Here is a 57671-nt window from a genome sequence, read left to right on the forward strand (position 1 = left end):
CTTGACTGAGTTGTTTTTCACCCACGGGAAAGTTGAAATTGTCAATTTTTTTTATGGTCATGTGTATTGCCTTATTCCTTATGCCGAAAAGCCTTTCGAGTTAAACGATACATGTTTTTTTAATAAGGCTTCGAGCTCTTGACGATTAATATTCAGTTTTGCGGATAAATGATGACTTGCAGCCCCCATCTTCTGCATCACGTTACATTTAAGATAGATATTATCCTGTGTGCCCAGTTCGATGCCTTCACTGCTGATTTTGATATAAGAGCCACCACAAATAAGCGTGAGGTTGTCTTTGGCGGTAATGGTGACTTTACCATCGACACTATCCACTTTGATATCTTGCTTGGCGGCCATATTGAGGTTGGCATTTTGGGCTTGCACTTCAATATCACCTTGGTTGGCAAATAGTTTCATGCCTGATTTTTGGGCAAATAAGCCTATCGCCTCGCCCGCTGCAAGGGTGACGTTGTTTAAAGCGTTAATATCGGTTTGATGTTCGCTGGTTAAGGTGAGGCTGTTAGCTGTTGTCAGTTGAATATTTTCAGGGCTGGTTAGGGCTAGGCCTTCTTGCGCGTAGGCTAAAATGCCACTTTGGGTCAGCTCACTTAAGTTGGCTTTAAGTTGTTCTTGGCTGTCGGTATCGGCGCTGTGCGCTTCGGACTGGGTAGCGGCATTTTGTAGGGCTTTGGCAATGGAGAGAGCATTTTCAATTTGGGCAATCGCCGCTTGCATATCGAGCTGTTTGCCTTGCGCTTTCGGCTGGGTTTGGGTGGTTAAGTATAAGCCTCTATTAGCGGCAATCGCCCCCCATTCGTCGGTGCGCAGTTCAAAGCCTTCACCGCGTTGTCCTTTTTTATTATCGACCAAATGCCCCAAATTAAGCTGAGTTTTGCCATATTCGGTGGCCAGTTTAATATGCTCTTGCCCACGTTTATCATCCATGCGCAGTTTGTTATTAGCCGGCGTGCGAATCACATTGCGGTGTTTGTTAATGGTGGTAACAGGGTCAGGGTGGGCACTGTCATGCATCGCATGGGCGATATATGGCCTATCGGGATTACCTTGCATAAAGGCAATGGCTACTTCAGTTCCATCAATTAACGGAAAGTGAAAGCCATAGGTGTTACCCGCATAAGGTTTAGCTAAGCGTACCCATAAGCTTTCCGTGCCACTTTTCCACTCTTTCAGGTCAACATTAAATTTAACCCGATAGCGCCCTTGCGGGTCGATATAACCATAGGTGTCATGATTAGGACTGGTGACGCGGGCAGGTAAAGTGCCACTGACTTGTGGCCAGCATATGGGCGCGGGGCGATAGGGTTTTAAGGCTTGATAAGGAATGGCGGTAAAGGTGAGTTCATAGGCATCAGTGCGATTACCTTGCCCCTGTACACTTAAAATAATGATACCGTCATTGATATCGGCCAGCGGACTGCCGTTGAGGTTAATCCATTGACCGGGGGCAAGGTTGTAGTGGTTACTCTTGCCTTTGAGGATAATTTGCTGGCTAATCGCCTGTTCATGGCGAATACGGGCATACCACTGACCACTTTCAACCTGATTCTCGTCATGCCTGTTATTCTCATTAAAGTTATTGCCATTATCACGATTATCATTATCATCATCATCGTTACTATCGCCACTAGTTTGCGGGTTGTCTTGTCCGTTGCTATCTAAGCCTTTATAGTGCTCGGCATAACGGTAGTCAGTGCCATAGGTGGTGGAGTCTTTGGGTTGGGTGTTTATTTCACCCTGTAAATCGGCGAGGGCATCACGGTAGTTATAGTCTTGTACCTTGACTGAGGAGACCACCACTTCACTATGTAGGCTGATATCCCACACACTTTCAACCCCCGTATCTGCCATACCACTGGGCGGTTTATAGTCAATATCGGCCACTTGCGCATAGCCTTGCTCATAATCACTTAACACCATCACATCACAATGGTGCTCAGCATGCGTTTCAAAGCGAAACCAGATACCGACATCGGCCAATAAGCGTTGAATAAAGGCAAGGTCACTTTCTTGCCATTGGGTGATAAACTCCCGCTCAGGGTAGCTATCTTTTAACTCTAAACGGTAATCAATCCCCGTCAAACCATGACTACGCAGCACTTCTTCAACCACACTCACCACGCTTTGATTTTGAAATATGGCACTATGTTGCCCCACAGCCAGCCGTGCTAAGCACGAGGATAACACCACCTGATAATGGGCTTCATCTTTATTGACCGATAACTGACTGAACTCAGTAATCACCCCATGCAAGGTGCGTTTATTACTCAACGTGGGCAAATCACTTAATGAGCGGATAGCGGAAGTTAATGGTTTGTTGATAACAGGATTAAAGGAGAAGGTCGATTTTTGGTTAAGAAAGGCATCAGGCGATAAGGTTTTGTCAGTACTGGTAAAGGTAATCACATAACGCCAAGGCTGGTTTAACGACTCATCCCCCTCAACATGTAAAACCGACATCGCCGCGCCCAGCCCGTCAACGGTTAAGGTATAGCGATTATGACTAACGCCATCTAAGCCCGCCATTAAATCGCTAACCCCGTCACCAAGCTGACCCAAAAGACGATTAAGTTCATTTGACATGTTTTCCTCCTTATATCCATTTTATAAAAATTAATCGGTGTTATTTTTAGTTATTTTTTTATTTAACACTGATATTTTGATTATTAAGTTTAAATAACAGACAGCTGAGCTAAAAATTGTACACTGTTTTAGTGTGAAATTTAATCTTTTTTTTTAAAAATGTTAAATAAATATTGTTTAATGTTAACAATTTCAGTTAGTTAAACCAGTAACTGATAGCGGCTTAATCCCTTTATTAAACAAGCGATTTAAGCAACTTAATGACTTATCAATGAAATTGATTAAATGATTAAATTTAAAATAATTTCACGCTGAAACGGTATAGAATCCTGAATATTTTTTACAAAAATATGACCGAAAAAGTGAACAGTTGGGTAAATACCCTGCCTGTTTTAGTAGATAGCATATTATTTAATGCTTCATGAGGTCTTTCGGTGTTATCTATATGACTAAAAAAGAATATAACAAAACTTATTTAACTAAAATAAGATTAAATGGGTTATTTAATTCGATTACTATTTTGAAATTGGCACTTGATTCCACCCTAAGAAAGTGATTGGGTAATTCAATTGCATTAATGAATGGGTTTGATGTTTCGAAATAGATCACCCATTTTAAATCATTCTTAGGTGTTAAGTAAGCGATAAAACCTTCCGAGCCATAGCTTCCTTCACCTAAAAAGCATTTATTACCATTTGTTAGGGTGATTTTTTGGATGATATCTATATTAGTGATATTATCAGGATCTTTATCCAAAAAAAAAATTAAGATTGAATGATTTCCCTTTTTTAATTAATAATTGGGGATAAAACTGGGCTGAAAGGGATATTGATTCACCAGTAGAAAAGTAAATCCCGTCTTTTATAGGTAACGTTTGTTTATTCCATAACGCCAATATTTTTGTCATCTAAGCACCCTTTGATACGTTAATCCCCAAAAGCGTAGTTACTTTATTACATAATCAAATCTAGATTTGATGCAAGTATTATAAATCTCTATTAGCTAATTTATATGGAATATTCATCAAAGTAGCCTTTTGTTTTTTGTCGAACATTACTTTATATTTGCTTAATGTCGAGTGATTAACTGAACTATAATGCTCTAATTCAGTACTGAGTGTACCATCATCCTCCCAATAACATAATGGACAAACATCGTATTGTCCTTGATGAGTTAGGGTTAAATAATGGCAACAAGGGCATGCATGCAAAATATCTTCGTCCCCTATAATGGTAATAGGTTTACCATATAAACCACTAACATATTGTTTTAAATATTGATTAGAATAGCCTTTCAATTTAATATCAATAAAATAGCCTAATAAAAACGGTTGAATAGCATCATCATACATATTTGTATATGCTAAAGGTTGACCATCTTTATCAAGATAATTTGCAAAGAGAATATTCTCAATATCCTGTTTTGAAGATTGTGCAATCATTTCGATAGCTAACAGTGTTAAAGCGAGTTTTCGGCTGAGCGTCTTCATTGAGTTAAAGTGAACAATGATAAATTATCTAATTTATCAAAAATACAGTTTGATCACTACCTCACTTTTTATTTTATGCTTATGATAAATGAAAAACTGGAACAATAAAAAAGATAGAATGTGAAATATGGAAAGATTAAATATTGATATTATTGATATTATTAACAATGGCGGCTTTTTAAAGTGCCTGCCTGCTTTAGCGCAAGATGCTTTTTTTCGACATTGCCAAATAGAAACAATGAAATCAGCCATTTTGTACACGGCTAAAATCGGACTTTTTGATATAGAAATAGGTCTTGATAAAAAAGAACATAGTGGCTATGAACTCATTAATTTATCTGAAGATAACCATAAATTTAGTGGTATCACTATCCATGATACTTATGGAATAATGAAAACAAATTTTAATGCTTTATTACCAGCTAATATTATCCAACTATTGCCTGAGCATACAGTAAACCATATAGATAATATAGAACAAATTGAAATACACTTCTGTAGTGGAAGCACTATAATTTATCAGCGAGCTGACTTACCGCCTGCGGTGATATCCAATACATTAAAGGGCGTCATTTTTTGAATTGGAATAATGTGTGATTTGTTTATCGTCATCAATTAATATATGATTATTATTGATTATATAAGGAAAAATAGAGATAACATTTCAAAAAAAGATCTCAAAATTTAATCAATTAAAATTGAGTCACATGAAAAAAGAAATGTTGCCCTTGATCTGTTGCGATACCCAAAAGGTAATAAAAAATGAACTCTATCGATATTATAAAAAGCTATTTGGCAGGCACACTTTCTCCACAGGATTTTCAAAAAGAACTTTATTATAATAAGGATATTGAAGATCTTCTATCTGAAGAGCATCAAATTCCCCCCTATACCAGCAGATATAAAAACGCATTTTTATATCTTATTGAAATTAATATTTTATTGCCATCAGGTGAACTCGATAGTAAAGATTTACTTTCAAAGTTTCTCGCTAAAAGAAATATTAACTTCTCGTTAAATAATGAACATAAAAAAAAGTATGATCTATTTATGAAAATTCAGCCAAGCTGGTTAAATTTAACTGAACCATACTTTAATTTAATTATGAATAAACATCGGGATAAAGTTGGAGTTGAATTAGAAAGAGCGTTAAAATTAGAAATTAAGAAAGATTTTAAATTCTTAAAAAATAGACCTAAATGGCTTCAATCCCCAAACTGGCCAACCGTAGATAACAAACCGTTAATTTTTATAGGTCAATTAGATATAACCCAAATTAGCCATGATATATCCTATTTATATATATTTTTAGATGAAAAGAAAAATACATATATGACTTTTGAGCAATCAACATAAACAATAACTAACTGGCAACACGGCGATATGATTTAATAATAATTCTATCGGGTTGCCATATCTAGCAAAATCTCAAGCGATATATCATGAATAAATTAAAAATTAGGCAACAAAAATTTGAAGTGAAACATTACTGGTCCCCAGATATACATGATCCTTGGCGATGGAAACCAGAAGACAATGCAGTATTTTACTTATTAGAAATGAATATTGGTATTACAGGAAAGGATGAAACAGATATTTATTCAATTATTATTGCTACTCCAGAAGGGATAATGAATTTAAATAACAACAGAATACAACAACCTAAATTATATAAAATGTTGTTACTATACCAATACGATTGGAATAAGGTTAGACGCACAATAGATCAGCAGCTTGCTTTGATAAATCCCACTGATGAAATACAAGCCTTGGATAAATTAGCCAGTAGTTTTTATTGGGAATATGATGGTATGAAATAACCCTAAAAAAATATGCTAATTATGAATATGTGGTGATGAGTAATTAGCACAATTTATTAAGTGATCCTTTATAGCGGTTTGAGTAAAAATAGTTCGGTTGAGACTGAGCCTAATGGGAACGTGCAAACTAAAACCAGCATTCATGTGGATTGCAAAAGTGAAGTACATAAGTATTCCATAAAATGGGAGTTTTAATATTAATGCATATTCAAAGAAAAAAGATCTTATATGCACTTCAAAAAGCATATGGCGATTTAAGCAACCCAGATTTCCATTTCGTGATGGAATCCTACAATTCCCTAAAATATAAATGTCTACTGAATGATATCCATGCTTTATTTAAAGTAGAAGATAATACTGATTTAAACTATGACGTATGTATATCGCTAAAATTTAATTATCATAATAAATCAATGTATTTATATTTATCTTTAGTGTCGGCCTATGCTTTTTTATATTATGGAAGTAAAGTTATTGATTGTAATGATGATATTTATCAAATATTGCTTGAACTGATTGATATATTACATGATTATCATTTTGTGTTATTAAACAAAAATGAGCTTTTATATACCTTTGATATAAATTCCTCGGCTTTTGGTTTTGAGGGTAAAAAAGCATCAGTTTTAGCACTGTTGTTTTCATTCGGTTTATCGGTCAATTAAAAATAATAATTAAACTACATGACGACAGCTTGGGAATAGTCGAAATAGGAGAAAAATAAAATGCCAGAAGTAAACAATCAGGCAATTGAAACAATCTATGGAGAAATATATGGAAGAGACGCTTTAATATTAAAAGACATCATATTTGATATGTTTCCACTGGAATTAAAGGTAGTAGCTTCTTTGTGGTTACCACATTGCCAACCCAGCAGAGGATTAGAAGGCGAGGCTTTAATCTGTTTTAAATTTAAAAATATAAAAAGTTTAACTATTACGATGATTGATGAATCAAAATATCAGCTGGTAAAAAAATCTTGTTTCGATAAAGTATTTGATAAGGAACAAGATGAACATTATGTTTTAAGTACTTATGATCATATTTTTGATGTGATTGGTCAATGTGAAGTAAGCTACAAATAGTTATTAACGTTTGTAATAATTTGGAAGGAAAATTGGCTGATAATATGGTTGTACATCATAAAAACCCATTATTTCGTCAATAATAAAGATTTACACAAGTATCCTACAAGAATGAATCCCTTATTTGGTGTTAATTAAAAGAGGTCGGTATGAATTTATTCTGCGATAATTGTAATAAAGCATTTATAGCATCAGAGGAGCAAGACCGATTCATCTTAGTTTCTCGTGAAAAAAACATGAAATTCATTATGATACAGTGCCCTTATTGTTTTATGAGTTATGCTTTTAATCCAATGCAGTTAACTAACCTAGACAATAAAAAAATCCCTGTTGTTAATGGGTTAAGATGCCCTAAAGAAACATGTACGGGTATAGTATCTTATATTGAAGATATCCCTCCATTTTTTGGGTGTGGTCAATGTGGTAACGTCTGGTTAAAAAAAGAAAATTTGTATGATGATATTAAAAATATAATATCTAAGTATCCTTATAGAAAACATGCATATAATATAATAAACGGCGAATATTTACCTGTTCTAGATAAAGAAATTCCACCATGCTATGATGAGCAAGTCAATTTAGAGTGGAATGATTAAATAAATCAAAATGATGGTTGTGATGATTGCAGAAAATAGCCAGATACAATTTATTGTAAATAATAATTGGAGATTATGAATGAAAACTATAAGAGGAATTGAAAATTTATTCCGTATTTATAAAAATCTGGATGAACCATGGCGCTTTTTTGTGGAACCTGAATTTATAAATGAGATCAATTGCATTAAAAATGCCAATTATTACGTTGCAGAAACGGAAGATGAATTTGATGAAATGGATTATTCACCTGATAAATATGAAGCATGGTTAGAATATCCGACATTTCAAGCCATTATCGATAATAAACTTGAACATCATCCTAATGCTACAAAAAAAGATTTATTAGATGCTATTATTTATTACCTTGAAAATGATGATTTTTTGGATTAATCCAAAATGGGAAGGTCAAAAAAAGGGCTTTCCGTTTTTAAGCAAAAATCTGTAGTAGTAAAATTTACCGTTGTTAACCGCATTAATGCAGTCTATTTAAAACAGTTTTTATCGCTAAAGAGAAATTATGAAAAAATTTTTAGAATTACTAAATAAACAAGATATAAAGTACCTCATTGAAGACAATAAGATCACAGTTGATGGTAATTTAAATCTAAGAAATAAAGGAATTAAAGCATTACCTGAAAACTTGTTTGTTAACGGGGATTTGATTTTAACTCATACCAAAATTGAAGCACTGCCTAAAAATTTTTCTGTTAGTGGTGATTTAGATTTAACAAATACAGAAATTAAAAAATTACCTGAAAATATACTTATTGGTGGCTATTTATATTTAACAAATACGGAAATCAAAGCATTACCTAAGAATTTTTCAATTAGTGGTAGTCTAAATTTAGCAAAAACAAAAATAACAGCACTACCAGAAAACCTATCTGTCCAAGGTGATCTCAATTTAACAGTGACAAACATCAAAATGCTACCCGAAAACTTATCAGTTGGTGGGAGTTTATACTTAGGATTTACAGAAATAGAAGCATTACCAGAACACTTTTCTATTAAAGGTGACTTAGATTTGAAATTTACCAAAATGACTAGGTTACCTGAATACTTATCCGTTGATGGTCACTTAAACATTGAATCGACAGAAATTCAAGAATTACCCGAAACCTTATCTGTTGGTCGTGGCATACATTTGGATATAGATCAAATACAGAATATAGCTTATCGTAAAACTGGCGAAGATAACTCGCAAATCATTTTTGCTTGTTGGTCTAATGGCGCATTTGCAATTCAAGCAATGGACTTTTTTGGTACACTTGCAGATTTTGAAAAAATGGTTGATGAAAACTATTCTGAAGAAAATGCGATACAATACAAAAAAATGGCGAATGAATGTATTAAAGAGCTGACTACAAAGCTTAACAAACTGTCATCGATAGTAAATTAAGATAAGTTAAAAAAAACAACCCACCTTTATTAGCCCAAGAAGATCGGCAAAATGACTATAATGCCGAATACTACCAAATAATGTGAACTGTCCTCATTTTAGTGGACAGTCATTTTAAATCACTCTTTAATTTTATTTTAAAATTTAACAGGTTATAAAAAAACACGGATATCAATATACTGTATTTCAATACTCTAATTTATACAAATTTTCAACATTGACATGATAATTATTATTACCTATGCTTACCAAACGTAAGCAAAAAATACGAGGACTAATTATGAAAGTATCAGCCAAAGAAATCGAAGCTATGTCAAATAAAGGCAGCAAAGAGAGATACATTTATTCTATAAAAAGAATTGTTGATAACGAAAAAGCTTGGGTTTTGGATTATGATGGTTTTGCCTTGAGTGGCATAAATGGTGACAATAGTGAAGTTCTTATATTATGGCCAGCTCGTGAATATGCTGCAAATTGTGCTATAGATGGTTGGGAGAATTACAAACCAAAAGCATTATCTCTTGATTATATAATGGATGATTTGTTGCCTAAATTATCATCAAAAGGGACTCAAGTCGGTATTTTCTCAGTTCCAGGTCTATCTAATACCCCAGTTGTTGATGCTGAAAGTTTACTGCTTGATTTAGAACACGAATGTAGTAATTATATGTAATTTTATATTAATATCAGAATAAGAATAAAATTATAACAACCTTTATTATTTATGCGAGATATAATGGAAAAGTTTTTGGAGTTATTAAACAAAAAAGGCGTAAAATACTGTATTAACGATAATAAGATCATAGTTAATAATAATTTAAATTTAACAAAAAAAGGAATTTGTGTATTACCCGATAATTTATTGATTAACGGCGATTTGATTTTAGCTCATACAAAAATTGCAGCACTACCTAAAAATTTTTCTGTTAGTGGTGATTTAGATTTAACAGATTCAGCAATTCAATTATTACCCGACAATTTATCTGTAGGTGGTAGTTTATATTTATCGTTTACACATATCAAAGAACTGCCTAACAATCTATCTATTGGCGGTGATTTATATCTAGGAAATACAGACATTCAATCATTACCAGAAAATTTATCAATTGGTGGCGATTTAGATCTTGTCTTTTCAGAGCTCAAAGAATTACCTGATAACCTATCAGTTGGTGGTAATTTAAATCTAGAAAATACAGAAATTGAAATACTACCAAGAAATTTATCAGTTGGTGGGGATTTATATTTAATCAATAGTCAGATCAACAAATTATCTGAAAACTTATTTGTTGGTGGCGATCTTGATTTAGCCTATACAAATATCCAATCATTACCTGAAGGCTTAACAGTCGGTGGTGATTTAGATTTAAGAAATACAAACATCAAACAACTACCCGAAAAATTTTCTGTTAGTGGTTATTTAAATTTAAGAAATACAAAAATCCAAACATTACCAGAACATTTATCTGTAGGCGGGTATTTAAGTCTAGCGAATACAGAAATTCAAGCATTGCCTAAAAATTTATTTGTTGGTGAACATTTAAATATACAGTCAACCAAAATCACATCATTACCCGAAAACTTATCGGTTACTCGTGGCATATATTTAGATATAGCTCAAATACAGAATATAGCTTATCGTAAAACTGATGAAGATAAGTCGCAAACTATTTTTGCTTGTTGGGCTAATGGCGCATTTGCAATTCAAGCAACGAATTTTTTTGGTACACTTGCAGATTTTGAAAAAATGGTGGATGAAAACTATTCTGAAGAAAATGCGATACAATATAAAAAAATGGCGAATGAATGTATCAAAGAGTTAACTATAAAGCTTAATAAACCGTCACTGAGAGTAAATTAAGATAAGTTAAAAAAGCAAATCTTCTTAATTGACTCAATGCTATCGCCAGATAAAGTAATATTATACCAATCACATTCTTCTATATGATTAGGTAACAAGCGCTTTAGATATTTACGATAATATTGTTGATTTAAAGCAATCTATTGTTTAAAACAAACTAAGCTGCTAAAAAATGAATATACAACATATAGAAACAGCTGATTGCAATATCTTGGATACTAAAATATTTTCTCATAAAATTAAGATATATTTTGCATCAGTTTACCAATTAGAGACAAAACAACACATAACTAATGTTTGTTTATCGATTTTTAATTGGTCATTTTTTGAAGCAAAGGTTTTTATCGTTAATCATTTGCATAATCGCTTTGAACAGAAAACGTTATTCAAACATGAATTAGAGTTTTTTGAATATATTCAGAAAATATCGCTTGAACAGAATAATTTTATATTACAAGGATACAGTAAAAAATCTGGCAACTGGCTAGAGTATCGTTTCATAGATAGTGATTTTTGCTTGACCATGTTTTAACAAAAATATAGCTGCGCATGTAATAACTATGCAACCGTTTTTGTAGTGCTATAAGCATTGATAAAAAAATAAATTAATTGTCTGACAAAAAGCTTAAGTGATCTATGGAATATAGGCTGTCATTTCTAGTGCCATAACACGTTTATTTGGGTGTCAATGTAAAAGTACATAATCATGAAATCAAAAGATCAGCGCTTCCTATTCTTAATTGAAAATAAAACCGCCCCTTGGGGCGACTGGGGCGATATACTTTGGACAGGGTTAACACCTTGGGATGAAAATAAGCAGTCTATTGCTATCGAACGTACCGGACCTTTTACTCCAAAAGCTTATTTTTCAAGTAATAACTTTATTTTTACAAAAGAAATAAAAGAACTAATCGAAAATTCCTCATTAAAAGGCATTAAATTTTTGTATGAAATAGAAAAAAAGAAAATTATTAATCTTGATTGGACAAAATGGGATGTGAATAAAGATATAACTGATTATTTAGATGATCTATATGAACCAGTGGATTTAATTTTTGATGGCATTAATGATGTAAAATTAAATCAGGATATGCCAGATTATTACTTGTCTAGTATAGAAAGCCAAATTCATTTAAACAAAAATAAACTTATCGATATGCAAAACCCTTCGGAATATATTACTTTTGTTGGCAACGAACTTGATGATTCTGATTTTTTTATGGGAATTGAAATACTAGGCTGTTTTATTAGTGCAAGAGCCAAAAATTGGCTAGAAAAATATTGCCCTAACTGTTTTGACTACTATTTAATTAAATCTGATTAATAGTGGAAATATTCTAACTTAATTGCTTAATCTAACTAAAAGATAATCATATAATTTTTCTGCTAAAAAATTAGCATGCTCACTTTTTACGATTAAATTAAAAAAATAGTATTGGTTATACGAATCTTCAATTATAGGATCGGAAAGCATACAAAATTCGATGTAAGCTAAATATAATTTTTTTATATCATCAGAAATTTCTTCTAAAGAGATATGATAATTGCTTATATCATAAAAAATATTAGTAAATTTATGATTAATAATACTTAACTCTATAAAAGGAGTATGATTTTTCTCACAAAATGCCCAGTGCATAGATTTTGTTTTATCATCTTTATAAATAAATTTCATAATTAATCTTTTATTTTAAAATTTGTGACATGTATCATTATGTCATTTTCCCCTGTTTCACCATATAATGGATTCCAACATCATTAATTTTTGTTCTATCCTCTAAGAGCTTTGGATGTGGTTCACTGATCATATAATTCAACTTGGCTATGGCAAAACAATTTTCGGGTGTTCTATCTAAACAAGTATCATTAATCTCAATAAGATCTTCATAGTATTTGTTTGAAAATCCCAAAATGACTTCTAGCAGCAATAATTTTCCAACACAATCAATACAATAGCCAAAGGTACGTTGCGTTCTTTTGTTATAGCGTGATTAATCGACCAAAACATCCCATTTATGTCTAATCTGGTTATTATTGAATTTGTATTTTAGTTATGCTGAATCATTACCAACTGGTGAAAATAAAATATAATCAATTAACTAAAAATTCAATAGTTAATAACTTTGTGATAATTTTGTGATAAAGTTATCAAAGGATTTAGACACCAAAACTAATTCTTTTTCATCCATTAACCATATATATTTCTCCATAATTTTCATCTTTTAATGAAAGTACAAAGCAATTTCCACCTTCATCATAAGCAAAAGGAATCATATTCTTTAAATTAGGGAAACTATCCACTAAGTCAGTGTATATATTTTCTATAGTTACATCACCGTATTTTATCGAATTAAAGCCACCTAATAAAAAGAAATTATGTCTTCCATTTTCAGGTGGGTAACCGCCATTAAATTCCATATAAAAATTAGAAAACGAAAGTGGAATCTTTTTGTTAAAGTATTTGCTAAATTCGTCTAACTCATCAAAAGATAATTGTTTTTCTGATTCTTCAAGTTTTAACCCCATTTGCCATTTCCTTTTTTAGTTGCGTAAATCTGTCTAAATACAGACCTAGATATCATCTAAGATAAAATCAGTTTTATAGCTATTATTTATAAACCATATAAATCATCTTCAAACACTAATTTAGAAATAAATTCATTAAAACTATTGCATAGAAATTGTTATCTTTAAAAGTTTTTCAACCTCATTTAGGTCAGCGGTATTAATTGCTTGTTCAGAGTCATAGAATTTGTTACTTTCTCTTGGTTTAATATCTTTATATTCAATAGTTTCATCTTAGTCTTGTTCTTCATTATAGGTTAAAGTATTTAAAAAACTTTCAAACGAATCAAATATATTCATCATATTAATTCCCAAATTATATTGCACCTGTAACTATCCGCAAAATAATAGAGTAAAAAAACACAAAACTCATCTACAATATCAATAAAATAGGATGATAATTTTTAGGCAAATAGCCATGATCCAAGAAATATTAAATAATCTAAGAAATGGTCCAACTATTTTAACGTTATCTCAGATAATAGATGTAATGAAATATCTTCAAGCATTTAAAGTTGAGGAGATATTAAAAAATGATCAAGGTTTTTTGGAGGTATTAGATATATTAGTTGAATCTTATTCTGATTCAGCGATATTTGAAGTCAATAATGATAATAAATCATTTTTAGAAAATTTTAGTGATTGGTTGCTTAAATTAGGGGAAAAACACCCACTAGGTAACGATCAAGATGATTTAAGCTCTTATGCAGATATGTTTTTGAAAGAAATGTAAGATATTACTACTGAAAACAGCTAAAAGGTATGGAAAGCAAGATTCTAAATTATTATTTCAATAAATAATTTTATAGCTTTAGATAAAACGTTTTTAATGCCTATTGTAGACCATATTCAAGTTTAGATGCATGAAAGCGAATATTAAATCTCTGAATCAAGATTATAATTTAGTTGATAATGCTATATACTTTAAAACTATCAATTGAATAATGACTTTCTTTAAGAAAAGATAAGGATTCATAAAATGAAAAATAAATATCTTACTGAAATTGATGATTATTTATCTGTTCCAACAAATTTTGATTTTTTAAAGTTATTAGATACAGATCATCAATTGGATCTAAGAGATGAACATATATTTGATGATCAGTGGATGAATACCTTTAATGCATTAAAAAATAAAAGCTTTGATAATGAGGAAATCAAATTGATTAACACATTACGAGAAAAAGCATTTATGCTATCTTTAAAAGCAATTAATGATTTTGAAATATCATCCCGAATCGCTGACGATATTGAGATAATAGCCAAGAGCTTTATAGCAGGAGAATATACTAACTGGGCTATTACACACTTATGGTCTGCTTATAAGAATAAAAGATTTCCTGTATAAATTTTATAAAAAAATAGCTGTTAGATAAAATATAGTTCGGCATAGTATATATTTTATGAATAAAAATTTATTCACCATTGATGAAAAAAAATATCCTATTGCATGGAGATTTAATTCTCAAGATTGCTTGCTATCCTTTGATGAAAAAAACAGGATTGTTTTCCTTGATACCGAAGAATCGAGTCATTTTTGGGATATGACGTTGCCATTTGAACATTTAATGAACATCAAGTCATCATGTTATTCTATTCTAGAAAAAATTACTTTGGATTTTAACTTTCCTCAAGAATCTTCTTTATTTTTTAAAAATAAATTAACCAACATTTCATCGATTTTTTTCTTTTGGGAACGAAAAGCGAGTGCTATTGTACCCGTGGAGATTTTTGTTAAAGCATGGAGCGATTTTTTTTATCCTAGTGATGAATCAAGTATTCTTTTAATTACCAATAGCAATAAGATGATCTTTTCTTATGAAGAAACATTTTTTTATGCAGATATATTAGATTAATAAAGGATCAAAAGATCTGTCATCCCCCATTACCTCATTATTAAAAATAAAATGATTTTCTTTTTTATTTTTTAGCGTACAATCAAAATCATCCCCAAAAAGAGGTAACGTTATGTTATATAATAACAAATCAATGTACCACAAACATCACCGCCATGAATGTTGTCATGATAATTGTCAAAATCTGGCGCATAATCATGCAAATTTCTCTCATGTTGTAAATTGTCATCAAGAATCAACCCAGAGTTGTGGCGGTAGTACCCATAAGACTAACCCCAAAAATGAGTTTGGCGATCCCCCTGATGACCCCGACAGGCAAATCAATCAAACTAAATTAACATGGAAAATAAAAGGCATGGATTGTGCAAACTGTGCGCAACAAATTGAAAATAGCTTAAAGACATTACCCAATATTTGCCAAACCAAGATTATCTTTTCTACCGAAAAATTAGTTGTTTTTGTTCCACAAAAGAATGAAAAAACGATTAAATTGATCGAAGATAAAATCGTCGAGTTAGGCTATAAGCCTATTTTTGAATCATCCCCCGAACATTCACATCATCATGAGCATTCCCATCGTTTTGATAATAAAGCATTAATCCCTTTAGCGGTGTTAGGCGCTTTAATTGTTATGAGTTATATCCTTTTGTTATGTAATCAAACCGTTGGCGAATATGCCTTTATGGTGACGGCAGTTGTTGGTCTCATTCCTATTTTGAAAGAAGCATTGGTTTTAACGCGCAGTGGTACACCATTTGCGATAGAGTCATTAATGAGCGTGTCGGCTATTGGTGCTTTATTTATTGGCGCTGCCGAAGAAGCCACCATGGTGATATTTTTATTTATGATTGGTGAAATGTTAGAAGGTGTTGCAACAAGTAAAGCAAAAAAAGGCATTTCCTCGCTTGCTCAGCTCATGCCAGAAGAGACCGTGATAATCATTGACGGTGTACGAAAAACCGTTGCCAGTCATAGTTTAAAACCCGAGGATATTATTGAAATTTCATCTGGAGGGCGGTTGCCTGCTGATGTCATTTTAATGAGTGATCAGGCCAATATTGATGAAAGCGCATTAACTGGCGAGTCCATTCCTGTTAATTATCTTTCAGGCGACAAAATTATGGCTGGTTCGCTGGTGGTTGATAATACAATTCAACTTAAAGTGGTATCAGAAGTCGGGCAAAATGCGGTTGATCGTATTTTACAGATGATTGAAGATGCCGAAGAGCGCAAAGCGCCTATTGAACGTTTTATTGATAGATTTAGCCGTTACTATACGCCTACAATTGCTTTATTTGCACTATTGGTGATTGTTGTGCCACCTTTGTTGCTTAATGCTGATTGGTATACTTGGTTTTATCGTGGCTTGACGTTGTTATTAATTGGTTGCCCTTGTGCGCTTGTGATTTCAACCCCTGCGGTGATAACATCTGCCTTGTCGAATGCGGCAAAGCAAGGGGTGTTAATTAAAGGTGGAGCAGCATTAGAGCATATTGGTTCGGTTAAACTGGTTGCGTTTGATAAGACTGGTACCTTAACTGAAGGTAAACCACAAGTAACCGATGTGATTCCTCAAGATATTTCCAAAGAGCAATTATTAACAATGGTTGCCTCGGTTGAAAGTGGTTCGCATCATCCTATTGGTAAAGCTATTGTTGATTACGCATTACAAAATCAGTTAGTCATTAATCAGGCCGATAATCGTAAAGCAATTGCGGGAATTGGTATTCAAGGCGAGATTGATAATCAGACTTTTTATATTGTTTCTCCAAACAAAGTTGCAACTGTTTCAACACCTTTAAATGATGAACACGCTAAAATCATTGCGGAACTTGAAAGTGCAGGTAAAACCGTGGTGGTTGCGGTAACAAATCAACAACTGATGGGCATTATTGCGCTGCAAGATATGTTGCGGTCAGATGCAAAGACTACAATGAATGAACTTAATCAGCTTGGTATTAAATCTTTGATGCTAACAGGCGATAATGCGCGAGCGGCTAAAGCTATTGCCGATCAGTTAGGTATGGATTACCGCGCTGAATTGTTGCCTGCCGATAAGTTGATTGCCATTGAAAAGATCCGTAACACAACGTCAATTGCTATGGTGGGCGATGGTATTAATGATTCACCAGCCATGAAAGCCGCAACTGTGAGTATTGCCATGGGAAGTGGCACAGATGTTGCGCTAGAAGCTGCCGATGCCGCATTAACTAAAAATAGCCTACTCAGTTTACCTAAGTTAATTCGTTTAACTCGCTTTGCGAGTCGTAATATTAAACAAAATATTACCATTGCATTAGGCATTAAGCTGATCTTTTTGATTACCAGTTTGTTTGGTTTTACTGGACTGTGGCTAGCAGTGTTGGCTGATTCAGGCACGACTGCGATTGTTACCGCTAATGCCCTTCGGGTTTTGAAATTTAAAAATAAAAGTTAAGAATATGTTTACTTAATCTATTCCGCTTGTTACAAGCGGAATAGCTATTTTAAATAATTTTAAGTTTATTATTCATCACTTCTTAATGATATTTCGCCACCAATATGGGCATTAATTTGACCGTTTTGTTCTAACAATAAAGCACCTTGCTCGTTGATGCCTTTTGCAATGCCACGAATGGTATTATCACCAATTAATAGTTTTACTGGTCGATTGGCAAAGTTATCTAGTCTATTCCAATCATGAATAAATGGGGCTAAACCATGTTTTTCAAATTCGATTAATTTACTTCTTAAGACTTTGGCGACTTGAGCCACAAGTAAATTACGATCAACATTACCTAAATTAGCCCATTTTTGGTTAACTATGCTGGTATCGGGGTTTGACATGGTTAGATTGACGCCAACACCAATCACTACATGGGCACAGTCACCAGTTTTACCAGCGAGCTCAACTAAAATACCTGCTAACTTTTGGTCGTGAAGATAAAGATCATTTGGCCATTTAACTTTGATCTCTTGGCCTGATAATGTGCGCAAGGTATCGGCAAGTACTATCCCTACCACCAAACTTAACCCCATTGCCGCCGCCACGCCTTGATCTAATCGCCAATACATCGAGAAGTATAAATTGCTACCAAAAGGTGAAAACCATTTTCGCCCACGTCTTCCTCTCGCTTTTGATTGGAATTCAGCCACACAGCAATCACCTGATGTTAATTGCCCTATTCGATCTAGCAGATATTGGTTGGTTGAATCAATAATCGGTAATACTTCACACTGACTATTCGACTGGTAATACTGGTCAATTTTGGCTTTATTAAGCAAATTAAGAGGAGAAGCCAAGCAATAGCCTTTACCTTGCACTGACGTTAATGCTATCCCCCACTCACGCAGTTGTTTGATATATTTATTAATACCCGCACGTGTTATGCCGAAAATGGTTGCCAATTCTTCGCCTGAATGGAACTGTCCATCGGCCAATATTTCAATTAATTTAAGTGGATTTTTGTGGCTGCGCATCCGTTCCTCTTTTTTTAACTAATAAGATAACGAAGTATAACGAAATTATAGCAAAACTAACAAATAAATAGGTATTACTCGTTTTATCCATGATGAATGCTATCGCCGCAGGAGCAACTAAGCTACCTAAAGTGTTAGTTAATAGCATTGCTTGGTTCATAGCCACAATATTTTGCTTTTTAACACATGAGCAAGCCCAAGCCATCGATATGGGATAAATGGTGTAAATGGTTGCACCTAATAAGATAATTGCCAACACACCAAACCAATTAAATATAAGCATGATACATGCAACCAACATGAGCAGCGATTCAATTAGCAATACAACTTGCCGTCCAAATTTGTCGGCATACCAATTGGCAGGCATTTGTGCTGCTACTCCTGATAAGATAAGTAAAATCATCCAATTAGCAACTTGAGTATCGCTATAACCCAAGTGTGAATAATAAACTGGCAACAGTGAATATAACGACCCAATTAACATACCAGCAATAACGCAACCGGTTAACCCAAGCCGAGAGGGTTTATTTAATATCATTGGCATAATGTCAAAGCTGCTTTTTTTTCTTTTTGGTAATTTATAATGTGTGCGCAAAATAAATAAAATCGCAAGCCCCATTAGTAACATAATAACCAATCCAAAATACAAGACATCTTGTGGAAAATACTGTAACAATGCTTGCCCTAAAACCGTGCCTAAATAATAAGTGGTTAAATAAACTGCAAGCATTTTTCCACGTGTATGCACAGGGCCTGTGAGTAATATGCAACTTTCAATCACCACCCAAGTGACAGCGCAAGCAATGCCAATAAAAAAGCGCCACATGATCCAACTATAAAAATTCATTGAAAAACTTAAGCCAACAGTTGCAATAGCAAAAATAATGCAACTATAGGTATAAGTGTGCCGAGCATTAAATTTACTAATAAACCAATTGGCAAAAATAGTACCAATCAAGTTGCCAGTAAAATAGCTTGATCCCACAAGACCAATTTGCCCAAGCGAAAACTCATTACGCACTAGCCACAATGGTACTTGCGTATTGAGAGCTGACAACGAGATAGTCACAAAGAGTAAACTCGCTAATAAAATAGGAAATGAATACGAATGTTTCATAATGTTATCGCATATAATTTATGGGTTATAATTTGGCGTTAATTATAAATAACTGTCAGCATCAATTTCGCCCGAGTTGCCGATAAATCGGATTTCTGGCGATAAACTCACCAAGAATTTTTGTAATACACATTTTTTTATATAACGAGCTAATTCAACTACATCTTGTGCAGTTGCTTGGTTTTTGTTGACTAACACTAACGCTTGTTGTTGATGCACGGCAGCTCCGCCTATTTGATAGCCTTTTAGACCACACAGATCGATAAGCCAACCTGCGGCCAATTTTGTTTGATGATTAGCTTGTGGATATATTGGCATATTCGGATAAATTTCAAGTAGCTTATCTGCCTCAATTTTATCGACCACGGGATTTTTAAAAAAGCTCCCTCCATTGCCAAGAACTTTTGGATCGGGCAATTTACTACGGCGAATTTCGCACACTTTATCAAAGACCATTTTTGGGGTGACATTTTTTGGATCAAAGTTTCGTAATTCACCATAAGTTAGTACTGGTTGCCACTGTTTGGGTAATTTGATACCAACATTGATGACCGCATAACCTTGCAAATATGCTTTTTTAAAGATGCTTTCACGGTATCCATATTGACCATCGGTGACTGTGATGATTTTACCTGTAGCAAGCTCAAGTAGTTCTACATAATCAGCAATGTTTTGAAACTCAACACCGTAAGCACCAATGTTTTGAATGGGCGCCGAACCAACACAACCCGGAATTAATGCGAGGTTTTCAAGTCCTGATATATCTTGCGCAATAGTTGTTGATACTAAATCATGCCAAATTTCGCCAGCCCCCACTTTTAAATGCCACGCTTGTTCGGTTTCGGTTATGGTAATACCTTTTAGGCGATTAACAATAACAATACCATCAAAGTCACAGGTAAAAAGAGTATTACTGCCTTCACCAATAATTATAATAGGTAAATTTTGAGAGTTATCTTGCCAAACTCGTTGTAATTGTTCGACCGTAGTGATCGTGACAACTTTTTGTGCAAAAACAGTTAGACCAAATGTATTAGGAATTTTTTGTTTCATTGATAACTACCTTTATTTTTGTGAAAATAGATGTCCAAAAGTCAATCGATTTTATGTGTTATTTTTATAGTTTGGACTCTATTGCATTTGCTGATTATATTACCACATTGGTTAAGCTTATTTGATTAATTATTTAATCGCGAATAATTTTAATTTTTCTTTAAATTTACTATTAATCGTGCACTTCATAAAATTAGTCTATTTACTTTTTTTCGACAAAAGTGTGACTATTATCAAATTCATCACATTATTTATACAAATATTCAACTAAAGTAACGCTTAAATCTTTTTTGTTTTTTGTTATCGTGTATTATAACTAACCAAGCGATGTTTTTTATAAATTATAGTCTGAATTACTTATTGCTAGCGCGAAAAACAACCACTGTTATTTGATTAGCAGTTATTGATTGTGCGCAAGTTAAGTTTTGCTTATGAGTTAGAGGAAATTATGAAAAGAGTTTTTATTATGATCCTAGATTCCTTTGGAATCGGTGGCGCTGAAGATGCCAAAAAATTTGGGGATGAAGGTGCAGATACATTGGGTCATATCGCTGAGTTTTGTGCATTAGGTAAAGCGGAACAAGGTCGAAGTGGACCATTGAAATTACCTAATCTAGGAAAATTAGGCTTAATAGAAGCCGCCTATGAGTCAACTGGAGCATATCCTAAAGGCATGATGACAGAAGGCGAAATTATTGGTTCATATGGTTATGCCAGTGAAATCTCATCAGGTAAAGATACGCCTTCAGGACATTGGGAAATTGCAGGTGTACCAGTCCTTTTTGACTGGGGCTATTTTACTAATACCACTAACAGCTTTCCTCAAAATCTTTTAGATAAGATTGTTTCTCGCGCAAAACTTCCCGGTTATCTTGGTAATTGTCACTCATCAGGCACAATTATTCTTGATGAGCTTGGTGAAGAACATATGGCGTCTGGCAAACCTATTTTTTATACTTCTGCTGATTCAGTATTTCAAATTGCCTGTCATGAAGAAACATTTGGTTTAGATAGACTTTATGAAGTTTGTGAAATTGCACGTGATGAACTAAATAAAGGTAATTACAATATTGGCCGTGTTATTGCTAGGCCATTTGTTGGTAAAAAAGCGGGCGAATTTGTGCGTACTGGTAATCGTCACGATCTTGCTGTTGAACCACCAGCGCCAACAATGATTAAAAAGTTGGTTGATGAAAAACAAGGCACAGTGGTGTCCATCGGTAAAATTGCCGATATATATGCCCAAGTTGGAATTACCAAAAAAGTGAAAGCAACCGGTATTGAAGCTTTATTTGATGCATCATTAGAAGAAATCAAACAAGCAAAAGATAACACTATCGTATTTACTAATTTTGTCGATTTTGACTCTTCTTATGGACATCGTCGCGATGTTTCGGGGTATGCTGCTGCGTTAGAATATTTTGATCGTCGCCTACCTGAAATGTTAGAGCTTATGAATCCCGGCGATCTACTTATTATTAGTGCCGATCATGGTTGCGATCCAACTTGGCCTGGCACTGATCATACTCGCGAACATATACCTGTCATTGTTTATGGAGATAGTGTGCCAACTGGATCTTTAGGTCATCGTGAAACCTTTGCCGATATTGGGCAAAGTGTTGCCGATTATTTTGACTTATCACCAATGGATTATGGTAAATCGTTTATAAAAAAATAAGTAATTTAAGTTTAAGTAATATTGATTTAGAAACAAATATCAGGAGAAGTTGATGTCTACCCCGCATATTAATGCCATTGATAATGCTTTTGCAAAAACCGTTTTAATGCCTGGCGATCCGCTACGAGCAAAGTTTATTGCAGAAACCTTTTTAGAAAACGCACAAGAAGTTACCAATGTAAGAGCCATGTTAGGTTTTACGGGTTATTACAAAGGTCAAAAAGTTTCTATTATGGGGCATGGAATGGGCATTCCATCTTGTTCTATTTATGCAACCGAATTGATTAAATTTTACGGAGTTGAAAACATTATCCGTATTGGTTCGTGTGGTGCAATTAGCCCTAATGTTAACGTGGGCGATGTGATTGTTGGATTAGGTGCTTGTACCGATTCAAAAGTCAATCGATTACGATTTAAAGATCATGATTTTGCCGCTATCGCTGATTTTGATTTAACCTGTAATGCTGTTAATGCTGCTAAAAAGTTAGGTGTAAATGTGAAAGTGGGTAATCTCTTTTCTGCTGATCTTTTTTATAGTGTTGAGCCTGATATGTTTGATGTTATGGAAAAATATAATATTTTAGGTGTAGAAATGGAGGCTGCAGGCATTTATGGGGTTGCTGCCGAATATGGAGCCAAGGCATTAACCATTTGTACGGTTTCGGATCATATTCGAAAAGGCGAGGCGATGTCGGCAGAGCAAAGACAGCTGGGCTTTAAAGAAATGATCACAGTTGCACTAGAATCTGTTTTATTAAATCAAAACTAAAAAAATGGCAGGTAATCTGCCATTTTTTATTTTTATTTATCAAATAATGATTATATTCGTGTTTAGATAATAGATTACACCAAGATCTCATTAATAAGGAATCATAAATGAATATTAAGTATCAGCTTAAAGTTATATTTTTCTTACAATTTTTTATCTGGGGAAGCTGGTTAATTACCTTGGGTTCTTACATGATGCGTAAATTAGATTTTACTGGCATTGAAGTAGGATCAGTATATGGCACAATGGGCATCGCTTCGTTGTTCATGCCTAGTTTGCTTGGTATTGTTGCTGACAGATGGATCCCCGCTAATCGTCTATATGTACTTTGTCATTTGATAGGTGCGATAACACTGTTTATAGCTGCTTCTGTAACATCACCTTTCTTGATGATGATTGTAATACTTATTCATTGCTTAGCTTTCATGCCTACTATCGCAATTTCAAATTCAATCTCTTATTCCTGCTTAGAATCACAAGGACTTGATGTTATTACTCAGTTCCCTTGTATCAGAATATTTGGCACCATCGGCTTTATTGTTGCTATGTGGCTTGTGAGCTTTTTACAGTTAGAACTTAGTAGCATGCAACTTTATATAGCTGCTGCATCTTCTTTGTTACTTAGCCTCTATTCTCTCTCATTACCACTGATTCCAACTGCCAAAAACACTACTGAAGAAAAAAGCATCATTAGTTCATTAGGATTAGATGCTTTTGTTTTATTCAAACAACCTAGAATGGCTATCTTCTTTTTATTTGCGGTTTTATTAGGTGGCATTTTACAAATCACCAATACTTTTGGTAACCCATTTTTGCATGATTTTGAAAAATTCCCAGAATATGCTAATAGTTTAGTAGTTAAATACCCTTCTGTATTGTTGTCGATTTCTCAAATTTCAGAAGTGGTATTTATTTTATTTGTACCTTTCTTTATGAAACGTTTAGGTATCAAATATGTTATGTTAATTAGTATGTTTGCTTGGGTGGCACGTTTTGGTTTATTTGCTTATGGTGACCCATCACCTGTCGGTTTTGTACTATTACTTCTTTCAATGATCGTTTATGGTTGTGCCTTCGACTTTTACAATATATCAGGTTCAATGTATGTTGAAAAATCGGTATCACCAACTATTCGTAATAGTGCTCAAGGATTATTTATGACCATGACTAATGGACTTGGTGCTTATTTAGGTTCGGTAATTAGTGGCTTTGTAGTCGATCATTACACAACTACAAGTGGCATTGATTGGCAAACGGTCTGGCTTGTTTTTGCAAGTTATGCTTTGGTTTTAGCTATTGTGTTTACGTTGATTTTTAAAAACGAGAATCCTAATTCACAATCAACCGCGACCATCAATTAATAATTCATTAAGTGGTTGTTCATTCCCACCACTTAATCAATATGCAGGCAGCAATATTAGTTGTTGCCTTTTGCTAGCACAAAATTAGCGTAAAAATATGATTTACCGAACAAAAATATAAATAAGTAATGCAAAAGTTATGGCGGAAAGATGTTTTATCAAGGTAAAATAGCCAATCTTATAATTAGCAACAATAAATATGCTATTTTTAGTTTTAATAAGTGTTTTAATGTCATTATTACTAAAACTATTTAGCTCATTTTAAATAGATTAAATACCTAATGAACGATCAAATAATGCCCAAAGTCATATTACATGAGCACATTGAAGGGAGCATTACTCCTATTATGGCTCAAAAGTTAGCTGATAAAAATCAAATCCCCTTTCCTAGTTCTTTATGTTATAAAAAGGGAGAATATGATGAGCAAGAGTATCAAAATGGACGTTATCGATATGATGAAACAAATTTCATAGAATTTATTCAAACTTATGATGCCGTTTCTCATTTTTTAAAAACTCCAGAAGATTATTATTTAATTACATTTGATTTTTTGAGTAGAAATGCCAAACAGGGACTAATCTACTGTGAACTTTTTATCTCTCCTTACCATATCTGTGCAACCGAATTTGATGGCAAGATGACTTGGGATAAAGAACGATTCCAACAAACCTTAACACAAATGGATAAAGCCATTATTGACGTCCAAAAAAATCATAATATTACCGTTAGGTATCATGTTATCGGCGTTCGACATCTTGGTGCTAAAATTGTCCATGAAACATTAAAATTTATTGAAAATAATCCTCACCATTTTATTACTGGATTCAACATTGCAGGCAATGAAAGAGCAGGTCATTTCGATGATTTTCAAGATTCACATCAATTAGCATCTAAATTAGGCTTACAAAAATCTTATCATGCAGGCGAAATTGAGCCAGCAGAAAGCATCATTCAAGCATTAAAACATGGCGCAACAAGAATTGGGCATGGCATTAAAGCCATTGATGATCAAAATCTAATTAATGAACTGATTAAGAACAACATCACCCTAGAAGTTGCACTCACCAGTAATCGTATTTTGGTTAATGAACTACACGGCGATATCTATCTGCACCCAATAAGACGGCTTTATGACCAAGGCGTTCGCATTACTCTCAATACGGATGATGCAGGAATTTTTGGCACCGATATTGAAAAAGAATATAACATTGCCCAATCCATATTTGCATTTTCACGATTAGAATTGCTCGACATAACGCTGTGTGGCATTCAAGCCGCATTTGCCGAAGAATTGGTTAAAAGTCGTTTGATAGAGCATGTTTTTTCATGTTTTACCTCTGATGATAAGCAGGTGATGAAAAAATGCATTAATGATAAGAAATATCATCCAGCAATCATTGAACGATTTTTAGAATATCAGAAACAGTTGCTAGCCATGCCCGTTAACTAATTTAGTTATCAGAATAATAGGAGATTCGCATGAAAAAAAATAAACGCATCCTGACCTTTTTACCCCTATTTATTTCCGGTATTGTTAATGCTGCAACAGTTGATTTAAGAATTATAGAAACCACCGATTTACACGGTAATATGATGAACTATGATTATTTTAAAGATCAACCTATAGATACATTTGGATTAGTAAAAACAGCCAATTTAATTCATCAAGCAAGAAGTGAAGTTAAAAATAGTGTTCTTGTGGATAATGGCGATCTGATTCAAGGTAGCCCAATGGCTGATTATGCCGTGAATAAAGGTCTTAATGATGGCGATATTCATCCAGTTTATAAAGCTCTTAATACGCTTGATTATGTTGTTGGTAATATTGGTAACCACGAATTTAATTTTGGACTGGAATTTCTGCAGAAAAGCCTTTCAGGTGCTAAATTTCCTTACGTTAACGCTAATGTTTATGATGCTAAAACCAATAAGCCGTTTTTTAAACAATATATTATTGTAGATACCCCTGTCGTTGATAGAAATGGTGATAAACACACCATTAAGATTGGCTATATTGGTTTTGTACCGCCACAAATTATGCAATGGGACAAGCTTAATCTTGATGGCAAAGTTATCGTTAAAGATATAACTGAAACGGCCAAATTATTAGTGCCTGAAATGAAAAAACAAGGTGCCAATGTCATTATTGCGATTCCTCACTCTGGTGTGTCAACTGAACCTTATAAAGCGTTAGCTGAAAATTCGGTTTACTACTTGAGCCAAGTAGAAGGTATTAATGCAATTATGTTTGGTCACTCTCACGGCGTATTCCCTAGTGATGAGTTTCATTCACTACCAAATACCGATATCAAAACTGGCAATATTAATCATATTCCAGCTGTGATGCCTGGACATTGGGGTAGCCATTTGGGCTTGGTGGATTTAGTGCTTGATGGCGATAAATCTAATTGGCAAGTCGTCTCGGGTAAATCCGAAGCTAGACCAATTTATGATGTAAAAAATAAGAAAGCGCTAGTAGAAGCCGACAAAAAGATTGTCAATATTCTAAAACAAGACCACCAAGGTACGCGTGAGTTTGTTGGTAAGCCAATAGGGAAAGTGTCAACTGATATTAACAGCTATTTAGCACTGGTTGAAGATACTTCTGCCTTACAAATTATTAGCGACGCACAAATCAATTACGTTAAGCAGTTTATTCAAGGCGATCCTGATCTCGATGGTCTACCCGTTCTATCAGCCATTGCACCATTTAAAGCAGGTGGCAGAAAAAACGATCCTAGTGCTTTTGTTGATGTCAAAAAAGGCGATTTATCATTTAGAAATGCGGCAGATATCTACCTTTATCCTAACATTTTGTCTGTCGTGAAAGTAACAGGTAAAGATGTTAAAGAGTGGCTGGAATGTTCAGCTGGAATCTATAATCAAATTGACAAAAATTTAACACAACCGCAATATTTAATTAATTGGGAAAAATTCAGAACCTATAATTTTGATACGATTGATGGCGTGAATTATCAAATAGATGTAACTAAACCACCGCGCTATGATGCAAATTGTCAATTAATTAATCCAACATCAGAAAGAATTAGTAATCTGACTTATCAACAAAAATCCATTGATGCTAATCAAGAATTCTTGATTGCCACCAATAATTATCGTGCTTATAGTGGCATATTCCCAGGTACAGGCGAAAAAAATATTAAATTTAATTCACCTGACGATTTAAGATTGCTTCTTTCGGCTTATATCACCAATACCACCCAAAAATATGGCATAGTGGATGTTACCGTTGATAATAATTGGCAAATTGCCCCAATTACTAGCGACACGAAATTGGATATTCGCTTTGAATCATCACCAACAGATAAAGCTAAATCCTATATTGAAAAATATTCGCTATATCCTATTCGCTTTATCGACACAGATGCATCTGGTTTAGGCGTTTATCGTATAGATTTACAGTCACCAGTTAACACTCAACCCAAAATTTAATTAGTATTATTACGACCCAAGGATTATAAATATGAAAATTGACAAACTGATTGAACTTGCTAAAGCAGCCCGTTCTAAAGCTTATGTACCTTATTCTAAATTTAAGGTTGGTGCCGTGCTCATTACTGAAAATGACGAAGCGATTTTAGGCTGTAATATTGAAAACGCATCTTATGGACTGGCTAATTGTGCCGAGCGAACAGCGATTTTTAAAGCGGTATCTGATGGTAAAACAAAATTTAAGAAACTGGTGGTCATTGGTGATACCGAGGGACCTATCTCGCCTTGTGGTGCTTGTCGTCAAGTTATTAGCGAGTTTTGCGCTAAAGATATGCCCGTGATTTTAACTAATATGCAGGGAAAAATCCAAGAAACAACGGTGGGGGAATTATTACCTTGGTCATTCTCACCAAGTGATTTGGACTAATTTACTCTAAACAATTTTATTTACTAAGTCATTACACTTAGGGAGAATTTAACAATTAAATATTCGCCCTATTATATAAGATAAGAGAGCATCAATATGAGATTTGTTGATATTATTGAAAAAAAACGCGATGGAAAAGCGTTATCAACTGAAGAAATACAACTTTTTATTACAAACTACACTAATGGCAAAATTCCTGATTATCAAGTTAGCGCTTTATTAATGGCAATTTATTATCAAGGTATGACGTCTAAAGAGTGTGCTGATTTGACCAGCGCTATGATGTATTCGGGCGATACTGTTGATCTATCATCAATCAAAGGTATTAAAGTTGATAAGCATTCAACTGGTGGTGTGGGCGATACAACAACCTTAGTTCTTGCGCCTTTAGTTGCAGCGTTAGGTGTACCAGTGGCTAAAATGTCAGGACGTGGACTTGGGCACACAGGTGGCACCACTGATAAATTTGAGTCTATTCCAGGATTTAAAATTGAATTAAGTACACAAGATTTTATTAATCAAGTTAATCATAGCGGTCTTGCCGTGATTGGCCAATCCGGCAATTTAACACCAGCAGATAAAAAGCTATACTCGTTACGGGATGTAACAGGGACAGTTAATTCTATTCCACTTATTGCAAGCTCAATTATGAGCAAAAAATTAGCCGCTGGCGCTGATGCCATTGTGCTAGATGTCAAAACTGGCGATGGCGCGCTAATGAAAGATATGGCGGACTCCGAAAAATTAGCCCATGAAATGGTGAATATCGGTAACCAAATTGGCCGCAGAACCATGGCAATCATTTCAGATATGTCACAACCACTTGGTTTTGCAATTGGTAATGCGCTTGAAATAAAAGAAGCCATTGATACTTTAAAGGGTCATGGTCCTGCTGATTTAACTGAATTAGTTTTAACATTAGGTAGCCAAATGGTTGTGCTTGCCAATAAAGCCAAAACATTGGAAGAAGCTAGAGCAAAACTTCAAGAAGTCATTAAAAATGGCAAAGCTATCGAGAAATTCAAAACCTTAATTGAATCACAAGGTGGTGATAGTTCAATGGTTGATCATCCTGAAAAACTGGCTAGTGCACCTTACCAAATTGCCCTACCGGCTCTTAAATCAGGTTATGTATCAAAAATTATTGCAGATCAAATTGGTATTGCGGCAATGCAACTAGGTGCTGGGCGCGCAACCAAAGAGGATATTATTGATCCCGCGGTTGGAATCGTGTTACATAAAAAAGTAGGCGATCAAGTTGCCGAAGGCGAAGCGTTGTTAACTATTCACGCTAGTACAGATAAGCTTGATGCGATCAAGCAAAAATTGTATGACAATATTATTATTAGTGATTGTGCACATGAACCGCAATTGATTTATAAAGTGATTACGAAGTAATCATTATCAATAAGGATTTAGGAGGCACCATGTATCATTCAAATTTGAATAAAAAAATATCACTGCTTGTTGTGTTGGGATTGTTTTCAATTAACACTATAGCAGCTTCAACGATACAATCAACAACACCGAGTTGGGAAAAAAACAAGCCTTATCAATTTACTATTTTACACACTAACGACCACCACGGTCGTTTTTGGCAAAATGATATTGGAGAATATGGTCTTGCTGCACAAAAAACAGTTGTTGATGAAATAAGAAAGGAAGTAATCACTAAAGGTGGAAAATTGTTGCTTTTGTCTGGTGGTGATATTAATACGGGTGTTCCTGAATCAGATGTACTTCAAGCTAAACCTGATTTTTTGGGTATGAATGAAGTTGGGTATGATGCGATGGCTGTCGGTAATCATGAATTTGATCATCCTTTAGCCGTTATTCGTGAGCAACAAAAATGGGCTCGATTTCCATTTTTATCTGCCAATACTTACTTTAAAGGTACGGATAATCGTGTTTTTGATGCTTACAAAATGTTTGATTTAAATGGCATTAAAGTAGCGGTATTTGGATTAACCACAGATGATACGATTTTTTTAGCCTCTCCCAAAAATACTGATGGCGTTGAATTTCGAAAAACATTACCCGAAGCACAAAAAGTTATTGCCCAAATAAAAAAGACAGAACATCCAGATATGATTATTGCCGTAACACATATGGGTCATTACGAAAATGGCGAACATGGCTCTATGGCACCAGGTGATGTTGAATTAGCACGAGGCTTGCAAAGTGGCGAACTAGATATGATTGTCGGCGGTCATTCGCAAAATCCCGTTTGTATGGCAAGCCCAAATAAACGCATTACCGAATATGTACCGGGTACCCCATGCGCACCCGATAAACAAAATGGCACATGGATTGTACAAGCCCACGAATGGGGTAAATATGTTGGGCGTGCTGATTTTGTCTTTTTAAATGGCAAAATAACTTTGCAAAATTACCAGTTAATTCCAATCAATCTAAAAAAAGAAATAGATAATGGTGACGGAACCAAACGCCTTGAATATTACACTAAAGAGATCTTACAAGATAAAACATTACTCGAAAATTTAAAACCTTATCAAGAGCGAGGTAAACAACAATTACTGGTTAAAAGTGGTGAATTAATCGGTCGTCTTGAAGGTGATCGCGGCGTTGTAAGATATCAACAAAGTAATATGGGACAGTTGTTACTCAGTGCTTTTGTCGAAAAAACCAATGCGGACATTGGAATTATGTCTGGTGGCATGATTCGCGATTCATTAATTGAAGGCAATATTACTTATCGCGACATCCTAAAAGTGGAGCCTTTTGGTAATAATGTTGTTTATTTTGAATTGACGGGTAGCGAATTAATCGATTACCTAAAAATAGCACTTAATAAAAAACAAGGTTCGGGCGGATATGCACACCTGAAAAATATCAGCCTAACACGATTTGGCGATAACATTAAAGATGTAAAAATTAAAAATGAACCCATTGATTTACAAAAATCATATCGCATTGCTACACTTGATTTTTTAGCTGCAGGCGGTGATGGTTATCCAATAACCAATACTTCACCAACTTATGTGGATACTGGTTATCGAGATGCTGATGTCGTAAAACAATATTTTGAGGAACATTCTCCAATTAACGCATCTGATTATGAACCGGCACAATTTATTATTGAGAAATAAGTATTGAGGTAATTATGAGCTTGACCGAATTTCAACAAAATTGTTATAACATTGTGACAGATCCCAACCTATCACCAAAACAAAAATCTAATTTGCTTGCACTTGCTGCGGAAAATAACCTGCCTTATTTAGAGCTAGATAGTGAAACCCAAAAAGCCTTAAATGAACGTGTTATTTGTGATATGTATGAAGGTCACGCACCGTATAAACCGCGTTATGTGCTCCCCGATTATACTAAATTCTTAAAACAAGGCTCAAAGTGGCTTGAACTTGAACCTGCTAATACTTTTGATGATGCATTAAATATGCTTACCATCATTTATCATCATGTTCCTTCAGTAACTGGTATGCCTGTTTACTTAGGCTGTTTAGATCAAATCTTACTTCCTTACGTTGGCCATCTTACAGAAGATGAAATTTACGAGCGATTAAAACATTTTTGGATAATGCTAGATCGTAATTTACCTGACGCATTTATGCATGCCAATATTGGACCAACCGATAATATTCTCTGTCGTGTAATCTTACGTATAGATAGAGAACTCAAACAAGTTGCACCTAATTTAACCTTTATCTATGATGAAAATATTACCCCTGAATCACTATTATTAGTAGCAATAGAAAATATTTGTGAAACAAGCAAACCTCATATTGCCAACAATAATATGATCCAAAAAGATTTTGATGACAAAGGATATGGTGTAGTAAGTTGTTATAATTCACTACCAGTTGCAGGCGGAGGAAGCACTCTTTCACGAATCAACTTAAAAGAAGTTGCATTGCGCAGTAAAAATAGTGAAGACTTTTTGACAAATACCCTCCCTTATTATTGCCAATTACAGTTAAATCTTATTAAAGCAAGATCTGCTTTTCTTTATGAACAATCCAACTTTTTTGATGGCAGTTTTTTAGTCCAAGAAGGATTAATTGATCCTAACCGATTTGCACCAATGTTTGGTATCTTTGGCATGGCTGAAGCGGTCAATATTTTGCAAGAAAACGCAAATTTAGCAGGACGTTATGGTTTTGACGAACAAGCAAATGAACGGGCATTAAACATTACCCAACTAATTGCCAAATTTATTGATAGTCACACAATAGAAAATGCTTGGAAAGGAAAAGCCATGTTACACGCCCAATCAGGAATTAGTATAGATAAAGATACAACCCCAGGTCTACGAATTCCTTATGGTCATGAGCCCGATCCTGTTACCCATATTATGGCATTGTTTAAACATCATCATTATTACACATCTGGCATTAGTGATATTTTAACTATCGAAGAAACCATCAAAAATAATCCATCTGCATTACTACAAATTTGTAAAGCAGCTTTCAAATTTGGTTTCCGTGAATTTACTGCCAATATCAGTGGCAATGATCTTGTTCGAGTAACAGGTTATATGGTGAGATTATCCGATATCAAAAAGTATAACAAAGAAGGTTCACGAATCAATACCACGTTCTTAGGAGCAGAAGCTGCTGATGATGTCAATAGCTATTTATGTAGAAAGCCAAGAGTAATCAGTCATGAACAAATCATGGGCAATCGTTAATAAGATTTTACCCTTTTCTTGTGTTGATGGGCCTGGCAATCGGCTAGTAATATTTTTACAAGGATGTAATTTTCGTTGCTTAAACTGCCACAATCCTTACACAATATCATTATGTAAAGATTGTGGCGACTGTGTTAATGCTTGTCCACATAAAGCATTAATATTTAAAAATCATAGAGTTGTATGGCAAATTTCGGGTTGCCAACAATGCGATACTTGTATTAATATTTGCGTTCATAATTCAACACCAATGACTTATAAATACAGTGTTGAAGATATATTAAAAATTATCCGAAAATATCTGCCATTTTTAAATGGTATAACCCTCAGTGGGGGAGAAGCGACTATACAACTGCCTTTTATTGAGAAACTATTTAGAGCAATAAAACAAGCCAACGATTTAAATCACCTTACTTGCTTTATTGATAGCAATGGTTACTTACACCAAACAGGATGGCAAAAATTAGAAAACGTGATGGACGGCGCAATGATTGATCTTAAAGCTTGGGATAATGATGTACATAAACAGCTAACAGGACGAGACAATCTACGAGTAAAAGATACGATTAAATATCTTGCGAAAGTTAATAAATTATATGAAGTAAGATTTTTAATTATTCCTAAACAAACCGATCTACAAAATAACGCTGAAAATATTGCCAAATTCTTAATTGATTTAGATCCCAATATTCGAATAAGAATTAATGCATTTCATAACCATGGCGTACATGGCATTGCTAAAACATGGCAGTCTGCCAGTAAACAACAAATAGAACTTTTTGCCCAGCAATTAAAACAAAGTGGATTCAAACAGATTACTTTGCCCCTTGTATATTTATAATTTTTTACCGTCAGCAAATAATAACGATAAAAACAGTTTAAAAATAAACCAATTAAAAAGGGAAACATTGTTTCCCTCCTTTTTAATTTTAATGGATTCAACTTATTGCTCTTTGCCTTTTTTAAATGCAGCAGCAAACGCATTGCCCATTGCACTATTACCTAACTGTAAACTCTTATTATTTGGTTTGCTAGCATGAGATCGACTTTTATAGGATCGACTATCGTCTTGCTTAGTTAATGACGTTGGATCATCAAGACGCATAGTTAAAGCGATACGTCTGCGTGAAATATCAACTTCAATCACTTTCACTTTAACAATATCACCAGCTTTGACAACTGTTCTTGGATCGTCAACAAACTTATCTGATAGTGCTGAAATATGCACTAAACCATCTTGGTGTACCCCAATATCCACAAAAGCACCAAAGTTGGTTACATTGGTTACCGCACCTTCCATAATCATGCCAATTTTTAGATCTTCCATGGTTTCGATATCATCAGCAAATTGAGCGGTTTTAAATTCAGGTCTTGGATCACGTCCTGGCTTGTCGAGCTCTTTAATAATATCGGTTACGGTTGGAACGCCAAAATGATCATCAACATAATCAATCGCTTTAAGTGATTTTAAATAATTTGTGTCACCTAAAATATCTTTTAATGATTTATGATTTTTTTCTAAAATTCGCTCTACCACAGGATAAGCTTCGGGGTGAACGGCTGATGCATCAAGCGGATTTTTACCATCCATAATCCGTAAAAAGCCTGCACACTGCTCAAATGCTTTGGGACCTAAACGTGATACTTTTAATAACTGTTTACGGTCGGTAAATTGTCCATTTTCATTACGCCAATCAATAATATTTTGGGCAATCACTTTATTAAGTCCAGCAATACGTGCAAGTAGCATCATTGAGGCGGTATTCAAATTAACACCAACGGCATTTACACCATCTTCAACAACAGCATCAAGTTTTTTAGCTAACTGAGTTTGGCTCACATCATGCTGATATTGGCCAACACCAATTGATTTAGGATCAATTTTAACAAGCTCTGCCAATGGATCTTGCAATCGCCTTGCAATTGATACCGCACCACGGATCGATACGTCAAGATCAGGAAACTCTTGTGCTGCAAGTTCTGATGCTGAATACACTGAAGCACCAGCTTCGCTAACAATAACTTTTTGACCTTTAACTTCTGGATATTTTTTTTGAACATCAAGGTAAAAACGCTCAGTTTCGCGCGAAGCTGTACCATTGCCAATAGCGACTAATTCAACTTGGTATTTGATACAAAGCGCAGCGATAACCATAGCTGCTTTATCAGCCTGTCCTGTATGTGGGTAAATCGTTTCGGTCGCAACTAGTTTACCGGTTGCATCAACAACTGCTATTTTTACGCCTGTTCTTAAACCTGGATCCATGCCCATAGTGACTTTCATACCAGCTGGTGCAGCCATTAACATATCATGCAAGTTGGCAGCAAAGACGTTAATCGCTTCTTCTTCAGCATGTTCACGTAATGTTGTCATTAATTCGGTTTCCATGTGCATTAAAATTTTAATGCGCCATGTCCAATTAATAACAGCTTTACGCCATTTATCTGCTGGTTGGTCATTAAAATGAACACCTAAATATTCAGTGATAATTTGTTCACAATAACTTTCTTTTGGTGTTTCTTCAAATTGTGGATCGGCATTTAACGAGAGTTGTAAAAAGCCTTCATTTCTCCCTCGGAACATGGCTAATGCACGATGAGATGGAACTTTGGAAATAAGTTCACTTTGCGCAAAATAGTCTCGGAATTTTGCGCCTTCTTCTTCTTTGCCACTCACCACTTGTGAAACTAAATGAGCATTATTCGAAAGATAATGTCGTACTTTTGCCAGTAATGCCGCATCTTCAGCAAATTTCTCCATTAAAATATAACGCGCACCATCTAATGCTGATTTTGTATCAGTAATACCTTTATCTACATTGAGATATTTTTCTGCTTCGATTTCTGGATTTAATGAAGGATTTTGCCATAAGTCATCGGCAAGTGGTTCAAGACCCGCTTCAATGGCAATTTGACCGCGAGTACGACGTTTGGGCTTGTAAGGTAGGTAGAGATCTTCAAGTTCGGTTTTACTGAGCGTTTGTGTAATACTTTTGCTTAATTCTGGCGTTAATTTACCTTGATCTTCAATGGACTTTAAAATCGTTTTTTTGCGATCTTCAAGTTCACGTAAATAGCTTAATCGGCTATCAAGAGTACGTAATTGGGTATCATCAAGCCCTCCTGTTACCTCTTTTCGATATCGAGCGATAAATGGAACAGTGCTACCTTCGTCCAATAATTGAATCGCAGCTAAAATTTGTTCTGGTTTTACACTGAGTTCACCAGCTATAATATGGCTAATTTGATTATTTATCATGGTATCTCTGAATATTTTGTCAATTAACAGAATTTATCTTCAACATGCAAAAAGCTAATTATATAACAAGAGAGGGCTATTTAGCACTCGATCGTGAACTAAAATATTTATGGAAAGAAGAAAGACCTAAAGTTACCCAAGCAGTATCGGATGCAGCTGCGCTTGGTGATCGCAGTGAAAATGCCGAATACATCTATGGCAAACGAAGGTTAAGAGAAATCGATAGACGAGTTCGTTTTCTAACCAAACGATTAGAAACACTGACAATTGTTGAGCCAGACCCTAGACAAGAAGGCAAAGTATTTTTTGGTGCATGGGTAAAATTAGAAGATGAAAATGGAAACTTATATGTTTATCGCATTGTAGGAGCGGATGAGTTTGATCCTAAAAAAAATTGGATATCTATCAACAGCCCTGTCGCAAGAGCACTAATAGGACATAAAGTCGATGATGAAATAGCCGTTATCACCCCAAATGGCAAAATGTTTTATTATATTGTAGGGATTAGCTATACTGACTTTGCCTCTTAAGTTGTGTGTTTCAAATTAAACAATCATGGTTTTTATTACTCTTAATCTGACATTCTATTGTCTATAAAATATGAGTAATTAAGTATATAATCATACCAATATTTACCATTTACTTAAGGGATTATGATTTCCGTCAATCAATTATACATCTATCCAATCAAATCGATTCAAGGTATAGAACTTACTAAAGCAAATACGGTCGATGGTGGCTTTGAGTACGATCGTATTTTGATGATTAGCGAGCCTGATGGTACATTTATTACAGCAAGGCAGTATCCACAGCTATTAAAACTGAGTGCTACCATCATTGGTAGCGAAGTCCATATCTCACATCCATCAACTACACCAATCAGCCTTAATCTAGATGAATTTTCAAGTTTACAAGAACCAACAGAAGTTTGGGGAAATCATTTCACTTCGCAAATTGCTCCTATAAGAGTGAATCAATTTTTTAGCCATATTCTTCAAAAAGATGTCCAACTGCGTTGGGTTGGGCATCAATTATCACGCAGAACAAAACGCTACCCAGAAGTGCCCGTTAGTTTTGCTGATGGTTATCCTTATTTGTTATTAAACAAAGCTTCATTTGATTATTTACAACATCAATGCCCAGAAAAACTCGATATTAGGCAATTTCGGGGAAATATTATTATCCATGGTGCACTACCTTTTGCTGAAGATGGTTGGAAGACAATTAAAATTGGCGAGGTGATTTTTGATATCGTTAAACCTTGTACTCGATGCGTACTAACAACAATGGATGTCAATTCTGCAAAACCATTAGCCAATAATGAACCGTTGAAAACATTACGTTATTTTAGAGCTGATGAACAAGGTCAAATTAATTTTGGTATGAATATGATTGCCCGAAATCATGGAACAATCTCAGTTCATGATAAAATAGAAATATTGGAAAGGCAAATAGCCAAAAACTATATTAAAACCTTTCCACCAGAAACAAAACGTGAAACACAACTTTGTACAATCACTTTTGAAGGAAAAACCATTAAAGGTAATAATAAGCAAACTATTTTAGAGCAGTTAGAACAGCATAAAATAGCATTACCTTATTCTTGTCGTTCGGCTGTTTGTGGACGTTGCTTAGTTATTTTGAGAAAGGGAGAAATAAGCGCATTAACTCAGTCAGCTGTAAAACGCAATAATCGAATTTTAGCTTGTAGTTGCGTTCCTAAAGGAGATATTATACTTGAACTAATCAAGAAATAGCTTTAAATTCAAAATTATCTAACACTGGTATTTGTGCAATTAATTTTTCCTCTACAGGCTTTAATCTATCATTCATCACCTTAATTGCTTCAGAAAACATAAACGTTTTGCTCATAGCAACAAAAGAAGGTTGCGCAATAATACAAAGCGAAGCATTTTCACCCGCCTCGACAATCATCAAATAAACCTTTTGCCCACCTTCTTGTAAACTTACCTCGACAACATCTGCGACTTTTGGAACGTATAGCATTGGCTGTTGAGAAAAATACCAGCTCTTGGGCATTTGAGGTTTCAAAAAATTAGCTGCCACAATCGCATTAATGGATAATTCAATTTTTTGTGCATCAGTCAAATCAAGTAACTGGCAACCATCACGAAATTGGTAATAAGACGTTGCATCGCTAACAGAAAATGAAAATTCACCAAAAACATCAGGAATTAACATTTTACTTGGATAACAAGAACGGAATAGCATTTCAGATGAAACTTCAAGCATTAGGCTATCGTATTCGCTGTCAAAATACCAACGCCAACAATCAGTCGGCCGAAAAGCCATTTTCATTGATATATTATCCTCGTCAATTAAATTAAATTAAATTAAATTAAATTAAATTTATTCAAAAAAATAACATAAATTAGTTAAAAAATAAATATAAAGTTAAAATAAAAATAGCTTAATTATTTAATTTTTAAATATTTTAAAGTTCAATCTAAAAGTTCAAAACTCTCTAAGTGGAATCTAATTTAGATCGATTTAGATAGTTTGATAGGATTTTTTATGCTAAAACAAACACTTTCTTTAAAATTTTAGACATAAAAAGGTGCTTTTCAGCACCCCTTCATTTATAAATCACTGTTAGCTTGCAACATTAATACGTTTCATATCAGTCATATAACTACGTAGTTTACGGCCGATTATTTCTATTGGATGATTACGAATTTCTTCATTCACATCGCGTAATTGTGCATTATCGACGCTATCTTCAGGAATTGCTTTACCAATATCACCTGATTGTAACATTGGCATAAATTTTTCTCTTAATAGCGGTACAGCGGCATTAGCAAATAGATAGTTACCATATTCAGCTGTGTCAGAAATTACTACATTCATTTCATATAGACGTTTACGCGCAATGGTATTAGCAATAAGTGGTAACTCATGTAACGATTCATAATAAGCTGATTCAGGTAAAATGCCAGATTCAAGCATAGTTTCGAACGCAAGTTCAACACCAGCTTTAACCATTGCAATCATCACTACTCCCTGATCAAAGTAAGCTTGTTCATCAATTTTACCTTGATATTCAGCGGCTTTTTCAAATGCAGTTTCGCCAGTTTCTTTACGCCATTTAAGTAGGTTAACATCATCATTTGCCCAGTCTTTCATCATGGTTGATGAAAATTCGCCAGATATAATATCATCCATGTGCTTACGGTAAAGATCCGTCATAATCACTTTCAATTCTTTTGCTAAAGCGTTTGCCCTTAATTTAGCTGGATTTGATAAACGATCCATCATCAAGGTAATTCCACCTTGTTTTAACGCTTCAGTGATTGTTTCCCAACCAAATTGAAGTAATTTACATGCATAAGCAGGATCGACACCATCTGCAACCAATTTATCAAAGCAAAGTAACGATCCGGTTTGTAACATACCACAAAGTATTGTTTGTTCACCCATTAAGTCTGACTTAACTTCAGCAACAAATGAAGATTGTAAAACACCAGCACGATGTCCACCAGTGGCCGCAGCCCATGCTTTAGCGATTGCTAAACCCTCACCTTTGGGATCGTTTTCTGGATGCACAGCGATCAGTGTCGGTACCCCAAAGCCACGTTTATACTCTTCACGCACTTCAGTCCCCGGGCATTTAGGTGCTACCATAACAACTGTGATATCAGAACGAATCTTTTCGCCCACTTCAACAATATTAAAACCATGAGAATAGCCTAGTGCTGAGCCTTGTTTCATTAGTGGTTGGACTGCTTTTACAACTGCTGAGTGCTGTTTATCTGGTGTTAAGTTAATAACAAGATCTGCTGTTGGAATTAATTCTTCATAACTTCCTACTTTAAAACCATTTTCAGTTGCCTTTTTCCATGATGCTCGTTTTTCAGCAATAGCTTCTTTACGTAATGCATAAGATATATCTAAACCTGAATCACGCATATTAAGACCTTGATTAAGACCTTGTGCTCCACAACCAACAATAACAATTTTTTTACCTTTTAAAAAGTGAGCTTCTGTTGCAAATTCATCACGAGCCATAAAACGGCATTGACCTAATTGTTCTAATTTTTCGCGTAAATTGAGTGTATTAAAATAGTTTGACATTATTCTCTCCAAGAGTTGAGTTATTCATAATCGACTATCAATCACTATATAGTACTTTTTATATTGCGAAAATTGATATATTTAAAATACAATATTGCATAAATTGCAACAACCTTGCTAAGTTAAGTACTTTCTTTTAATCTAAGCCACCCTCAATTTACCAATCAATCAATATGGATACTCGATATAAGCAAGCTAATAAAGAAGCTAAACTTTCGTTATTGTTAACTTTTATTTATCTTCTTGGATGGATTGTTTGTGCTTACTTTGTTAGCGATAATATAGGATTTTTAGGTCTTCCATTGTGGTTTGAACTATCTTGCATCATGGTACCTTTCGGTTTTGTATTACTTTGTTGGGTGGTTGTAAAATTTCAATTCAAAAACATTTCATTAGAACAAATTAAGTGATAAAACAATGCATTTGGATATTATTGTACCGCTTGTCATCTACCTTATTTTCGTGTTTGCGTTATCAATTTATGCATATATGAAACGCAAAAAGGTAAATCAATTTACTGATTACTTTATCGGTAATAGAACCATGGGTGGATTTTTACTAGCCATGACATTAGCTGCAACTTATATTAGTGCCAGCTCTTTCATTGGTGGCCCAGGTGCAGCCTATAAATTTGGTCTTGGTTGGGTATTATTGTCGATGATCCAAGTCCCAACAGTACTACTTTCACTTGGTATTTTAGGCAAAAAATTTGCCATTTTAGCGCGTAAATATAATGCAATAACCTTAAGTGACATGCTTTATGCTCACTATAAAAGTAAAGCCATCGTTTGGTTGGCTAGTATTGCATTAGTTGTTGCTTTTATTGGCGCTATGACAGTACAGTTTGTTGGTGGTGCACGATTACTGGAATCATCGGTTGGCATTTCTTACGATATCGGATTATTGATTTTTGGTATTGGTACCGTTATTTATACCGCTTTTGGCGGCTTTAGAGCGAGTATTTTAAATGATGCCTTCCAAGGTCTAGTAATGATAATTGGTGCTATCTTACTATTAACAGCGATTATCTATGCTGGTGGGGGTATAACAGCAATTATTCATCGTTTAAATGAAATCGATCCTGCACTACTCACACCACAAGGTCCTAATAATTTTATGGACTTTCCTTTTATGGCATCATTTTGGGTTTTAGTCTGCTTTGCCGTAGTTGGTTTACCTCATACAGCGGTTCGTTGCATGGCGTACAAAGATAGTAAAGCCGTACATCAAGGCATTATCATTGGTACGATTGTTGTCACAGTCATTATGTTGACCATGCACCTATCTGGCGCACTTGGTAGAGCGATTATTAGTGATTTAACAGTTCCAGATCAAATCGTTCCTACCCTAATAATTAACATCATGCCACCATTAGCGGCCGGTATCTTTTTAGCAGCTCCGCTTGCCGCAATTATGTCAACAATTAATGCCCAGTTACTACAAGTTTCATCAGTGATCATTAAAGACCTATTTTTAAGCATGAAGCATAGCAAAAGCTATAGTGATAAAATGTTAACGCGCATATCTGTTATCATCACCTTTATTTTTGGCGGATTACTTATTTTAGCAGCTTGGAATCCACCTGATATGATTATATGGTTAAATTTACTTGCTTTTGGTGGGCTTGAAGCCGTATTTTTATGGCCATTAGTGCTTGGACTTTATTGGAAAAAAGCCAATTCAACAGGTGCTTTATGTTCTATGTTTGCCGGCGCAATAAGCTATATTTTATTGGCGGCTTACAATATAAAGCTTTATGCTTTTCATCCGATTATCCCATCCTTAATTATTGGATTGGTGGTGTTTATCATTGCCAATATGTTTGGTAACACAGGAAAAAATTATGCCTTGGATTCAACTCAGAATTAATACAACTAACGATCTTGCCGAAAAAATTAGCGAACAATTAGAAGAGTCTGGCGCAGCCTCAGTCACGTTTCAAGACACTTATGATAATCCTGTTTTTGAACCATTACCAGGTGAAACAAAACTTTGGGGTAATACCGATGTAATTGGCCTATATGATGCCCAAACAGATATCGATGAATTAAAAGCAACATTAAATCTTGCTCAATATTCTTATAAGATTGAACAACTAGAAGATAAAGACTGGGAACGTGAATGGATGGATAACTTTCATCCTATGCAATTTGGTAAGCGACTTTGGATTTGCCCAAGTTGGCGCGATGTACCGGATGCAAATGCAGTCAATGTTATGTTAGATCCTGGTTTAGCTTTTGGCACAGGCACTCATCCCACTACTGCATTATGCTTAACTTGGCTTGATAGTTTAGATCTGAAAGATAAACTAGTAATTGATTACGGTTGTGGGTCTGGTATTTTAGCAATTGCAGCACTTAAATTAGGCGCAAAGCGGGTAATTGGTATCGATATTGATCCTCAAGCCATTCAAGCTAGCCGTGACAATGCGCTGCGTAATGATGTCAGCGAAAAGTTAGAACTTTATTTATCAAAAGATATCCCTGATAATTTACAAGCAGATATCCTTGTTGCCAATATTTTAGCCGGCCCATTAAAAGAACTTGAACCACATATAAGCAAATTAGTAAAACCACAAGGTAAGCTAGGCTTATCGGGTATTTTAGCAACTCAGTCACCAAGTGTTTTCACGGCTTATAAACCTCATTTTACATTAGATCCTGTTGTTGAACAGGAAGAGTGGTGCCGCATCACTGGTAAAAAAAATTAAAAAAATAACGTTACCCCCTTTTAAGTTAGAGAAAAAATGCGTAATATAGCCGGCCTTAATTTGCTTAACATTGGTGAAATTAAATTAAAAAATAATTTAATTGCTGCGCCAATGGCTGGAATCAGCGATAAACCATTTCGTAATTTGTGCTATCAGTTTGGTGCTGGTATGACAGTTTCAGAAATGTTTTTAGCAAATTCGGATGTTTGGCATACCGATAAATCAGCTCTGCGGATGGTTGCAAGCGAGGATATTGGTGTTCGTGCAGTACAAATTGTTGGTTCTGATCCCGACGAAATGGCTAGAGCTGCAGAATTTAACGTCAAACATGGCGCTCAATTGATTGATATCAATATGGGATGTCCAGCTAAAAAGGTCAATAAAAAATTGGCAGGATCTGCTTTAATGCAGTATCCAGAACTTATTAAAAAAATTTTGCAGAAAGTTGTCGGTGCAGTTGATGTTCCGGTAACATTAAAAACGCGGACTGGATGGAATAAAGATCATAGAAATTGCATAGAAATCGCACAAATTGCACAGGATTGTGGCATAAAGGCAATTACTATTCATGGACGAACTCGTGCTTGCTTATTCAATGGTGTGGCTGAATATGACTCTATTAAGGCAGTTAAAGAAAACGTTACGATTCCTGTAATTGCCAATGGGGATATTTGTACACCTGAACAGGCAAAAGATGTTTTTCAATATACGCAAGCTGATGCTATAATGATCGGCCGAGCGGCACAGGGGCGACCTTGGATATTTGAAGAAATTGCATTCTATTTAACACATGGACAGTTAAAAAATAATAAAACTATTGATGAAGTAGAACAAGTTGTATTGTCACATCTTGATGAACTTTATCAATTTTATGGAGAATACAAAGGATTAAGGATTGCCAGAAAGCATGTAAATTGGTACACCAAGAATTATGCTGACAGCGATCAATTCAGGCGCTTATTTAGTGTACTTAGCAATACAAGTGAGCAAGTAAACACTCTAAAAGCATTTTTTAGTCAAATTAGAAACAACCCAAAGAGTTAAGAATACTATGTCAGAACAACGCGTTACAGCTGCAGCACTTAAATTTACAACTGTAAATTCTCAGGACCAAATAACACAAAAGCCATTGCGAGATTCCGTAAAGCAAGCTTTAAAAAACTATTTATCGCAATTAAATGGTGAAGATCCTACAGATCTATATGATTTAGTGTTAGCTGAAGTTGAACATCCATTCCTTGATATGGTTATGCAATATACCCGTGGTAATCAAACCAGAGCTGCAAATATGCTTGGTATCAACCGAGGTACACTACGCAAAAAATTAAAACAATATGGAATGAGTTAATTAACTATTATTCCATTGTTAATATGACAAAAAAGCGCCTTTCTGTAAGGCGCTTTTTTGCTGATAAATAAAAACTTTAATGAATCCTTCATAAAATGAATAAAGATATTGCTAATGAATTTTTCATAAAAGTTTGCTAGAATACGGTGATTTTTTCAATTATTTAATCTGGAGAATTTTATGGCAGGTCATAGTAAATGGGCCAATACCAAACACCGCAAAGCAGCACAAGATGCAAAACGCGGAAAAATCTTTACCAAAATTATTCGTGAGTTGGTAACAGCAGCAAAACTTGGTGGTGGCGATCCAGCGTCAAATCCACGACTACGCGCTGCAATGGATAAAGCATTATCGAATAATATGACTCGAGATACCATGAATCGAGCCGTTGCTCGTGGTGTTGGCGGTGAAGATGATAGCAATATGGAAACGATTATTTATGAAGGCTATGGTCCCGCAGGTACAGCTGTCATGGTTGAATGTTTAAGTGATAACCGAAACCGTACGGTATCAGAAGTGCGTCACGCCTTTACTAAATCAGGTGGTAATTTAGGTACTGATGGCTCAGTTTCATATTTATTCACTAAAAAAGGGGTTATTTCATACCCTGTTGGCACAGACGAAGATAAAATCATGGACGCAGCACTTGAAGCAGGTGCTGATGATGTTGTAACTTATGATGATGGTGCTATTGATGTATTTACTACACCAGAAACTTTTGGTGAAGTTAAAGATGCACTTGATGCAGCAGGTTTAGTTGCCGAAGCGGCTGAAGTATCTATGATTCCATCAACAAAAGTGGATCTTGATATTGAATCTGCACCAAAGCTATTACGTTTAATTGATATGCTTGAAGATTGTGATGATGTTCAAGAAGTTTACCATAATGGTGAAGTTTCAGATGAGGTAGCAGCAACACTCTAATGGCCATTATTCTTGGCATCGATCCTGGCTCTCGTTTGACGGGTTACGGCGTAATTCAACAAACGGGACGTCAACTCACTTACCTTGGCAGCGGATGCATTCGTACTGCAGTTGATGATTTACCTACCCGTTTAAAACGCGTATATGCTGGTGTTGGTGAAATTATATTACAATTCCAACCAGATATGTTTGCTATTGAACAAGTGTTTATGGCTCGTAATGCTGACTCCGCATTGAAATTAGGCCAAGCAAGGGGAGCTGCAATTGTCGCAGCAGTTAATAATAATCTACCTGTTTTTGAATATGCTGCTCGTTTAGTTAAGCAGTGCGTAGTAGGAACAGGCGCTGCCGATAAAAAACAAGTGCAACATATGGTCAAATTATTATTAAAGCTACCGGCTAGTCCTCAAGCCGATGCTGCCGATGCTTTGGCCATAGCAATAACCCATGCCCACACCAGTCAACAGCTGATAAAGTCTCGTAAGTAAAATTTGAAGAATTTCAATGTTATCTGATTATTAGGGAACACAATTGTTTCAACTAATCGAAAAGAGCCATAAAATACTTTTATAATATTTTCACAAAAAGTAGTAAAACAGAGCTAATAATATATTTGCTTTACAAATTTTTACCTACATACCTTTTTATTATTTTTCAACAACAAAAGAAGCTAAGTATAATATTATTGATTAGTATCTTGTTGATTAGTTTCTTCACTATTACGATCTGTTTTTCCTTTAATTTTCTTAATATTTTCAGTTGCAACAGATGCCATTCTTCCCATTGTATCTCTTAGGATTTTTCCATCATCAGTTTTAAATGAAGTAAGTTGTTCTATTCCATTCTCATCCACTTCAAAATACGTAGCTTCAACAAATCCAAATTTGCTTGCATAAAATAAATGAGGAATACTCCCACGAGTCGAATTATAGATTTGAACAGCTGCATTGTACGCCTCTCTTCTTTTTAAGATAGTATTTTCAATTTCATCAAGTTGCACCATTAATTGTTGATAGGTTGAGTTTGCTTTTAAATCAGGAAAACGGTTAGCTAACATTTGAACATTGCCTATAACGCGAGAAGTTTCAGAGGCAACAGCATTTGCACTAGCAACTCCATCACTCTCAGTAATATTAAAATGAGTTAGCTTCTCGTGATCACCATAACTAGACGCTATATCAGACAATCTTTGTGCTATATCATGTCTTTTCTTTATTGTCACATAAATATTTGATTGCTTCTGTTTTACATTTTCAGCTAAACCTCTTAGTTTGTTGTATGAAAAGAATAGCCAACCTAAAATTAGGATTAAGATAAATATTATTAACATATTTGAGTACCTTATTTATAAATAAGTTTCTATAATTAAAATGTTTGGCATCCTCCATTCTTCAATGGATAGAAGAACATCAATGAAATTTGACTGCTGTTAATTTACCTTTGATAAACCACTATTAATAATATAAATATTTAGTTTATATTCTCGTCGAAAGTATACCATATACTGATTTTATTTAGCTAATATCACACAAATTATTATAAGCTGTTCAACGTAACACTGAGTCTTTAATTTATTAACTTATTATAAAATAACAATTTATTGTAATATGGTTATATCCAACCCTCAATTACTTTATGCAAAGCATAAAAATGCGCTAATCTCAAATAGCGCATTTTAAATTCAATTATTTTATTCTAAAGCTATTATAAAAATAATCGGCTCAATTAAGTGTAAAAAATATTTTTGTTCATCCTTATGCATAGCAAAAGCTAGATAGGTATAAGCGTTTTATATTAATTTACATATAAATCATTTAAGCGTATTTTTCCTACTTAATAGAACTGGTTTATTTTTATGCTTCGTAAATAGTTTTGTTACAAATAAGAAAAACAATGGTACATAAAATATAGCTAAAAACGTTGCAGTTAACATACCACCAATTACACCAGTACCTACTGCATTTTGACTTGCAGAACCTGCTCCAGTATTTAATGCCAATGGTAAAACACCTAGAATAAAGGCAAATGAAGTCATTAAAATTGGACGCAATCGTAAACGACAAGCTTCAAGTGTTGCATCAATTAACGATTTACCTTCTTTTTCAATCGCATCTTTGGCAAATTCTACAATCAAGATAGCATTTTTGGCTGATAGCCCCATTGTTGTCAATAACCCCACGATAAAGTAAATATCGTTATCAAGACCTCTAAACATCGTTGCAAACACAGTACCTAAGATTCCAAGAGGAATAACAAATAAGATCGAAATTGGCACAGTCCAACTTTCGTATAAGGCTGCTAATGACAAGAACACCACAATAATTGAAACAATGTAAAGTGTCGTTGTTTGTGAGCCTGTTTGGCGTTCTTGATAAGAAATACCTGTCCAATCAAAGGTAAATCCTTTTGGCAAATTTTTTGATAATTCTTCCATCACTGCCATTGCTTGTCCAGAACTTAGACCTGGAGCAGCCGAACCGCTTATCTCCATTGCAGCCACACCATCATAACGAACTAGTGATGGCGAACCATAGGTTTTAGTCGTGGTAGCAAAAGCATCATATGGAACCATTTCACCATTTTTATTTTTCACATGCCAATAACTAAAATCATCTGGCAACATACGATATGGTGCATCAGATTGCAGGTATACTTTTTTAACTCGGTTATTATAAACAAAATCATCAATATAAGCAGAGCCTAAAGCTGTCGACAATACAGTATTTACTGAATTTACCGAAACGCCCAATGCTTGTGCTGCTTCAAAATCAACATTAATTTTGTACTGTGGAACATCTAGCATACTTCCAGGTCTAACTTGTTGTAGTTTTGGATGATGAGAAGCTTGCCCCAACATTTGAAAAAATGCACCTACCAATGCATCATGACCATAACTAGCCGTATCTTTTAGAACATAAGAAAAGCCATTAGCCATACCTAATGCAGGAACAGCTGGCAAGTTGGTAACAATTACTCGCCCTTCAGTTATAGTAGAAGCAAATCCCCAACCACTAGCAACTAAAGCATCAATTTTTTGATCAGCGCGTTTACGTTCACCCCAATTTTTTAAGCGAACAAAGCCAAGTCCCATGTTTTGTCCACGCCCTACCATGCTAAATCCAGCAACAGTAAATATTTCTTCGACAGAATCAGCTTTTTGCTCGGTATAAAATTTTGCAGTTTTATTTAATACCGACATGGTTTGTTCTAATGTCGAGCCTGGTGGTAACTCAACCATAACCAAAAGCACTCCCTGATCCTCATTAGGTAAAAATCCAGTGGGTAAACGGTTAAAACCAAAAATTAAACCAATGAGAATTAAGGCATAACAAACAAATGTAATCAATGGATAACGAATAACCTTAATTACGCCTTTTTCATAAGAACGTAAGCCCTTTTCATAAAAATTGTTAAACCATTCGAAGAATTTTTTGGAACCGACAGAACACCAACTAAATGGCGGTATAGATTCTAATTTTTCACCTAGTGAAGACTTTCTTACTTTACTTTTAGATGGTGCTTTTAAAATCTGAACGCAAAGTGCAGGTGTTAACACAATTGCCATTAAGACGGATAATGCCATTGCAGTTACAATGGTAATTGAGAACTGACGATAAATTCCACCTGCGGCACCACCATAAAAAGCCATCGGCACAAACACGGCCGATAATACAACAGCAATACCAACCAATGCCGATGTAATTTGTTCCATCGATTTAACTGTTGCATCATAAGGCGATAAACCTTCCTCATGCATAATACGCTCAACGTTTTCAATAACAACTATCGCATCATCAACCAATAAGCCGATAGCCAGTACCATCGCGAACATTGATAACGTGTTAATAGTAAATCCACAAATATACAAAATTGCAAATGTACCTAACAATACAACTGGTACGGTAATGGTAGGAATCAGTGTCGAGCGTAGGTTTTGTAAAAACACATACATGACAATAACAACCAAAATGATAGCTTCAACTAATGTGTGAATTACATTATTAATAGAAAGCTTAACAAATGGTGTGGTATCGTATGGGAAAGAATATTTAATATCTTCAGGAAAGATTTTAGATAACTCCACTAGTTTTTTATCAACCTTATCTGACGTATCTAATTGATTAGCACCTGTTGCTAAATATACCCCTAAACCAGCTGAAGCATTACCGTTATAAAGCGAAATAAAGTTATAATCAGATGCACCAATTTCAACTGTGGCTACATCTTTTAATAAAATATTAGAGCCATCGGTATTAACTCGAACAAGAATATGTTGGAATTGTTCCGGTGTTTTTAAACGCGATTGTGCAGTAATTGTAGCATTAAGTTCTTGTCCGTCTGTTGATGGCAAAGCACCTAATTGCCCTGCTGTCACCTGAGCATTTTGCGCTTGAATAGCAGCTATGATTTCTTCAATGGATAAATTAAAATAGGTCAATTTATTGGGATCAAGCCAAATACGCATTGCATATTCAGAACCAAATAATTGTGTATCACCAACACCTTGCACTCGTCGAATTTGATCTTGTACTGTTGAATAAACAAAGTCAGCAATATCCGCTTGAGTTTTTTGTGGATTGGTTGAATAAAAACCAACGACCTTTAAAAAACTAGTGTTGTTTTTAGCAACAGAAACACCATTTTTCTGCACACTTTCTGGTAGTCGTGATTTAATGCTTTCAACTTTATTTAACACTTGCACCTGAGCAAAATCGGGATTAGTGCCAGGCGCAAAGGTTAACGTTGTTTGAACAACACCTTGTGCACTACTGGTTGATTTCATATAAATGAGATTATCTAATCCTGTTAAATTCTGCTCAATTAACTGAGTAACCGTATTTTCGATAGTCTGTGCATCGGCACCTGGATAAACTGCACTAACAGTAACTGCTGGTGGAGCAATATCAGGATACTGTTCAACAGCTAACAGCTTTATACATAACGCGCCTCCCAGCATCATCATGATAGCAATTACCCATGCAAAAACAGGTCTATCAATAAAAAACTTAGCCATAATTAAATCTACCCCTGTTTTATTTCACACTGTTTTTGATGATATTATTTAATTGCTCTTGCGAAAGTTTACCAGGATGTCCGACTTTCTCTACTTTCATAGGTGGTGTATCTGCTTTGGCGCTCTCGACAGAAGTTAAATTAAGTAATCCTGTAATAATAACCTCTTCACCAACGTTAATTCCTTTTGTAACAACCCAATAACCACCTATACCAGTGTATACTTGGATATCTTGTCGATATTCCACTGTATTATCAGGCCTTAAGATTTTTGCGGTATATTGCCCTAACTTATTACTGGTAATTCCTTGTTGTGGAACAAGTATAGCATTTTTGATATAACCTAATGTCATTTGTGGCTTAACAAACATACCTGGTAAAATTTTGCCTTCAGCGTTTGTGAACTGTGAGCGCAACGTTACAGTACCCGTTGTTTCATTAACCGTCATATCAGAAAATTTCACACTGCCTGGATAAGCGTATTTAGAACCATCATTAAAGTATAATTCAACATTGTTACCTTTAACTGGTTCATAAATTACGTTTTCATCTTGAAGATATTTATTGTAGCGAGTAGCCGCTTCGGTCATATCAACATAAATTGGGTCTAGTTGTTGAACTAGGGCTAGTGGTGTTGATTGGCCAGCCGCAACTAATGCTCCCTCAGTAACACTTGACTTACCTATATATCCATCAATTGGCGAATATACTTTTGTATAGTCTAAATTCACTTTAGCGGTATGCTCCGCCGCTTGTGCAACTAATACAGCCGCTTCAGCCTGTTTAGCATCCGCCGCTGCTTTATCATAATCTTGTTGACTGATTGATTTAGTATTTAACAGCCCAGCATAACGTTTAAGAGTAAGTTGTGCAATGTTTGCATTGGCTTTAGCACTAGCTACACTTGCAACAGCACTGTCATAATTAGCTTGGTAAATAGCGGGATCAATTTGATAAAGTGACTGCCCAGATTTAACATTTGAGCTTTCATCAAATTCTCGTTTTAATATAATACCGCTAACTTGAGGTCTAATTTCAGCAATTTGAGACGCAACAACACGGCCAGGTAAACTAATCTTTAATGTGTAGTTTAATGGTTCAACTTTAAATACTGTTACTTTCGGTAATTGATTCTTACCGTTTTGTGATTTACCATTATCACAACTTGTTAATAAAAGTAGGCTGGCGCACGCCACGGGCAAGGCTAATAATAGCTTGTTAAATCTCATAAAAAATGACCTCAGTGAACTTAATCGTTATCTTTTTAAAAATAATAGTTTTTATTCAAACGTGACCAGAGATTTTACAAAAAATATGCATAGATTGTAAGTAACTTTACATGTTAATAGCACGGAGTTCTAAAAATTTGCTAACTAAATTATGATATTAAAAAAATATATTGATAATTATGAATATTGCCAGAAATCAAGTAATATATATTAATTAATTTTTAGTGCTATAACGTATCTTAAAGAAGATGTTATACTAAAGATCAAAGTGCGGTTGCTTTAATGAAGATTAATCTAAATTTTTAAAGAAGTTAAAATTTACATTGCTGTACTCCGTAATCATTTTTTTCAAAATATGATTGAATAATTTAGGTCTATATTTAATTTAATACAGAGATGGTTATTATGGATAATTTACGTATTGTTCTAATTGTTGTTGCATCCTTGGTCATTATTGCATTGCTCATCCATGGGTTTTGGATCAATAAAAAAGAACGTTCTTCACTTTTTAGTTCAGATAAAGAAGAAAAATTTGTACAAAACACTCAACAATCTCAAGGCTTCGCTATGAATAGTATAGAAGAAGATGATGTAATTTTACTCAAGCCCAACACAATAAAAAATAATGAAAGTCTTGAAAAAAATAGAGTAATTAATGATGATGCCGTAGAAGAACAAGAAAATGTACCTCAACAAGTAGATCTATTTGTTGATAATGATAGCCAACAAGAAGTTAATACTGATACGGAAAAAGAACCTGTTATCAACGTTAATCGTGATCTTTTTGAAGATGAAAAATTAGACGAAAAACAACTTGATTTAACCCAAACAACAAAAGAAAACCAAGTAAATACTGATAGCGAACCCCAGCCTAATGACAAATCTAAAAAGCCAAATATTGACGACAAGCAATCTACTACTGAAATTATCGTGTTAAACATCACAGGCCTTAACGGAAAACTCCTACAAGGAGACGTATTACTTGCTAGTATTATGCAATCAGGTTTTCAATTTGGTGACATGCGGATTTTCCACCGTCATGTGGATCCTGCTGGTAATGGTCCAACATTATTTAGTTTAGCCAATATGGTCACACCAGGCTATTTAGATCCAGAAACAATGCATGAATTTACTACACCTGGCGTATCTATTTTTATGATTGCACCGACTGAGGGTAACAACCAACAAAATTTCAAATTAATGTTACAAACAGCACAACGCATAGCGGATGATGTTGACGGTGTCGTATTAGATGATGAACATCACATGCTGACACCACAAAAAATCAACAGTTACAAAGATCGCATTAAAAAAGCCTGTAACGAGATTTAACCGCGATATTTTCAATAAAGTTTTAACAAAATTCCACCAACTTAGGTTGGTGGTTATAAATAGATATTGCTGTAAAATATTTACTTAAATGATTTAATTTATCTATGCATTATTTACAGTTAGATTAATGCAATTGTAATGATATTCCCAAAACCTACGTTTTAATTAAGAGCCTATTATCATGTCACTATCGAATAAAAACGAAAATTCAGCAAATTTATCTGAATCGATTAAAGATATAACAGAACAATTGACCTCACTACGAAACCTAATTAGGCACCATGAGTACTGTTATTATGTACTTGATACACCCGAAATTCCCGATGTTGAATATGATAAACTAATAAAACAGCTGCAAACATTAGAACAACAGCATCCAACGCTTATTACGTCCGACTCACCAACCCAACGAGTTGGTGGTTCACCATTAGCACAATTTGCATCTATCAAACACGAAATGCCCATGCTATCACTCGATAATGTGTTTGATGATGCTAGTTTTATTGCATTTAATAAAAGAGTTAAAGATCGGCTTCATTTAAGCGACGCTCAACATGTTGAATATTGTTGTGAGCTCAAACTTGATGGACTTGCCGTTAGCCTACTTTATGAAAATGGCCACTTTATACAAGCTGCAACTCGAGGTGATGGCACAACAGGAGAAGACATAACAGCAAATGTAAGAACCATCAAAACAATTCCACTAGTTCTAAGGGGCAACAACATTCCTACTCGATTAGAAGTCCGTGGTGAAGTATTTATGACACATAAAGGCTTCGAAAAACTCAACACAGAAGCCGAAAAGCGAAACGAGAAAGTATTTGCCAATCCGCGTAATGCTGCTGCTGGATCATTAAGACAGTTGGATCCTAAAATTACCGCAAAAAGACCTTTAACATTCTTTTGTTACGGTGTGGGTATTATCGAAGGCACTACGTTACCTAATACTCACTATGACCGCTTAATGCAATTTAAAGCTTGGGGATTACCGGTTAGTGATAAAGTTCAAAAACGTCAAGGCGCACAGGCTGCTTTAGATTATTTTAAACAAATTGGCGAGCAACGTATGTCGTTAGACTTTGATATTGACGGTGTGGTTATCAAAGTTAATAGCATTGAACAACAAAAAGAACTTGGCTTTGTTGCTCGTGCACCAAGATGGGCAACTGCATTTAAATTCCCTGCTCAAGAGGAAATCACACAATTAAACAAGGTAGACTTTCAAGTTGGACGAACAGGCGCAATTACACCAGTTGCAAGACTTGAACCAGTTTCAGTCGCTGGTGTTATTGTTAGCAATGCGACATTACATAATAGTGATGAAATTACACGATTAGGCATTAGGGAAGGCGACTATGTAACAGTACGCCGAGCAGGTGATGTTATTCCTAAAATTGTCGCTGTCATATTGGATAGAAGACCTGCGGACACAAAAGAAATCATATTCCCAACTCACTGTCCTATTTGTGGATCACAAATAGTGCGAGACGAAGGCCAAGCTGTATCGCGCTGTGCCGGCGGACTAATTTGCCCAGCACAACGTAAAGAAGCCTTAAAACATTTTGTTTCAAGGCGGGCTATGAATATTGATGGTATGGGGGATAAAATCATTGAACAATTGGTGGATAAAGATTATGTCAAAACCCCAGTAGATCTTTATAAACTTAATCTACCAACACTATGTAGTTTGGACAAAATTGGCGAAAAATCTGCCAATAATTTATTAAATGCATTAGAGGCCTCTAAAAATACCACATTAAGCCGTTTTATATTTGCGCTTGGAATTCCAAATGTAGGAGAAGTTACTGCCGAAAATTTGGTTAATCAACTAGGCAGTTTATCGGCAATCGAAAACGCTTCACTTGAACAATTACAAATGGTAAACGATATAGGCGTCGTTATTGCCGAAAGCATTATAGACTTTTTCCAAGAACCACATAATCGCAACGTAATAGATCAACTAACTAGCGATAAAATTGGCATTCACTGGCAAGATGTTAACCCGCAAATACAAGCAACCGATACAAACTCACCCTTTTCAGGTAAAACTATCGTATTAACCGGTACTTTATCTATTTTAACCCGTGATGAAGCCAAAAATAGATTAAAGCAGTTAGGCGCAAAAGTAACAGGCAGTGTATCAAAAAATACCGATCTCGTGATTGCTGGAGAAGCCGCTGGTTCTAAACTTACTAAAGCCCAAGAACTGGGAATAAAAGTTATTGACGAGCAAGAAATGGTAAATTTACTTGCCGAGTAAATATAAAATCCATTGGTACTTATTAGCAGATTGATTAAAATAACAAGCAAAAAACAAGGAGGACATTATGCCTTTACTAGATAGTTTTAAAGTCGATCATACCAAAATGAAAGCTCCTTTTGTGCGAATTGCCAAAACCATGGCAACCCCAAAAGGTGATGATATTACGGTGTTTGATCTACGCTTTACCATTCCCAACAAAGACAATCTGCCAGAAAAAGGGATTCATACATTAGAGCATTTATTTGCAGGCTTTATGCGCGATCATCTCAACAGTGATAAAGTTGAAATAATCGATATTTCACCAATGGGGTGCCGTACTGGTTTTTACATGAGCGTAATTGGTCAACCCGATGAAGAATTAGTCGTTGATGCATGGCTCAAATCAATGCATGATGTATTAGACGTTAAATCGCAAAATCAAATTCCAGAATTAAATGAATATCAATGTGGTACTTATAAAATGCACTCATTAGATGAAGCCAAAGCCATTGCCGAACAAATTATAAAATCCGGTATTGGCGTCTGTCATAATGATGAAATCGCATTGACAGATGAACAACTTGCCCAAATTAATCATCACTAGGAGGTATTTATGCCAAATGTCGTGATCGACTTTTTAGAAGGACGCACTATAGAGCAAAAGAGAGAAATGGCAAAACGCGTAACTAATGCCATTGTCGAAACCCTCAATTGCAAACCAGAAGCCGTACAAATCATCATGCACGAAATATCTAAAGATCAGATTGCTAACGGTGGCGTGTTGCGCAGTGATAAAGATTGATTTTAACGTGGTCAAATAATGGGAAAAATAACAATAAGTTAAAATTCCTTTTTGTATATCAAGCTCCATAAAAAATCTCAAAATAGAAAATATATTTTGAGATTTTTTATTCCAACATTTTTACTATCTTAGATAAAATCCATCACAAATAAACAACTCACTATTTAACCAAGCGATTAATGTTTACAATTGCCGTGATGCAGATGGAGCAAATGCCCCATTTTATTCACTTTGGTTTCTAAATAGTGTTCATTATTCGGATTTTCGCCAACTTCCAATGGCTCTCGTTGCGTAATTTTAATGCCAGACTGCTCAAGCACTCTTATTTTTTCTGGGTTATTGGTTAACAAGCGAATTTGTGATACCCCTAATAAAGTCAGTATGTCTGCACATAAAGTAAAATCTCGTTCATCCGCCGCAAAACCTAATTGCTCATTAGCTTCAACCGTATCTAAACCTTGATCTTGCAATGCATAAGCTCTAATTTTATTCAATAAACCAATATTGCGCCCTTCTTGACGATGATAAATTAAAATCCCTTTACCTTCTTTTGCAATTTGTTTTAAGGCAGCTTCTAACTGAAAGCCACAATCACAGCGTAAACTAAAAAGCGCATCACCAGTTAAGCATTCAGAATGAATTCTTGTAAGCACTGGTGTATCACCAGATATATCGCCAAATACCAATGCTACATGATCCTTTTTTGTTGCAATTTCTTCAAATCCAACAATAGTGAAACATCCCCATGGCGTTGGCAGTTTCGCTTGTGCAACACGTTTTAATTGCATTATTGTCTCCGTTTTAAATAAAACATAGCTAAGATTTTATAAAAATAAATCTATCTTTTATGCTAAAATATTAAGCAATTTGTACTTAATTGAGTTTATAAATGGGGTTAGTAATAAAAAAAACAATAGCCATATTGGCTATTTTCTTAGTTGTTCCTTTAGTTATTATAGCCATAAATTGGCATTGGCAACCAGCGTCATTAAATGATACATCTAAATATTTATTCGTAATAACTGAAACAGCAAGTTTTCCTTGGGCAATAATTACATCGACAATTTTATTCTTAGTATTTTGTCTATTATTATCCAGTAAAATGAAAAAAAAAATTATATTATTATGGTTGCTTCTTGTTAGTGCAATATTAAGTGGGCAGGCAATTAAAAGTTTTTTAAAATCGCAGACAGCCGAATCAAGACCTTATGTACTTTGGATAGCAAAAGAATTTAAGATTAGTAACCAACAATTTTATTCGAAATCGGAATCAGAAAGAAAAGAACTTATTCAGCAGTTATTTAAAAATTCATCCACAATTCCAAGTTGGTTATCTAACCACTGGAAAAATGAAACTGGATTTGCTTTTCCTTCTGGACATACTTTATTTGCTGTAACTTGGGCATTTTTAGCTTTAACATTACTTAAATTGAAGCAGCATTATGTGATAGTATCAATTACTA

The 57671-nt window shown here is 34.7% G+C and carries 54 protein-coding genes (1 of these 54 running past the window's edge); 40 read left to right on the top strand and 14 right to left on the bottom strand.

The genetic code is table 11. From position 1 onward, the window contains the following. Positions 1 to 78 precede the first annotated feature (78 nt). Positions 79 to 2604 carry a type VI secretion system Vgr family protein gene (locus tag ACYIAM_RS02180; protein ID WP_483747082.1) on the bottom strand — a complete coding sequence of 842 codons (2526 nt, stop codon included), beginning with the start codon at positions 2602 to 2604 and terminating at the stop codon, positions 79 to 81. Positions 2605 to 3589: 985 nt separating this feature from the next. Then, positions 3590 to 4045 (bottom strand): CPCC family cysteine-rich protein, encoded by a 456-nt coding sequence (locus ACYIAM_RS02185; RefSeq protein ID WP_483747083.1) that lies wholly within the window; start codon positions 4043 to 4045, stop codon positions 3590 to 3592. A 175-nt stretch (positions 4046 to 4220) separates the two neighbouring features. Between ACYIAM_RS02185 and ACYIAM_RS02190 the strand changes: the two genes are divergently transcribed. The 12 genes from ACYIAM_RS02190 to ACYIAM_RS02245 all read left to right on the top strand — a co-directional run bounded on the left by ACYIAM_RS02190 (position 4221) and on the right by ACYIAM_RS02245 (position 12176). Beyond that, a complete protein-coding gene (locus ACYIAM_RS02190) occupies positions 4221 to 4673 on the top strand; it encodes a hypothetical protein (RefSeq protein ID WP_483747084.1) in 453 nt (150 codons plus the stop codon). A 182-nt stretch (positions 4674 to 4855) separates the two neighbouring features. Next, entirely contained in the window at positions 4856 to 5449 is a 594-nt protein-coding gene (locus ACYIAM_RS02195; RefSeq protein ID WP_483747085.1) for a hypothetical protein, read from the top strand. A gap of 86 nt (positions 5450 to 5535) precedes the next feature. Beyond that, on the top strand, positions 5536 to 5913 hold the full coding sequence (locus tag ACYIAM_RS02200; RefSeq protein ID WP_174795990.1) for an Imm8 family immunity protein: 378 nt from the start codon (positions 5536 to 5538) through the stop codon (positions 5911 to 5913). A gap of 200 nt (positions 5914 to 6113) precedes the next feature. Further along, entirely contained in the window at positions 6114 to 6578 is a 465-nt protein-coding gene (locus tag ACYIAM_RS02205) for a hypothetical protein (protein ID WP_483747086.1), read from the top strand. A 60-nt stretch (positions 6579 to 6638) separates the two neighbouring features. Then, positions 6639 to 6998: a hypothetical protein gene (locus ACYIAM_RS02210; RefSeq protein WP_483747087.1), complete on the top strand. Its 360-nt coding sequence runs from the start codon at positions 6639 to 6641 to the stop codon at positions 6996 to 6998. Positions 6999 to 7147: 149 nt separating this feature from the next. Next, entirely contained in the window at positions 7148 to 7594 is a 447-nt protein-coding gene (locus ACYIAM_RS02215; RefSeq protein ID WP_483747088.1) for a hypothetical protein, read from the top strand. Between the two features lie 79 nt (positions 7595 to 7673). After that, on the top strand, positions 7674 to 7985 hold the full coding sequence (locus ACYIAM_RS02220) for a DUF7716 domain-containing protein (protein WP_483747089.1): 312 nt from the start codon (positions 7674 to 7676) through the stop codon (positions 7983 to 7985). Between the two features lie 127 nt (positions 7986 to 8112). Beyond that, entirely contained in the window at positions 8113 to 8994 is an 882-nt protein-coding gene (locus tag ACYIAM_RS02225; RefSeq protein WP_483747090.1) for a hypothetical protein, read from the top strand. Positions 8995 to 9274: 280 nt separating this feature from the next. Continuing rightward, positions 9275 to 9667, top strand: coding sequence for a DUF2750 domain-containing protein (locus ACYIAM_RS02230; protein WP_085164754.1), 393 nt, complete (start codon positions 9275 to 9277; stop codon positions 9665 to 9667). Positions 9668 to 9730: 63 nt separating this feature from the next. Continuing rightward, positions 9731 to 10852, top strand: coding sequence for a hypothetical protein (locus tag ACYIAM_RS02235; RefSeq protein WP_483747091.1), 1122 nt, complete (start codon positions 9731 to 9733; stop codon positions 10850 to 10852). A 172-nt stretch (positions 10853 to 11024) separates the two neighbouring features. Then, a complete protein-coding gene (locus ACYIAM_RS02240) occupies positions 11025 to 11384 on the top strand; it encodes a hypothetical protein (RefSeq protein WP_483747092.1) in 360 nt (119 codons plus the stop codon). A gap of 174 nt (positions 11385 to 11558) precedes the next feature. After that, complete coding sequence (locus ACYIAM_RS02245) at positions 11559 to 12176, top strand: hypothetical protein (protein ID WP_483747093.1); 618 nt, start codon at positions 11559 to 11561, stop codon at positions 12174 to 12176. Between the two features lie 18 nt (positions 12177 to 12194). Here ACYIAM_RS02245 and ACYIAM_RS02250 read toward each other — a convergent pair whose 3' ends face one another. Together ACYIAM_RS02250 and ACYIAM_RS02255 are read right to left on the bottom strand one after the other, a co-directional pair. Beyond that, positions 12195 to 12527, bottom strand: coding sequence for a hypothetical protein (locus ACYIAM_RS02250; RefSeq protein ID WP_483747094.1), 333 nt, complete (start codon positions 12525 to 12527; stop codon positions 12195 to 12197). Positions 12528 to 13033: 506 nt separating this feature from the next. After that, positions 13034 to 13378 (bottom strand): SMI1/KNR4 family protein, encoded by a 345-nt coding sequence (locus tag ACYIAM_RS02255; RefSeq protein WP_483747095.1) that lies wholly within the window; start codon positions 13376 to 13378, stop codon positions 13034 to 13036. A 457-nt stretch (positions 13379 to 13835) separates the two neighbouring features. Between ACYIAM_RS02255 and ACYIAM_RS02260 the strand changes: the two genes are divergently transcribed. The 4 genes from ACYIAM_RS02260 to ACYIAM_RS02275 all read left to right on the top strand — a co-directional run bounded on the left by ACYIAM_RS02260 (position 13836) and on the right by ACYIAM_RS02275 (position 17710). Beyond that, a complete protein-coding gene (locus ACYIAM_RS02260) occupies positions 13836 to 14150 on the top strand; it encodes a hypothetical protein (RefSeq protein ID WP_174795979.1) in 315 nt (104 codons plus the stop codon). A gap of 246 nt (positions 14151 to 14396) precedes the next feature. After that, positions 14397 to 14765, top strand: a complete 369-nt coding sequence (locus ACYIAM_RS02265; RefSeq protein WP_483747096.1) for a hypothetical protein — start codon at positions 14397 to 14399, stop codon at positions 14763 to 14765. 55 nt (positions 14766 to 14820) lie between these two features. Beyond that, positions 14821 to 15273, top strand: coding sequence for a hypothetical protein (locus ACYIAM_RS02270; protein ID WP_483747097.1), 453 nt, complete (start codon positions 14821 to 14823; stop codon positions 15271 to 15273). Between the two features lie 112 nt (positions 15274 to 15385). After that, entirely contained in the window at positions 15386 to 17710 is a 2325-nt protein-coding gene (locus ACYIAM_RS02275) for a zinc/cadmium/mercury/lead-transporting ATPase (protein WP_483747098.1), read from the top strand. A gap of 68 nt (positions 17711 to 17778) precedes the next feature. Here ACYIAM_RS02275 and birA read toward each other — a convergent pair whose 3' ends face one another. Genes birA through murB form a run of 3 tightly spaced genes read right to left on the bottom strand, consistent with a single transcriptional unit; the run spans position 17779 to position 20902 of the window. After that, a complete protein-coding gene (gene birA, locus ACYIAM_RS02280) occupies positions 17779 to 18732 on the bottom strand; it encodes a bifunctional biotin--[acetyl-CoA-carboxylase] ligase/biotin operon repressor BirA (protein WP_483747099.1) in 954 nt (317 codons plus the stop codon). After that, positions 18707 to 19849, bottom strand: a complete 1143-nt coding sequence (locus ACYIAM_RS02285; RefSeq protein WP_483747100.1) for an MFS transporter — start codon at positions 19847 to 19849, stop codon at positions 18707 to 18709. Before ACYIAM_RS02285 ends, birA begins: the two co-directional genes overlap by 26 nt. A gap of 42 nt (positions 19850 to 19891) precedes the next feature. Continuing rightward, positions 19892 to 20902, bottom strand: a complete 1011-nt coding sequence (gene murB / locus ACYIAM_RS02290; RefSeq protein WP_483747101.1) for a UDP-N-acetylmuramate dehydrogenase — start codon at positions 20900 to 20902, stop codon at positions 19892 to 19894. A 448-nt stretch (positions 20903 to 21350) separates the two neighbouring features. On the opposite strand from murB, the gene ACYIAM_RS02295 reads away from it, so the two are divergent. The 10 genes from ACYIAM_RS02295 to ACYIAM_RS02340 all read left to right on the top strand — a co-directional run bounded on the left by ACYIAM_RS02295 (position 21351) and on the right by ACYIAM_RS02340 (position 34098). Further along, entirely contained in the window at positions 21351 to 22580 is a 1230-nt protein-coding gene (locus tag ACYIAM_RS02295) for a phosphopentomutase (protein WP_483747102.1), read from the top strand. A gap of 52 nt (positions 22581 to 22632) precedes the next feature. Beyond that, complete coding sequence (gene deoD, locus ACYIAM_RS02300; RefSeq protein ID WP_174795971.1) at positions 22633 to 23349, top strand: purine-nucleoside phosphorylase; 717 nt, start codon at positions 22633 to 22635, stop codon at positions 23347 to 23349. Between the two features lie 107 nt (positions 23350 to 23456). Beyond that, the gene (locus ACYIAM_RS02305; protein ID WP_483747103.1) at positions 23457 to 24710 is read left to right on the top strand and encodes a nucleoside permease; all 1254 of its coding nucleotides are present in this window, start codon (positions 23457 to 23459) and stop codon (positions 24708 to 24710) included. Positions 24711 to 25006: 296 nt separating this feature from the next. Beyond that, a complete protein-coding gene (add, locus tag ACYIAM_RS02310) occupies positions 25007 to 26161 on the top strand; it encodes an adenosine deaminase (RefSeq protein ID WP_483747104.1) in 1155 nt (384 codons plus the stop codon). Positions 26162 to 26190: 29 nt separating this feature from the next. After that, a complete protein-coding gene (locus tag ACYIAM_RS02315; protein ID WP_483747105.1) occupies positions 26191 to 28164 on the top strand; it encodes a bifunctional 2',3'-cyclic-nucleotide 2'-phosphodiesterase/3'-nucleotidase in 1974 nt (657 codons plus the stop codon). Positions 28165 to 28195: 31 nt separating this feature from the next. After that, positions 28196 to 28591, top strand: a complete 396-nt coding sequence (locus ACYIAM_RS02320; RefSeq protein ID WP_065638812.1) for a cytidine deaminase — start codon at positions 28196 to 28198, stop codon at positions 28589 to 28591. Positions 28592 to 28687: 96 nt separating this feature from the next. Next, positions 28688 to 29989: a pyrimidine-nucleoside phosphorylase gene (locus tag ACYIAM_RS02325; RefSeq protein WP_483747106.1), complete on the top strand. Its 1302-nt coding sequence runs from the start codon at positions 28688 to 28690 to the stop codon at positions 29987 to 29989. Between the two features lie 29 nt (positions 29990 to 30018). Further along, positions 30019 to 31701: a bifunctional UDP-sugar hydrolase/5'-nucleotidase UshA gene (ushA, locus tag ACYIAM_RS02330; protein ID WP_483747107.1), complete on the top strand. Its 1683-nt coding sequence runs from the start codon at positions 30019 to 30021 to the stop codon at positions 31699 to 31701. 14 nt (positions 31702 to 31715) lie between these two features. After that, positions 31716 to 33257 (top strand): YjjI family glycine radical enzyme, encoded by a 1542-nt coding sequence (locus ACYIAM_RS02335; protein ID WP_483747108.1) that lies wholly within the window; start codon positions 31716 to 31718, stop codon positions 33255 to 33257. Then, the gene (locus ACYIAM_RS02340) at positions 33232 to 34098 is read left to right on the top strand and encodes a YjjW family glycine radical enzyme activase (protein ID WP_483747109.1); all 867 of its coding nucleotides are present in this window, start codon (positions 33232 to 33234) and stop codon (positions 34096 to 34098) included. Before ACYIAM_RS02335 ends, ACYIAM_RS02340 begins: the two co-directional genes overlap by 26 nt. 102 nt (positions 34099 to 34200) lie before the next feature. Here ACYIAM_RS02340 and ACYIAM_RS02345 read toward each other — a convergent pair whose 3' ends face one another. After that, complete coding sequence (locus tag ACYIAM_RS02345) at positions 34201 to 36516, bottom strand: Tex family protein (RefSeq protein WP_483747110.1); 2316 nt, start codon at positions 36514 to 36516, stop codon at positions 34201 to 34203. 44 nt (positions 36517 to 36560) lie between these two features. Between ACYIAM_RS02345 and greB the strand changes: the two genes are divergently transcribed. Together greB and ACYIAM_RS02355 are read left to right on the top strand one after the other, a co-directional pair. Then, positions 36561 to 37046, top strand: coding sequence for a transcription elongation factor GreB (gene greB, locus ACYIAM_RS02350; protein ID WP_174795962.1), 486 nt, complete (start codon positions 36561 to 36563; stop codon positions 37044 to 37046). Between the two features lie 123 nt (positions 37047 to 37169). Next, complete coding sequence (locus ACYIAM_RS02355) at positions 37170 to 38273, top strand: YcbX family protein (protein WP_483747111.1); 1104 nt, start codon at positions 37170 to 37172, stop codon at positions 38271 to 38273. On the opposite strand, the gene ACYIAM_RS02360 is transcribed toward ACYIAM_RS02355, so the two are convergent. Continuing rightward, on the bottom strand, positions 38263 to 38835 hold the full coding sequence (locus tag ACYIAM_RS02360; protein ID WP_202984912.1) for a cell division protein ZapC: 573 nt from the start codon (positions 38833 to 38835) through the stop codon (positions 38263 to 38265). The genes ACYIAM_RS02355 and ACYIAM_RS02360 overlap by 11 nt on opposite strands. 294 nt (positions 38836 to 39129) lie before the next feature. Then, positions 39130 to 40608 carry a ketol-acid reductoisomerase gene (gene ilvC, locus ACYIAM_RS02365; RefSeq protein WP_483747112.1) on the bottom strand — a complete coding sequence of 493 codons (1479 nt, stop codon included), beginning with the start codon at positions 40606 to 40608 and terminating at the stop codon, positions 39130 to 39132. A 173-nt stretch (positions 40609 to 40781) separates the two neighbouring features. On the opposite strand from ilvC, the gene ACYIAM_RS02370 reads away from it, so the two are divergent. The 7 genes from ACYIAM_RS02370 (at position 40782) to ruvC (ending at position 46078) form a co-directional block, all read left to right on the top strand. Further along, positions 40782 to 41018, top strand: a complete 237-nt coding sequence (locus ACYIAM_RS02370) for a YhdT family protein (protein WP_483747113.1) — start codon at positions 40782 to 40784, stop codon at positions 41016 to 41018. Between the two features lie 7 nt (positions 41019 to 41025). After that, positions 41026 to 42477 (top strand): sodium/pantothenate symporter, encoded by a 1452-nt coding sequence (panF, locus tag ACYIAM_RS02375; RefSeq protein WP_174795958.1) that lies wholly within the window; start codon positions 41026 to 41028, stop codon positions 42475 to 42477. Next, a complete protein-coding gene (gene prmA / locus ACYIAM_RS02380) occupies positions 42452 to 43318 on the top strand; it encodes a 50S ribosomal protein L11 methyltransferase (RefSeq protein WP_174795957.1) in 867 nt (288 codons plus the stop codon). Before panF ends, prmA begins: the two co-directional genes overlap by 26 nt. A 36-nt stretch (positions 43319 to 43354) precedes the next feature. Continuing rightward, the gene (gene dusB / locus ACYIAM_RS02385; protein WP_174795956.1) at positions 43355 to 44362 is read left to right on the top strand and encodes a tRNA dihydrouridine synthase DusB; all 1008 of its coding nucleotides are present in this window, start codon (positions 43355 to 43357) and stop codon (positions 44360 to 44362) included. 7 nt (positions 44363 to 44369) lie between these two features. Continuing rightward, a complete protein-coding gene (gene fis / locus ACYIAM_RS02390; protein WP_065639234.1) occupies positions 44370 to 44666 on the top strand; it encodes a DNA-binding transcriptional regulator Fis in 297 nt (98 codons plus the stop codon). 180 nt (positions 44667 to 44846) lie between these two features. Beyond that, positions 44847 to 45590: a YebC/PmpR family DNA-binding transcriptional regulator gene (locus ACYIAM_RS02395; RefSeq protein WP_483747114.1), complete on the top strand. Its 744-nt coding sequence runs from the start codon at positions 44847 to 44849 to the stop codon at positions 45588 to 45590. Next, positions 45590 to 46078 carry a crossover junction endodeoxyribonuclease RuvC gene (gene ruvC, locus ACYIAM_RS02400; protein WP_174795954.1) on the top strand — a complete coding sequence of 163 codons (489 nt, stop codon included), beginning with the start codon at positions 45590 to 45592 and terminating at the stop codon, positions 46076 to 46078. Before ACYIAM_RS02395 ends, ruvC begins: the two co-directional genes overlap by 1 nt. Before the next feature lie 194 nt (positions 46079 to 46272). Here the strand turns inward: ruvC and ACYIAM_RS02405 are convergent, their stop codons facing one another. The 3 genes from ACYIAM_RS02405 to ACYIAM_RS02415 all read right to left on the bottom strand — a co-directional run bounded on the left by ACYIAM_RS02405 (position 46273) and on the right by ACYIAM_RS02415 (position 51832). Next, positions 46273 to 46920: a LemA family protein gene (locus ACYIAM_RS02405; protein ID WP_483747115.1), complete on the bottom strand. Its 648-nt coding sequence runs from the start codon at positions 46918 to 46920 to the stop codon at positions 46273 to 46275. Positions 46921 to 47400: 480 nt separating this feature from the next. Further along, positions 47401 to 50604: an efflux RND transporter permease subunit gene (locus ACYIAM_RS02410; protein WP_174795953.1), complete on the bottom strand. Its 3204-nt coding sequence runs from the start codon at positions 50602 to 50604 to the stop codon at positions 47401 to 47403. Between the two features lie 19 nt (positions 50605 to 50623). Then, a complete protein-coding gene (locus ACYIAM_RS02415; RefSeq protein WP_483747116.1) occupies positions 50624 to 51832 on the bottom strand; it encodes an efflux RND transporter periplasmic adaptor subunit in 1209 nt (402 codons plus the stop codon). A 402-nt stretch (positions 51833 to 52234) separates the two neighbouring features. On the opposite strand from ACYIAM_RS02415, the gene zipA reads away from it, so the two are divergent. The 4 genes from zipA (at position 52235) to ACYIAM_RS02435 (ending at position 56208) form a co-directional block, all read left to right on the top strand. Then, the gene (zipA, locus tag ACYIAM_RS02420; RefSeq protein ID WP_483747207.1) at positions 52235 to 53164 is read left to right on the top strand and encodes a cell division protein ZipA; all 930 of its coding nucleotides are present in this window, start codon (positions 52235 to 52237) and stop codon (positions 53162 to 53164) included. Positions 53165 to 53393: 229 nt separating this feature from the next. After that, a complete protein-coding gene (ligA, locus tag ACYIAM_RS02425; protein WP_483747208.1) occupies positions 53394 to 55424 on the top strand; it encodes an NAD-dependent DNA ligase LigA in 2031 nt (676 codons plus the stop codon). Between the two features lie 67 nt (positions 55425 to 55491). Beyond that, positions 55492 to 56010 carry an S-ribosylhomocysteine lyase gene (luxS, locus tag ACYIAM_RS02430; protein WP_174795949.1) on the top strand — a complete coding sequence of 173 codons (519 nt, stop codon included), beginning with the start codon at positions 55492 to 55494 and terminating at the stop codon, positions 56008 to 56010. A gap of 9 nt (positions 56011 to 56019) precedes the next feature. Next, complete coding sequence (locus tag ACYIAM_RS02435) at positions 56020 to 56208, top strand: 2-hydroxymuconate tautomerase (protein ID WP_065568141.1); 189 nt, start codon at positions 56020 to 56022, stop codon at positions 56206 to 56208. A gap of 176 nt (positions 56209 to 56384) precedes the next feature. On the opposite strand, the gene ribA is transcribed toward ACYIAM_RS02435, so the two are convergent. Beyond that, entirely contained in the window at positions 56385 to 56996 is a 612-nt protein-coding gene (gene ribA / locus ACYIAM_RS02440; RefSeq protein WP_483747117.1) for a GTP cyclohydrolase II, read from the bottom strand. 101 nt (positions 56997 to 57097) lie between these two features. Here ribA and ACYIAM_RS02445 point away from each other — a divergent pair, with 101 nt between their 5' ends. Then, positions 57098 to 57671, top strand: the 5' portion of a protein-coding gene (locus tag ACYIAM_RS02445; protein ID WP_483747118.1) for a phosphatase PAP2 family protein. Its footprint extends 146 nt past the window's final position; only the first 574 of its 720 coding nucleotides appear in the window; the start codon lies at positions 57098 to 57100; its stop codon lies beyond the right edge, outside the window.

Source organism: Gilliamella sp. X-60 (assembly GCF_057063585.1).

What these genes read in the sequence shown, in the direction of transcription:
- ACYIAM_RS02270 (WP_483747097.1), top strand. Translation starts at nt 14,821, where the DNA reads ATGAATAAAAATTTATTCACCATTGATGAAAAAAAATATCCTATTGCA.
- ACYIAM_RS02340 (WP_483747109.1), top strand. Translation starts at nt 33,232, where the DNA reads ATGAACAAATCATGGGCAATCGTTAATAAGATTTTACCCTTTTCTTGT.
- ACYIAM_RS02205 (WP_483747086.1), top strand. Translation starts at nt 6,114, where the DNA reads ATGCATATTCAAAGAAAAAAGATCTTATATGCACTTCAAAAAGCATAT.
- murB (WP_483747101.1), bottom strand. Translation starts at nt 20,902, where the DNA reads ATGAAACAAAAAATTCCTAATACATTTGGTCTAACTGTTTTTGCACAA.
- ACYIAM_RS02410 (WP_174795953.1), bottom strand. Translation starts at nt 50,604, where the DNA reads ATGGCTAAGTTTTTTATTGATAGACCTGTTTTTGCATGGGTAATTGCT.
- panF (WP_174795958.1), top strand. Translation starts at nt 41,026, where the DNA reads ATGCATTTGGATATTATTGTACCGCTTGTCATCTACCTTATTTTCGTG.
- greB (WP_174795962.1), top strand. Translation starts at nt 36,561, where the DNA reads ATGCAAAAAGCTAATTATATAACAAGAGAGGGCTATTTAGCACTCGAT.
- ACYIAM_RS02435 (WP_065568141.1), top strand. Translation starts at nt 56,020, where the DNA reads ATGCCAAATGTCGTGATCGACTTTTTAGAAGGACGCACTATAGAGCAA.
- ACYIAM_RS02210 (WP_483747087.1), top strand. Translation starts at nt 6,639, where the DNA reads ATGCCAGAAGTAAACAATCAGGCAATTGAAACAATCTATGGAGAAATA.
- ACYIAM_RS02305 (WP_483747103.1), top strand. Translation starts at nt 23,457, where the DNA reads ATGAATATTAAGTATCAGCTTAAAGTTATATTTTTCTTACAATTTTTT.
- ACYIAM_RS02275 (WP_483747098.1), top strand. Translation starts at nt 15,386, where the DNA reads ATGTTATATAATAACAAATCAATGTACCACAAACATCACCGCCATGAA.
- fis (WP_065639234.1), top strand. Translation starts at nt 44,370, where the DNA reads ATGTCAGAACAACGCGTTACAGCTGCAGCACTTAAATTTACAACTGTA.
- ACYIAM_RS02285 (WP_483747100.1), bottom strand. Translation starts at nt 19,849, where the DNA reads ATGAAACATTCGTATTCATTTCCTATTTTATTAGCGAGTTTACTCTTT.
- ACYIAM_RS02250 (WP_483747094.1), bottom strand. Translation starts at nt 12,527, where the DNA reads ATGAAATTTATTTATAAAGATGATAAAACAAAATCTATGCACTGGGCA.
- add (WP_483747104.1), top strand. Translation starts at nt 25,007, where the DNA reads ATGCCCAAAGTCATATTACATGAGCACATTGAAGGGAGCATTACTCCT.
- ACYIAM_RS02260 (WP_174795979.1), top strand. Translation starts at nt 13,836, where the DNA reads ATGATCCAAGAAATATTAAATAATCTAAGAAATGGTCCAACTATTTTA.
- dusB (WP_174795956.1), top strand. Translation starts at nt 43,355, where the DNA reads ATGCGTAATATAGCCGGCCTTAATTTGCTTAACATTGGTGAAATTAAA.
- ACYIAM_RS02225 (WP_483747090.1), top strand. Translation starts at nt 8,113, where the DNA reads ATGAAAAAATTTTTAGAATTACTAAATAAACAAGATATAAAGTACCTC.
- prmA (WP_174795957.1), top strand. Translation starts at nt 42,452, where the DNA reads ATGCCTTGGATTCAACTCAGAATTAATACAACTAACGATCTTGCCGAA.
- ushA (WP_483747107.1), top strand. Translation starts at nt 30,019, where the DNA reads ATGTATCATTCAAATTTGAATAAAAAAATATCACTGCTTGTTGTGTTG.
- ACYIAM_RS02405 (WP_483747115.1), bottom strand. Translation starts at nt 46,920, where the DNA reads ATGTTAATAATATTTATCTTAATCCTAATTTTAGGTTGGCTATTCTTT.
- ACYIAM_RS02415 (WP_483747116.1), bottom strand. Translation starts at nt 51,832, where the DNA reads ATGAGATTTAACAAGCTATTATTAGCCTTGCCCGTGGCGTGCGCCAGC.
- ACYIAM_RS02325 (WP_483747106.1), top strand. Translation starts at nt 28,688, where the DNA reads ATGAGATTTGTTGATATTATTGAAAAAAAACGCGATGGAAAAGCGTTA.
- ACYIAM_RS02345 (WP_483747110.1), bottom strand. Translation starts at nt 36,516, where the DNA reads ATGATAAATAATCAAATTAGCCATATTATAGCTGGTGAACTCAGTGTA.
- luxS (WP_174795949.1), top strand. Translation starts at nt 55,492, where the DNA reads ATGCCTTTACTAGATAGTTTTAAAGTCGATCATACCAAAATGAAAGCT.
- ACYIAM_RS02185 (WP_483747083.1), bottom strand. Translation starts at nt 4,045, where the DNA reads ATGATTGCACAATCTTCAAAACAGGATATTGAGAATATTCTCTTTGCA.
- ACYIAM_RS02245 (WP_483747093.1), top strand. Translation starts at nt 11,559, where the DNA reads ATGAAATCAAAAGATCAGCGCTTCCTATTCTTAATTGAAAATAAAACC.
- ilvC (WP_483747112.1), bottom strand. Translation starts at nt 40,608, where the DNA reads ATGTCAAACTATTTTAATACACTCAATTTACGCGAAAAATTAGAACAA.
- ACYIAM_RS02360 (WP_202984912.1), bottom strand. Translation starts at nt 38,835, where the DNA reads ATGAAAATGGCTTTTCGGCCGACTGATTGTTGGCGTTGGTATTTTGAC.
- ACYIAM_RS02240 (WP_483747092.1), top strand. Translation starts at nt 11,025, where the DNA reads ATGAATATACAACATATAGAAACAGCTGATTGCAATATCTTGGATACT.
- ACYIAM_RS02265 (WP_483747096.1), top strand. Translation starts at nt 14,397, where the DNA reads ATGAAAAATAAATATCTTACTGAAATTGATGATTATTTATCTGTTCCA.
- ACYIAM_RS02230 (WP_085164754.1), top strand. Translation starts at nt 9,275, where the DNA reads ATGAAAGTATCAGCCAAAGAAATCGAAGCTATGTCAAATAAAGGCAGC.
- ACYIAM_RS02255 (WP_483747095.1), bottom strand. Translation starts at nt 13,378, where the DNA reads ATGGGGTTAAAACTTGAAGAATCAGAAAAACAATTATCTTTTGATGAG.
- deoD (WP_174795971.1), top strand. Translation starts at nt 22,633, where the DNA reads ATGTCTACCCCGCATATTAATGCCATTGATAATGCTTTTGCAAAAACC.
- ACYIAM_RS02320 (WP_065638812.1), top strand. Translation starts at nt 28,196, where the DNA reads ATGAAAATTGACAAACTGATTGAACTTGCTAAAGCAGCCCGTTCTAAA.
- ACYIAM_RS02370 (WP_483747113.1), top strand. Translation starts at nt 40,782, where the DNA reads ATGGATACTCGATATAAGCAAGCTAATAAAGAAGCTAAACTTTCGTTA.
- ACYIAM_RS02180 (WP_483747082.1), bottom strand. Translation starts at nt 2,604, where the DNA reads ATGTCAAATGAACTTAATCGTCTTTTGGGTCAGCTTGGTGACGGGGTT.
- ACYIAM_RS02200 (WP_174795990.1), top strand. Translation starts at nt 5,536, where the DNA reads ATGAATAAATTAAAAATTAGGCAACAAAAATTTGAAGTGAAACATTAC.
- ACYIAM_RS02235 (WP_483747091.1), top strand. Translation starts at nt 9,731, where the DNA reads ATGGAAAAGTTTTTGGAGTTATTAAACAAAAAAGGCGTAAAATACTGT.
- ACYIAM_RS02315 (WP_483747105.1), top strand. Translation starts at nt 26,191, where the DNA reads ATGAAAAAAAATAAACGCATCCTGACCTTTTTACCCCTATTTATTTCC.
- ACYIAM_RS02335 (WP_483747108.1), top strand. Translation starts at nt 31,716, where the DNA reads ATGAGCTTGACCGAATTTCAACAAAATTGTTATAACATTGTGACAGAT.
- ACYIAM_RS02395 (WP_483747114.1), top strand. Translation starts at nt 44,847, where the DNA reads ATGGCAGGTCATAGTAAATGGGCCAATACCAAACACCGCAAAGCAGCA.
- ACYIAM_RS02355 (WP_483747111.1), top strand. Translation starts at nt 37,170, where the DNA reads ATGATTTCCGTCAATCAATTATACATCTATCCAATCAAATCGATTCAA.
- ribA (WP_483747117.1), bottom strand. Translation starts at nt 56,996, where the DNA reads ATGCAATTAAAACGTGTTGCACAAGCGAAACTGCCAACGCCATGGGGA.
- ACYIAM_RS02195 (WP_483747085.1), top strand. Translation starts at nt 4,856, where the DNA reads ATGAACTCTATCGATATTATAAAAAGCTATTTGGCAGGCACACTTTCT.
- ACYIAM_RS02215 (WP_483747088.1), top strand. Translation starts at nt 7,148, where the DNA reads ATGAATTTATTCTGCGATAATTGTAATAAAGCATTTATAGCATCAGAG.
- ACYIAM_RS02220 (WP_483747089.1), top strand. Translation starts at nt 7,674, where the DNA reads ATGAAAACTATAAGAGGAATTGAAAATTTATTCCGTATTTATAAAAAT.
- ACYIAM_RS02190 (WP_483747084.1), top strand. Translation starts at nt 4,221, where the DNA reads ATGGAAAGATTAAATATTGATATTATTGATATTATTAACAATGGCGGC.
- ruvC (WP_174795954.1), top strand. Translation starts at nt 45,590, where the DNA reads ATGGCCATTATTCTTGGCATCGATCCTGGCTCTCGTTTGACGGGTTAC.
- ACYIAM_RS02295 (WP_483747102.1), top strand. Translation starts at nt 21,351, where the DNA reads ATGAAAAGAGTTTTTATTATGATCCTAGATTCCTTTGGAATCGGTGGC.
- birA (WP_483747099.1), bottom strand. Translation starts at nt 18,732, where the DNA reads ATGCGCAGCCACAAAAATCCACTTAAATTAATTGAAATATTGGCCGAT.